Annotated in this window: 39 protein-coding genes and 5 tRNA genes (1 of these 44 cut by a window edge); 26 read left to right on the forward strand and 18 right to left on the reverse strand. The window is 57.8% G+C overall.

Translation table 11 applies throughout. The features are described 5' to 3' along the window. The 14 genes from typA to I2E13_RS04200 all read right to left on the reverse strand — a co-directional run. A protein-coding gene (typA, locus tag I2E13_RS04135; RefSeq protein WP_195404260.1) for a translational GTPase TypA crosses the window boundary here: on the reverse strand, positions 1-907 show its 5' end (the start). The gene continues 932 nt to the left of window position 1, outside the view; the window shows 907 of its 1,839 coding nt (coding positions 1-907); the start codon lies at positions 905-907; its stop codon lies beyond the left edge, outside the window. 117 nt (positions 908-1,024) lie between these two features. Beyond that, a complete protein-coding gene (locus tag I2E13_RS04140; protein WP_089572580.1) occupies positions 1,025-1,474 on the reverse strand; it encodes a hypothetical protein in 450 nt (149 codons plus the stop codon). A gap of 30 nt (positions 1,475-1,504) precedes the next feature. Next, positions 1,505-1,861: a hypothetical protein gene (locus I2E13_RS04145; RefSeq protein WP_195404261.1), complete on the reverse strand. Its 357-nt coding sequence runs from the start codon at positions 1,859-1,861 to the stop codon at positions 1,505-1,507. A 30-nt stretch (positions 1,862-1,891) separates the two neighbouring features. After that, positions 1,892-2,392, reverse strand: a complete 501-nt coding sequence (locus I2E13_RS04150; RefSeq protein WP_099432413.1) for a bifunctional nuclease family protein — start codon at positions 2,390-2,392, stop codon at positions 1,892-1,894. A 184-nt stretch (positions 2,393-2,576) separates the two neighbouring features. Continuing rightward, a tRNA-Ile gene (locus I2E13_RS04155) sits at positions 2,577-2,653 on the reverse strand. A gap of 4 nt (positions 2,654-2,657) precedes the next feature. Further along, a tRNA-Ala gene (locus I2E13_RS04160) sits at positions 2,658-2,733 on the reverse strand. A gap of 67 nt (positions 2,734-2,800) precedes the next feature. Then, positions 2,801-2,877: transfer RNA gene (locus tag I2E13_RS04165), tRNA-Ile, on the reverse strand. A 297-nt stretch (positions 2,878-3,174) separates the two neighbouring features. Then, a complete protein-coding gene (gene gyrA, locus I2E13_RS04170) occupies positions 3,175-5,883 on the reverse strand; it encodes a DNA gyrase subunit A (RefSeq protein WP_195404274.1) in 2,709 nt (902 codons plus the stop codon). A 202-nt stretch (positions 5,884-6,085) separates the two neighbouring features. Continuing rightward, positions 6,086-8,116 (reverse strand): DNA topoisomerase (ATP-hydrolyzing) subunit B, encoded by a 2,031-nt coding sequence (gene gyrB, locus I2E13_RS04175; protein WP_195404262.1) that lies wholly within the window; start codon positions 8,114-8,116, stop codon positions 6,086-6,088. 105 nt (positions 8,117-8,221) lie between these two features. Continuing rightward, entirely contained in the window at positions 8,222-8,785 is a 564-nt protein-coding gene (locus tag I2E13_RS04180) for a DciA family protein (RefSeq protein ID WP_271817590.1), read from the reverse strand. Beyond that, complete coding sequence (gene recF, locus I2E13_RS04185; RefSeq protein ID WP_117584031.1) at positions 8,772-9,878, reverse strand: DNA replication/repair protein RecF; 1,107 nt, start codon at positions 9,876-9,878, stop codon at positions 8,772-8,774. The genes I2E13_RS04180 and recF overlap by 14 nt, the downstream gene beginning before the upstream one ends. A 9-nt stretch (positions 9,879-9,887) precedes the next feature. After that, a complete protein-coding gene (dnaN, locus tag I2E13_RS04190; RefSeq protein ID WP_099432409.1) occupies positions 9,888-10,991 on the reverse strand; it encodes a DNA polymerase III subunit beta in 1,104 nt (367 codons plus the stop codon). A 238-nt stretch (positions 10,992-11,229) separates the two neighbouring features. Beyond that, on the reverse strand, positions 11,230-12,954 hold the full coding sequence (locus tag I2E13_RS04195; protein WP_324249370.1) for a DnaA ATPase domain-containing protein: 1,725 nt from the start codon (positions 12,952-12,954) through the stop codon (positions 11,230-11,232). Between the two features lie 15 nt (positions 12,955-12,969). Then, positions 12,970-14,322, reverse strand: a complete 1,353-nt coding sequence (locus I2E13_RS04200) for an ATP-binding protein (RefSeq protein ID WP_195404263.1) — start codon at positions 14,320-14,322, stop codon at positions 12,970-12,972. Between the two features lie 345 nt (positions 14,323-14,667). On the opposite strand from I2E13_RS04200, the gene rpmH reads away from it, so the two are divergent. The 9 genes from rpmH (at position 14,668) to I2E13_RS04245 (ending at position 19,707) form a co-directional block, all read left to right on the forward strand. Then, positions 14,668-14,802 (forward strand): 50S ribosomal protein L34, encoded by a 135-nt coding sequence (gene rpmH, locus I2E13_RS04205; protein WP_019127408.1) that lies wholly within the window; start codon positions 14,668-14,670, stop codon positions 14,800-14,802. Positions 14,803-14,822: 20 nt separating this feature from the next. Continuing rightward, positions 14,823-15,161, forward strand: coding sequence for a ribonuclease P protein component (gene rnpA / locus I2E13_RS04210; protein ID WP_082435526.1), 339 nt, complete (start codon positions 14,823-14,825; stop codon positions 15,159-15,161). Continuing rightward, positions 15,158-15,382 (forward strand): membrane protein insertion efficiency factor YidD, encoded by a 225-nt coding sequence (gene yidD / locus I2E13_RS04215; RefSeq protein WP_022093804.1) that lies wholly within the window; start codon positions 15,158-15,160, stop codon positions 15,380-15,382. Before rnpA ends, yidD begins: the two co-directional genes overlap by 4 nt. Positions 15,383-15,411: 29 nt before the next feature. Then, a complete protein-coding gene (locus I2E13_RS04220) occupies positions 15,412-16,182 on the forward strand; it encodes a YidC/Oxa1 family membrane protein insertase (RefSeq protein ID WP_055251326.1) in 771 nt (256 codons plus the stop codon). Between the two features lie 44 nt (positions 16,183-16,226). Continuing rightward, positions 16,227-16,796 carry a Jag family protein gene (locus I2E13_RS04225; RefSeq protein WP_022093802.1) on the forward strand — a complete coding sequence of 190 codons (570 nt, stop codon included), beginning with the start codon at positions 16,227-16,229 and terminating at the stop codon, positions 16,794-16,796. Positions 16,797-16,964: 168 nt separating this feature from the next. Next, positions 16,965-17,630: a 16S rRNA (guanine(527)-N(7))-methyltransferase RsmG gene (rsmG, locus tag I2E13_RS04230; RefSeq protein WP_229057815.1), complete on the forward strand. Its 666-nt coding sequence runs from the start codon at positions 16,965-16,967 to the stop codon at positions 17,628-17,630. Positions 17,631-17,764: 134 nt separating this feature from the next. Next, the gene (locus I2E13_RS04235) at positions 17,765-18,565 is read left to right on the forward strand and encodes a ParA family protein (RefSeq protein ID WP_055251322.1); all 801 of its coding nucleotides are present in this window, start codon (positions 17,765-17,767) and stop codon (positions 18,563-18,565) included. Then, positions 18,558-19,463 (forward strand): ParB/RepB/Spo0J family partition protein, encoded by a 906-nt coding sequence (locus I2E13_RS04240; protein ID WP_195404265.1) that lies wholly within the window; start codon positions 18,558-18,560, stop codon positions 19,461-19,463. The genes I2E13_RS04235 and I2E13_RS04240 overlap by 8 nt, the downstream gene beginning before the upstream one ends. Continuing rightward, positions 19,453-19,707: a hypothetical protein gene (locus I2E13_RS04245; RefSeq protein WP_055251321.1), complete on the forward strand. Its 255-nt coding sequence runs from the start codon at positions 19,453-19,455 to the stop codon at positions 19,705-19,707. The genes I2E13_RS04240 and I2E13_RS04245 overlap by 11 nt, the downstream gene beginning before the upstream one ends. 198 nt (positions 19,708-19,905) lie before the next feature. Here I2E13_RS04245 and rlmN read toward each other — a convergent pair whose 3' ends face one another. Then, entirely contained in the window at positions 19,906-20,958 is a 1,053-nt protein-coding gene (gene rlmN, locus I2E13_RS04250) for a 23S rRNA (adenine(2503)-C(2))-methyltransferase RlmN (RefSeq protein WP_117634727.1), read from the reverse strand. Between the two features lie 85 nt (positions 20,959-21,043). Between rlmN and I2E13_RS04255 the strand changes: the two genes are divergently transcribed. Together I2E13_RS04255 and I2E13_RS04260 are read left to right on the forward strand one after the other, a co-directional pair. Continuing rightward, complete coding sequence (locus I2E13_RS04255) at positions 21,044-22,009, forward strand: D-alanine--D-alanine ligase family protein (protein ID WP_195404266.1); 966 nt, start codon at positions 21,044-21,046, stop codon at positions 22,007-22,009. After that, entirely contained in the window at positions 22,003-24,897 is a 2,895-nt protein-coding gene (locus I2E13_RS04260; protein WP_195404267.1) for a helicase C-terminal domain-containing protein, read from the forward strand. Before I2E13_RS04255 ends, I2E13_RS04260 begins: the two co-directional genes overlap by 7 nt. On the opposite strand, the gene I2E13_RS04265 is transcribed toward I2E13_RS04260, so the two are convergent. Together I2E13_RS04265 and I2E13_RS04270 are read right to left on the reverse strand one after the other, a co-directional pair. Next, positions 24,894-25,811, reverse strand: coding sequence for a helix-turn-helix transcriptional regulator (locus I2E13_RS04265; RefSeq protein WP_117716220.1), 918 nt, complete (start codon positions 25,809-25,811; stop codon positions 24,894-24,896). The genes I2E13_RS04260 and I2E13_RS04265 overlap by 4 nt on opposite strands. Then, a complete protein-coding gene (locus I2E13_RS04270) occupies positions 25,798-26,820 on the reverse strand; it encodes a helix-turn-helix transcriptional regulator (RefSeq protein WP_117647825.1) in 1,023 nt (340 codons plus the stop codon). Before I2E13_RS04270 ends, I2E13_RS04265 begins: the two co-directional genes overlap by 14 nt. Positions 26,821-27,018: 198 nt before the next feature. On the opposite strand from I2E13_RS04270, the gene I2E13_RS04275 reads away from it, so the two are divergent. Together I2E13_RS04275 and I2E13_RS04280 are read left to right on the forward strand one after the other, a co-directional pair. Beyond that, positions 27,019-30,165, forward strand: coding sequence for a hypothetical protein (locus tag I2E13_RS04275; RefSeq protein ID WP_195404268.1), 3,147 nt, complete (start codon positions 27,019-27,021; stop codon positions 30,163-30,165). A gap of 21 nt (positions 30,166-30,186) precedes the next feature. Beyond that, entirely contained in the window at positions 30,187-30,405 is a 219-nt protein-coding gene (locus I2E13_RS04280) for a hypothetical protein (RefSeq protein ID WP_117776722.1), read from the forward strand. A gap of 66 nt (positions 30,406-30,471) precedes the next feature. Here the strand turns inward: I2E13_RS04280 and I2E13_RS04285 are convergent, their stop codons facing one another. Next, on the reverse strand, positions 30,472-33,903 hold the full coding sequence (locus I2E13_RS04285) for a SpaA isopeptide-forming pilin-related protein (protein WP_195404269.1): 3,432 nt from the start codon (positions 33,901-33,903) through the stop codon (positions 30,472-30,474). Between the two features lie 295 nt (positions 33,904-34,198). Between I2E13_RS04285 and I2E13_RS04290 the strand changes: the two genes are divergently transcribed. The 13 genes from I2E13_RS04290 to I2E13_RS04350 all read left to right on the forward strand — a co-directional run bounded on the left by I2E13_RS04290 (position 34,199) and on the right by I2E13_RS04350 (position 46,896). Then, a tRNA-Gly gene (locus I2E13_RS04290) sits at positions 34,199-34,273 on the forward strand. A gap of 424 nt (positions 34,274-34,697) precedes the next feature. Next, the gene (gene purB / locus I2E13_RS04295) at positions 34,698-36,044 is read left to right on the forward strand and encodes an adenylosuccinate lyase (protein WP_195404270.1); all 1,347 of its coding nucleotides are present in this window, start codon (positions 34,698-34,700) and stop codon (positions 36,042-36,044) included. Between the two features lie 140 nt (positions 36,045-36,184). Next, entirely contained in the window at positions 36,185-37,021 is an 837-nt protein-coding gene (locus I2E13_RS04300; protein ID WP_158551316.1) for a substrate-binding periplasmic protein, read from the forward strand. Beyond that, complete coding sequence (locus I2E13_RS04305; RefSeq protein ID WP_117647833.1) at positions 37,018-38,817, forward strand: GGDEF domain-containing protein; 1,800 nt, start codon at positions 37,018-37,020, stop codon at positions 38,815-38,817. The genes I2E13_RS04300 and I2E13_RS04305 overlap by 4 nt, the downstream gene beginning before the upstream one ends. Before the next feature lie 113 nt (positions 38,818-38,930). Next, positions 38,931-39,194 carry a TIGR03905 family TSCPD domain-containing protein gene (locus I2E13_RS04310; protein WP_089572560.1) on the forward strand — a complete coding sequence of 88 codons (264 nt, stop codon included), beginning with the start codon at positions 38,931-38,933 and terminating at the stop codon, positions 39,192-39,194. Further along, entirely contained in the window at positions 39,194-40,405 is a 1,212-nt protein-coding gene (locus I2E13_RS04315) for a twin-arginine translocation signal domain-containing protein (RefSeq protein ID WP_195404271.1), read from the forward strand. Before I2E13_RS04310 ends, I2E13_RS04315 begins: the two co-directional genes overlap by 1 nt. A 153-nt stretch (positions 40,406-40,558) precedes the next feature. Continuing rightward, positions 40,559-41,281: a response regulator transcription factor gene (locus I2E13_RS04320; protein WP_006236208.1), complete on the forward strand. Its 723-nt coding sequence runs from the start codon at positions 40,559-40,561 to the stop codon at positions 41,279-41,281. Between the two features lie 11 nt (positions 41,282-41,292). Beyond that, positions 41,293-42,858, forward strand: coding sequence for a sensor histidine kinase (locus I2E13_RS04325; protein WP_117634753.1), 1,566 nt, complete (start codon positions 41,293-41,295; stop codon positions 42,856-42,858). A 118-nt stretch (positions 42,859-42,976) separates the two neighbouring features. Further along, the gene (locus tag I2E13_RS04330; protein WP_117563999.1) at positions 42,977-43,855 is read left to right on the forward strand and encodes a phosphoribosylaminoimidazolesuccinocarboxamide synthase; all 879 of its coding nucleotides are present in this window, start codon (positions 42,977-42,979) and stop codon (positions 43,853-43,855) included. Continuing rightward, positions 43,856-44,431, forward strand: coding sequence for an ABC-2 transporter permease (locus I2E13_RS04335; RefSeq protein WP_055251296.1), 576 nt, complete (start codon positions 43,856-43,858; stop codon positions 44,429-44,431). 89 nt (positions 44,432-44,520) lie between these two features. Then, positions 44,521-45,801: an aminopeptidase gene (locus I2E13_RS04340; RefSeq protein ID WP_117634755.1), complete on the forward strand. Its 1,281-nt coding sequence runs from the start codon at positions 44,521-44,523 to the stop codon at positions 45,799-45,801. A gap of 28 nt (positions 45,802-45,829) precedes the next feature. Then, a tRNA-Lys gene (locus I2E13_RS04345) sits at positions 45,830-45,905 on the forward strand. 193 nt (positions 45,906-46,098) lie between these two features. Next, complete coding sequence (locus I2E13_RS04350) at positions 46,099-46,896, forward strand: TraX family protein (protein ID WP_195404272.1); 798 nt, start codon at positions 46,099-46,101, stop codon at positions 46,894-46,896. Positions 46,897-47,457 lie beyond the last annotated feature (561 nt).

A 47,457-nucleotide genomic window follows, 5' to 3' on the forward strand; every position in this document is an offset into this window, starting at 1 on the left:
GCTCGAGCTCGACGGGGTTCTCGGGGTCGGTGTAAACATCGCCGATATCGGTGCGGTCAATACCCACGACAGCAGCGATATCGCCGGCGCCGACTTCCTGGCACTCGGTGCGGCCCAGGTAGTCGAAGGTAAAGAGCTGCTTGACGGTAGCGGTGGCGCTGGAGCCGTCGTTCTTGACGACCAGGATCTGATCGCCCTGATGGATGGTGCCGGAGTACACGCGACCGATACCGATGCGGCCAACGAAGTTGGAGTGGTCGATGGTCACGCACTGCATGGCCAGCGGGGCGTTCTCATCAACCTCGGGCGCGGGCATATCGTCGATAATCATATCGAGCAGCGGATACATGTCCATATTGCCGTCCTCGGGGTCATGGCGGGCAAAGCCGTTGACGCCGCTGGCGTAGATAACATGCTCCATGGCAAACTCGAGCTGGTCGTCGGTGGCGCCCAGGTCGGCCATAAGGTCGAGGCAGTCGTTGTAGGCCTTCTCGGGGTTGGCGCCCGGACGGTCGATCTTGTTGATGACGATCATGATCTTGAGGCCGGTGTCGATAGCGTGACGCAGCACGAAGCGGGTCTGGGGCATGGGGCCCTCAAAGGCGTCGACCAGCAGCAGGGCGCCGTCGGCCATACGCAGCACGCGCTCGACCTCGCCGCCAAAGTCGGCGTGGCCCGGGGTGTCGATGACGTTGATCTTGACGTCCTTGTACTCGATAGAGATGTTCTTGGCGAGAATCGTGATGCCGCGCTCGCGCTCCTGGTCGTTAGAGTCCAGGACGCGGTCCTCGACCTGCTGGTTGGCACGGAAGGCGTCCGTGGCACGCAGGAGCTTGTCAACCATCGTCGTCTTGCCGTGGTCGACGTGGGCGATGATGGCGATGTTCCTCAGATTGTCTACGCGCATGTAGTTCCCCTATCTTCTATCCATATACAAACGGCACGCGTATGCGACCCACCCAGCAATGCAACGCTCGACGGGAATATTGAGCCTTTTACCGAAAACTCGTTTATTTTAGCGATTTTAGATAAGAGGGGTTTCCTCACCTGCAGGTTCAGGGTCGCTCCACATAAAACCATCGCCGGCGCCCATGCCCTCATACAGCACATATGCCGAAAAACCGCTCTCGAGCGTGGTTTCGAAGAAGCTCACGAGCAGGGCGTCGTGATAGCCGCCGTCAATTTCGACACAACCGGTGTAGCCGATGGCATAGCGGGCGATGCGGCCCAGGCCCTCGTCCTTAAGACCCATCTTGTGCTCGGAGATAAAGTTGGTGGCCGCCTCGAGGCACGCCTCTTCGCCGTCCTCGTCGAGCGCCGCCAGATATCGGTTGGAAGCAGCGTCCTCGATCGCCACAACTACGCCCGGATTCTCGCCGGCGGCAAGGTCGTCCAAGAACGCACCAATCAGGTCACACACCATGGCGTCGAGCTCGGCGGAGACGTTACCGGCGTCCTGCATATCCTGTGCCATCTTTAGACCTTCCCATCGAGTCCGGCGTCGTTACAGTTCTTGTGCCTCGGCAGCGATCTTGGCGGCAGCGTCGCGGGCGCGCATCATATCCATCGCGCGCTTGTCGAGTACCTTGATCTGGTTGGCCAGCATTACTGCATCGACCACGCCCCAGATTACCAAGCCTGTTGAAATCGAAAACCCAAGCGCACCAACTGTACCACGAAGGCGCGAGCAGATTGCCGCGACAAGGGCGGAGACGACAACCATCTTGATAAACGAGCCGCGGCGCTCGCGAAGCGTGCGGGCCTGCGTCACATAGGCAATGCGAGCCGCCTCAGAAGCCTCCGAGCGCATCTGGGCTTCACGCGCGATGGCGGCCACTTCAGCCGATACGCGGGTACCCATCAGCGACCTCTCCGCTCGCGTGCCAGACATTTAGAAGTCATCGGGGGAGAGCGTATGGACGAACTCGTCGAACTTCTCGAACTCCTGCTCGTCGTCGACTTCCTCGGCGTGGGTAGAAACAGTGCCCAGGCGATTCATGATGTCGTCCTCCACAAACATGGGAGCATTGCTGCGCACGGCAAGGGCAATGGCATCACTGGGACGGGCGTCGATCTTGCGCTCCTCGCCATCGGCCAGTACGACGATCGTCGCGTAGAACACCGGCGGCTCGGCGCGAACGATCTCGATGCGCTCGAGCTTGGCGCCCAGGGCGTCGACGGTGTCGAGCAGCAGGTCATGGGTGATCGGGCGCTCGGCGCGGCCGCTATCGATGCCGCGGCTGATGGCAGCAGCTTCAAACGAACCAGTCTGAATGGAAAGGGAACGCAGCGGCGCGGGCGAGTCCGATTTGCTGCTGCGCTCACGAAGTACGATAAGCGATGGCACGGGACCGGCGGCCATGACGATGGTCTCTATGTCGACACGAACCATGGAACACCTCCGGTACGTAGCGGTTAACACGCGGCAGCCCGCCGCATTGAATAGCTATACTACCCAAACTTTCGCACAGCACACAAAATCAAAGTAGTTAATTTGGGGCGGGGCTTTTTTGACTACTTTCAGTAGGTAAGAAAAAAGCCCCGAGGCAACGCCCCAGGGCTCTTCACAGTTTTGATGGTGGACCTGACAAGATTCGAACTTGTGACCTCCCGGTTATCAGCCGGACGCTCTAACCAACTGAGCTACAGGTCCATCATGGTGGAGGTTAGGGGGATCGAACCCCTGACCTCAGGCTTGCAAAGCCCGCGCTCTCCCAGCTGAGCTAAACCCCCACGGAGACAGTAATAAACACCCCAGCGGCGACTCGGCTCTCGCTGGGGTGTTTATTGCGAAAGAAAGTGGTGGACCTGACAAGATTCGAACTTGTGACCTCCCGGTTATCAGCCGGACGCTCTAACCAACTGAGCTACAGGTCCATCGCGCAAGGGATATATTAGACGAGTCGTTACGCGCGCGTCAACAACTTTTTTGAAAATCTTTGAGGGGTGTGTCAGACGGCTGGGCGAGATGGGTTAGGTTTGCTGCTCGGGCAGTCCTGCGCAAGACGAAGGCCACATTAAGTGGCCTTCTTTGCGTGCGGAACTCGCGACAAACCTAACCCATCTCGCCCAGCCGTCTGACACGGGGCTCCAAGCTTGTCAAAAAAGCGGTCGGCGCGCAGTGCGCCGACCGCCGATATATGGGGTCTGATATTTTCTACCAGCTAGTTCCTCTTACTCGTCTAGGAGATCCTCTGGCATGTCGTTGCCGTCGCCTAGATCGACAGGGGTTTCTTCGGGGGCAGAGCCGTCTTCTGTGGCTTCGCCTTCGGGCTTCTCCTTGGCGGCCGTCATGCGGGCTACGGCGCAGATGCGGTCGTTGTCGTCGACGGTCATCATCTTGACGCCCTGGGTGGCGCGGCCAGTCTGGCTAATCTCATCGGTCTTGACGCGAATGACCGTCGCGCCCTCCGTCACGATGAACAACTCGTGCTGCGGGCCCACCGTCTTCATGGCCGCGAGGTTGCCCTTACGCTCGGTCATTTGGATGGTGTAGACGCCCTGGCCGCCGCGATTCTGCTCCGGGTAGTCCGCGACCGGCGTGCGCTTGCCGTAGCCGCGCTCGGTGATGACGAATAGATCGCCGTTGCCGTTAGTGACTTCCATGCCCAGAACGCTCACGCCGTCCTTCATACCGATACCGCGAACGCCGCTAGTATCGCGGCCGGTGGCGCGCACCTGCTCCTCGGAGAACATGATCGCCTTGCCCGCGGTGGTGGCCAGGATAATCTTGTCGCCCTCGCGCACGCGGCGCACGTTTAGCAGCGCGTCGTCGTCACGCAGGTTGATAGCGATCAGGCCGTCGCGGCGGCTGCGGTCATATGCGCTCATTACGGTCTTCTTGACCATGCCGCTCTTGGTGGCAAACATCAGGTACTCGTCGGCAGGGAACTCGCGGCAGCTGATGACGCTCGCGATCTTCTCGCCCTCCTCGAAGGGCAGCAGGTTGACGATCGCGGTACCGCGTGCCTGGCGCGTACCCACCGGCAGCTCGTGCACCTTCAGGCGATAGACCTTACCCTTGCTCGAGAAGAACAGCACGTACTCGTGCGTGGACGCGATGAACATCTCGTCGATGACGTCGTCCTCTTTGAGGTTGACGCCCGAGACGCCCTTGCCGCCGCGCTTCTGGGCGCGGTAGGCGGCCACCGGGATGCGCTTGACATAGCCGGTGTGGGTGATGGTCACGACCATGTCCTCGTCGGCGATGAGGTCCTCGACGTCCAGGTCCTTCTCGACATGGCTGATCTCGGTGCGGCGCTTATCGCCGAACTTCTTGGAGATCTCGCGCATCTCTTCCTTAATGACGCCCAGGATCTTCTCCTCGTGCGCCAGCAGGTCCTCGTAGTAGGCGATGGCGCGGCGCAGGCCGTCCAGCTCTTCCTGGATCTTGTCGCGCTCCAGGCCGGTCAGGCGGCGCAGCTTCATCTCGAGGATGGCCGTGGTCTGCTCGGGCGTAAAGCCAAAGCGCTCGATCAGGCGGCTGCTGGCCTCGGAATCGGTCTGCGAGGAACGGATGATGCTGATGACCTCGTCGATATGGTCAAGGGCCATCAGGTAACCCTCGAGGATATGCGCGCGGGCCTGGGCCTTCTTAAGGTCGAAGCGGGTGCGGCGGGTGACAACGTCGACCTGGTGGTCGATGTAGTGCTGCAGCATCTCGCGCAGGCTCAAGCATTTGGGAACGCCGTTGACAAGCGCCAGGTTGTTGGCGCCAAAGGTCGTCTGCAGCGAGGTGTACTTGTACAGGTTGTTGAGCACGACCTGCGGGATGACGCCCTTCTTGAGTTCGATGACCAGACGGATACCCTTCTGGTTGGACTCATCGCGCATATCCGAGATACCCTCGATGCGCTTGTCGTTGACGAGCTGGGCGATCTTCTCCTGCAGGGTGCCCTTGTTGACCATGTAGGGAATCTCGGTAAAGACCAGGCGGCTGCGGCCGGTCTTGGTGGACTCCACGTGAGCCTTGGCGCGCACGGTAATGGAGCCACGGCCGGTCTCGTAGCTCTGCTTAATACCGGCACTGCCCATGATGATGGCGCCGGTGGGGAAGTCCGGACCGGGCATGATCTGCATGAGCTCGTCGACAGTGGCGTCGGGATTATCGATCAGGTAGCAGGTTGCCTCGATCGCCTCGGTGAGGTTATGCGGGGCGATATTGGTGGCCATGCCGACGGCGATGCCCTGGCTGCCGTTGACCAGCAGGTTGGGGAAGCGCGCAGGCAGCGCCTGAGGCTCGGCGAGCGATTCGTCGTAGTTGGGCTGCCAGTCGACGGTATCCTTCTGCAAGTCACGCAGCAATTCCATGGCGGGCTTGGCCAGGCGGCTCTCGGTGTAACGCATGGCCGCCGCGCCGTCGCCGTCGATGTTGCCGAAGTTGCCGTGACCGTCGATGAGCGGCGTGCGCATGGAGAACCACTGCGCCAGGCGGACCATGGCCTCATAGACCGCGTAGTCGCCATGCGGGTGGTACTTACCGATAACTTCGCCGACCGTCCAGGCCGACTTCTTGTGCGGGCGGTTGGGGTAGATGCCGCTCTCGTTCATCGCGTACAGGATGCGGCGGTGCACCGGCTTTAGGCCGTCGCGCACGTCCGGCAGGGCGCGCGCCGTGATGACCGACATCGAATACTCGATAAACGACTGCTTCATCTCGCGACCGAACTCCGAAATCTGGAGCTGGCCGCCATTGATATCCTCGCCGGCCGAGGCGCCACGGTCGACTTCGCCAAAGCTCTCCTCGAGCTCACCGTCGTCCTCTTCCTCGTCATCATCGGCATCGGGGTTATAGGCGTCCGGATCGCCGTCCTCGCCCTGCTCAGCACGGGCAAGCAGGCGCCTCAGATCGTCGGGCATGCCGGCGTCGCCGGCCTCGCCCATGCCCTCGTTATTGTTGATATCGTCTGCCACGTTACCTCCTCATGGTTTGCGTGGTTCAAATCAGATAGTCCCCGTCCCCGTCACTAGGACGGAGACGGCTTTTCCAGGTGCCGCAGATTCGCTCGAAAGAGGAGGGAAGCGTACTTGGGTACGCGACCGACGATTGAGAGCGAAGGTGCGGTGGCTGGGAAAGCCGAACAGGTTAGGCATCTAAGAATCGTGCGTCATGCGCGTGCTTCTCGATGTACTCGCGGCGATAGCCGACCTCGGAACCCATCAGCTCGCGCACGGCGCGGTCTGCCACCACGGCATCCTCGATCGACACGCGCTGCAGGATGCGGGTCTTGGGATCCATCGTCGTCGAGGCGAGCTGCTTGGGGTCCATCTCGCCCAGACCCTTGTAGCGCTGGACGGTATAGCCCTTGCGCTTCTTGGTGATCTTGCCGTCCTTGGCCTTGCCGTCCTCGTCGTTGTCGTCGGGGTTCAGGCCCAGACTCTGGATGGTGTCGCGCAGGATCTCGTCTTCGGGCTGGCGGCCGTTGGGATACACGTAGTGGATCTTGTTGCGCACCTTAATGCCAAAGATGGGCGGGCAGGCAACATAGACGTAGCCGGCATCGATCAGCGGACGCATGTACTTGTAGAAGAACGTCAGCAGCAGGATGCGGATATGCGCACCGTCGACGTCTGCATCGGTCATGATGATGATCTTGTGGTAGCGCGCCTTGGTGATATCGAAGTCGCCGCCGTCGCCGGCACTCGTCGTGACACCGCAGCCGATCGCGGTAATCAGCGACTGGATGGTGTCGCTCGAGAACGCGCGATGGTCACCAACGCGTTCGACGTTCAGAATCTTGCCGCGCAGGGGCAGAATCGCCTGGATGTCTCGGCGACGGCCGTCCTTGGCCGAACCGCCTGCCGAGTCGCCCTCTACGATGAAGAGCTCGGTCAGCTCGGCGTCGCGCACCGAGCAGTCAGCGAGTTTACCGGGCAGGGACGCCGTCTCGAGCAGGCTCTTGCGGCGGGTCGCCTCGCGCGCCTTGCGGGCGGCGTTGCGCGCCTTGCAGGCCTGTTGCGCCTTCTTGACGATCTCGCGGGCGGGCTTGGGATGCTCCTCGAGGTAATCGGCGAGGCCGTCGGTCACGATCTTGAGCGTGAGCGCGCGCATATAGGAGCTACCGAGCTTGGCCTTGGTCTGGCCCTCAAACTGCGGATCGGGCAGCTTGACCGAGATAACGGCCGAAAGGCCCTCGCGCACATCGTCGCCGGTCAGGTTGGCGTCTTTTTCCTTGAGCAGGTTCTGTTTGCGCGCGTAGTCGTTGATCACGCGGGTGAGCGCGGTGCGGAAGCCCTCAAGGTGCATGCCGCCCTCGGGAGTGTAGATGTCGTTGGCAAACGACATGACGTTCTCGCCGTAGCCGCTATTCCACTGCAGGGAAACCTCGACCTCGCCCATCTTGGCCACGGGAGCGTCCGGGTCCGATCTGCCCTCGATGTAGATGGGCTCCTTAAAGGCCTCGGGGACGTCCTTGCCCTCGTTGAGGAACTTGACGAAGTCGATGATGCCGCCCTCGTAGCAAAACTCCTCCACGTGGGGAGTCGCCTCGCGCTCGTCGGTCAGCACGATCTTGAGGTTCTTATTGAGGAACGCTGTCTCCTGCAGACGGTTGTGCAGCGTATCGAAATCGTAGATGCAGGTCTCGAAGATCTCGTCGTCGGGCCAGAAGGTGACGGTGGTGCCCGTCGAATCCGAGGTGCCCACGACCTCCATCTTCTTGACGGTCTTGCCGCGCGAGAACTCCATCTCGTAGGTGTTGCCATCGCGACGAACCTGAACGACCACGCGCTTGGACAGTGCGTTGACGACGGAGATGCCTACGCCGTGCAGGCCGCCCGAGACCTTATAGGCCGAGTTATCGAACTTACCGCCGGCGTGCAAGATCGTCATAACGACCTCGAGCGTCGGGATCTTTTTAACAGGGTGCTCGTCGACGGGGATGCCGCGCCCGTTGTCGACGACCGTGATGGAGTTGTCGGCGTGGACCGTCACCTGGATCTCGGTGCAGAAACCGGCCATGGCCTCGTCGACGGAGTTGTCAACGATCTCCCACACCAGGTGATGCAGACCGCTGGCGCTCGTCGAGCCGATATACATGCCCGGGCGCTTACGAACGGCCTCGAGACCTTCGAGAATCTTAATCTCGCCGCCATCGTAATCGTTTTCGTTTGCCACACGTCCTCCTTCAGTCAAGAAAATGTGTACAGCCTTACTAGTTTATCGTAAAAAAATACCCTCGGGAACGAGGGTATTTGGCTCTACAAGGCCACCAGATGCGATTTAAGGCTCTTTTTTGCTTTGCACGCCCTTGGCCCACTCGGCACTGGCTCTCATGGCATTCTCGAGGGCCTCGCGCAGTTTTTGGTCTTCGATGGGCGCCACTTGGCGCTCGATCTCGGTACGCTCGGCCTCACTTAGGTCGGCGTGCGGGGCCGGCGGTCGCTCGGTCGGCGCCGGGCGCAGGCGCTCCCTGGCGGCGGGCGGCGTGTGACCGGGCGCGGTGGTTTTGAACACCAGGCCGTCCACATGTGCACCGGCGCGCTCCATGCGCGCGCGGATGATCTCGCGCAACAGCGTCATTTCCTGCGTCCACGAGGGCGAGTCGAGATATACCATCAGCTCATTGGACTCAGGCAGGTAGCGCAGTCCCGTCACATGCCGCCCCTCGCGCGTGCCCGAGCACACCGCGTTCCATGCGCGATAGACCGCGCGCGACTCCTCGGCGGCCTCCATCTGCGCACGGCGCTTAGGCGTTGCAGCCGCCAGGATGCGCTGGCGCTCTGCGTTCAAAAACCCGCTGAAGGCGACTGTCTCGCTCTCGCGCTCGTAATTAGCACGTCTCACCCATGCTCACCACCTTGGCTCGATCAAGCAGGTCATCGGTAAAGTACCCCAGGTTGGTCGTAGTTATGACCGTCTGGATATCATCGCCAATCAGCCGCAGGAAAGCGCCGCGACGCTCGCCGTCGAGCTCGCTCATCACGTCGTCCAAAAGCAGCAGTGGGGCGGTGCCCAGGACATCGCGAGCCACGGCAACCTCGGCCACCTTCCAGGACAGCACCAGCGTGCGCTGCTGTCCTTGGCTGGCAAATGAACGGGCGGAGCGACCCGCCACGGTAAACTCAATCTCGTCGCGATGCGGTCCCACCAACGTCACGCCGCGGCGAATTTCCTCGTCGGCATGCTCGTCAAGGGCGGCCAGCATGCGCTCGTACGCCCAACCCTTCAGCTCTTCGCGATCCTCGACCTGGGGCAAAGCCCCCAGCGTGGACGCATAGGTCACGTTGGCGGCCTCACCTGACGCTACTTGCCCGTAGGCAGTGTGCACATGGCCCGCCAGCCGGTCGAGCAGAGCCAACCGGTGCACGAGCAGGGCCGAGCCCGCGCGGGCAATCGAATCGTTCCACGCGCCGAGCATCTCGCGGCAGCACCAGGTCTCCTTGAGCAAGGCGTTACGCTGGGTCACGCAGCGCCCATAGGTGCTCGCAAGATCGGCATAGCGTGCGCTCAGTTGCATGCCAAAGTCATCGAGGGCGGCGCGGCGCACACTGGCGCCACGCTTAACCATGTCCAGATGGTCGGGGCAAAACAGCACGCTCGGAAGAACCCCGCGCACACCGGCGGCAGAGCATCTCTTGCCGTTGCGGCTAAACGAGCGCTTACCGTCCTCCGCGCTCAATCCCATATCAAGCACGCGGCCGTCGCCCTCGAGCCTCAGCTCGATCTTGCACGAGCCCACGCCGTCATGGACGAGCTCGGCTGCGGTCGGATGCCTAAACGAGGCGCCGCTCGTCAGCAGCTGCAGCGCCTCTATGAGATTGGTCTTTCCCGCCGCGTTGGGTCCCGCAAGTATCGTCACGCCCTCGTCCAGGGCAAGGTGATAGCTATCGAAGCTGCGGTAGTGCGCGACGGAAAGATCGCGGGCGAACATGGTCATGGCGCAGCGCTAGATGCGGACCGGCATGACCAGGTACAGGTAGTTGATCTTGTCGTAGGACTTAAAGATGCCCGCCTGCGAGTAGCTCTTGAGCTCCAGCGTGATCTCCTTCTCCTTGGACAGGGCATTGAGGCAGCCGAAGATGTAGTGGTAGTTGAAGGCGATGGTACCCGACTCGCCCTCGGCCTCGACATCGATCGTCTCCTGCGCAAGGTCCTGGTCATTGGAAATGGAGGACAGGCCCATCTGCCCGTTCTCGACATCGATCTCGAACTTGACGGCGGGGTTGGCGCTCGCGATAACGGCCACGCGCTTGAGGGCGGCGTTAAAGGCGGCGACGTCGATCTTGACGCTCGTCACGCACGAATCGGGGATGAGCTGCTTGTAGTTGGGGTACACGCCCTCGATGCGGCGCGACACGTAGGTGGTGTTGCCGGCCTCGAAGACGACCTGGGTGTCGGTAGCCCCGATCATGATGGTCGCTTGGCTGGCCATGATGTTCAGCGCGTCGTTAAAGGCGTCAGCCGGAACGTTGAGCTCAAAGGAGCCCTCGAGGGTCGAGGTCTCGACCTGCGTATCGCACACGGCCAAGCGGAAGGAATCGGTCGCTACCAGGCGTACGGTGTTGTTCTCGACCTTCATGTGCACGCCGCCCAGGATGGGGCGAGCCTTGTCGGTCGAGGTGACGCGCCACACGCGGCCGACCATTTCGGACAAGACATCGGTCGGCAGCTCCACGGCACTCTCGATGGCATAGGCCGGAAACTCGGGGAAGTCATTGGCATCGAGCGTGTTCAGGCGGAAAGAGCTCTTCTCGCAACCAATCAGCACCTGGCGCTCGGACAGCTCAAAGGTGACCGGGGCATCGGGGAGGGTCTTGGTGATATTGGAGAGCATCTTACAGGGAATAACCATCTCGCCCTCTTCTTCGACATGCGCCGCGATGCGATGACGGATCGAGATGGTGTAGTTAGAGGTCTGGAATTCCAAGATGCCGTCTTGGGCCTTAACGAGCACGCCCGACAGGATGGGGAGGGTGGATGCCGAAGCGACACCCTTCATAACGACGCCGATGGCTTGTGTAAGCGAGCTCTGGCTGACGGTGAACTTCATCTTTTAATACCTTTCTATAGATATAAATATCTTAATAATAGTAATAGCACTGACGAAACTGTTGATTACTCCCAAAGACGCAGGTCAGACCCAGAAAGAGAATCGACAGCAACCTGTGTGCAACAGGGGTGGTTTTCCACGTTCAAAACCTGCGCAAAACTTTTCATCACCGCGGGTTGGGTTTTAGACACCTTATGCCCGTGGTTTCGACAAGTTTTCAACAGGTGTCTCTATTTCCCTACGAGCGCAGTGTAATTTTATCGCGCAGCGACTTGAGGTCTTCGGTGACGGTGCGGTCTTCCTGAATCATCTTCTGGACCTTTTTGTAGCTCGTACTGACGGTCGAGTGGTTGCGGTTGCCAAATTCGGCGCCCACCGCCGTAGTCGTCATCTCGCACATCTCGATGGCTAGGTAGATAGCGATATGGCGTGCTTTGGCGATATTGGCGTTGCGACGCGGGCCGATGAGCTCCTCGTGCGTCACGCCGTACTGCTCTTCGATGACGGACTGAACCGTCTGGACGTTGATCTTTTTGGCCGATGTGTCGAAGTACTGGCTGGCGATGGCGTCGATATCGTCAAAGGTGAGCTCCCCGCCCTCGCGCTCGCGGTCGCCCGCCTCGCCGGCGCAGCGCTCGCAAAAGCTCTCGAGTTCGCGGATGTTGGTGCCCGAGACCTCGGCCATGTGTTTAAAGTGCTCGTCGGTCAGGTGCCCGCTGTCGCCCCCATAGGCCGCCAGCAGCGAGTCGTCGCCTGCCTCGGGAGCGGCGACGATGGTGTTCTCGTAATAGCGCTGCAAGATCTTGTATTTCATCTCGTAGCTGGGCTCTGCGACCAGGCAGAGCATGCCGGCGTTGAAGCGGCTGGTCAGACGCTCGTCCATGCTCAGGTCCTTGGGGGCGCGGTCTGCCGCGATGACGACCTTCTTGTTGTTGCGGATGAACTCGTCCATGAGCTGGAAAAAGTAGTCCACGCTCGCGCGCTTGCCGATGATGTTTTGGATGTCATCGATGATGAGCACGTCCACGCCGTGGTATGCCTGCATGATAGGGGCGTTGCTCTTCTTTTGGCGGTCGAACTCGGTCATCAGGTCGTCCAGATATGCCTGGGAGTTGGCATACTTGACCTTGATCTCGGGCGACTTCTCGGCGAGCTCGTTTTTGATGGCAAGCAGCAGGTGCGTCTTGCCCAGGCCCGATTTGCCGTAGATGAACAGTGATGTGCACGTGCCGCGCTCGTCCGCGAGGGCGGCAAACTTGAGTGCCGAGCGATAGGCATGGCTGTTCTCGGGGCCGTAGACAAAGTTCTCAAAGGTGAATTTTGAGTTCGCGGCGAGCGGGGCTCCATCCGCATTCTGCTCGGCCGGCACGGTCGGTGCTGGCATGGGTGAAGCGGGGGTCGCGGCTTGCGTGGACTTAGTCGGCGCTCCGCCCTTCATCTGGTTCATCATGCGACGAAAATCATCGGCCGAGAGCGTGTTCTTGATTGCAATGCCCGAATCCGCGCCCGCCGCTGCGTCATGAGCGATGGGCATGTGCGTGACGGGTACGTTCGTTGACGTCGCAGCGGCGGTCGGCAACGGTGCCATGGTTTCACGGGAAACATCGCCGTGCTGGTGCTCGATTGTCGGCACGTCGCCTGCGGAGGCCGGCACCGCCGGGGAAGCAGCGGGAGCCGTGGCGGGCACCGTCGCGGCAGCAGATTCGGCCGTTGCGCCTTGCGGTGCCACGATGTCGAGCGCGATCGGAGCAAAGGCGATTTCTTCCAGATAGGCCTCAATAGTCGGCTGATGCTTTTTGAGCTGCGCGATGGCAAAGCGCGAGGGGGCCTCGATCGTGAGCGTATCTTCGGTCAGGCTTATGGCGCGCGATTGCCCCAGCATGTTGATGAGGCGTGCATCTTGGCCGTCGCGCTGGCAAAAGGCGATGGCATCCCCCAGGATGATGCTTGCTTCCTCGTCCACTGTCTCTCCCGTTCTTTAGCTCTGAGCTCGCACGCGAGCGGCGCCGAGTTCGGTCAGATGGTATTTCTGGCCATGCTTGATGACCAAGCCGGCCTGCGCCAAGTCATTGAGCGTGCGTGACCAAGTGGGGGCCGAGTTTCCAAACGCCCTCGCCAGATCGGTTGCACCGCACGCTTGATTTTGCGCCAGATAGCCCAGCGCGGCGTTGCCGCGATCGCTTACGAACACGTCCGGCTGTGGCTGCGCATACTGATTTGCTGCATTAGGATACATCATTTGAGCTGCTGATTGTTGAGAACTCTGCATCGGCGGCATTTGCTGTTGAAAACTTTGAGGCCACTGTTGGTAAGGCTGCGGAGTCATCTGCTGGGCCCAGGGGTTGTACTGCTGCTGCGGCATCTGCTGGTACGGCTGCTGATATCCCTGCTGGTACTGCTGTGGGAACTGCTGGCCATACCCCAGTGGCGGCATCTGCTGATATGGATATCCCTGTTGGTACGGCTGATATCCCATTTGCTGGCCACCCGGTGCCCCCGTCGCCTGCTGCATTGCTGCTGCATCCTGATCCGCCAGCGGCATGGCCTCTGGCACGTTTGGCGGCATCGACATCGACGCCGCCTGGGACTCTTGTGTAGGAAGCATTCCGGGCTGCTGCATCTGTCCCACGCGGGGCTGCATCTGTTGCGTTGCCATGGGCTGCTGCGCAAAAGCTCCCGGCAGGGGATATGCGGGCTGCTCCGTCTCGGGCCGCACGGCAGCACCGCGCCCGCCGGCGCGTTCGATTTCCTGCACGCGTTTAGGATCCAGGCTTACCGTAACCACGGTGCCGTTGCCCATGTTGTCCTCGATGGACACGGCCCCGCCGGCGTTTTCCAAATACTCCTGCACCATGGGAAACCCTGCTCCGGTTCCACGGATATAGCGCTTCATCTTGCTGTTTGCGCTGGTAACGCCAAAGTCGAAAGCGCGCTCCTTGTCGTCGATGCCGGGTCCTTGATCAGCAAAGCGGATGGTGTCTCCGCCGTCCAGAATCGAGATGATGGGCTCGGCAAAGTGCGCGTGGATAAAGTTTTCGACAATCTCGCGGATGACCATGAGCGAGATATGGCCACCTTGTTCTTTCATGCACTGGTAGACGGTGTTGGTCGTCTCTTCCAAATACGTGCGGACATCTTGCGGATCAATGACGATCACACGCGGTGTCGACAGCATGTCGTCATAGACGGCGATGCGCGCGGCGTACATGACTTTTGGCGCCTGCGTGGTCGTCTGCTCGCCTTCCTCACGCTCTTCGCGCACGCCGGTGATGTGCTCGTTGTCGGGTGCCGGGTCTCCGGAATCGACCATGGTGTAAAAGTCGTCAGACATGCCGCTCGCAATCTTTCAAAAGGTTTCGAACAAATAGTAGCTCACCGCGCAATGTTTCTCATCTTTCGACAACTTTTCAAAACCTGTTGAAAACTTTGGAAAACGGACGAAAAGTTCTCAACATTGCCAACATGACCTGTTGAAAACTCGATGAAATATCGTGAAAAGTTGCCATGCACCGCTAAATCGAGCTCGGCTTATGGGGGAACCGTGTGAACTGCGCAACCTTTTACCTTTGATTTCTTGACATTTGAACATTGATTTCCCTACAATCTTCAAGCTCACGTGTCTATATCTGCGTCCGCGCCCCCGCGGACACTCGAAATGCAGCAGGAGGAACTTAAGATGAAACGTACGTATCAGCCTAATAAGCGTAAGCGTGCCAAGACCCATGGCTTCCGTGCCCGTATGGCCACTAAGGGTGGTCGTGCCGTGCTCGCCCGTCGTCGCGCCAAGGGCCGCAAGCGTCTCACTGTCTAGCAGCGATACACACATCTCGCATGAAGACTATTAAGTCTCGGCAAGATTTCGAGCATGTGTTCAGTCAGGGGCGTCGTTTCAATCACCCTCTGATTCGAATGACCATATGTGAATCGGTTGGCGAAGGCGACTCCGGAAGGGTCGCCTTCGTTGGTGCTAAACGGCTCGGTTGTGCTGTCGTGCGCAACCGTTCTAAGCGTGTGATGCGCGAGGCCGCCCGCAGCTGTGGATTTCCCGTTGCGGGTTATGACATCATCTTGTTCGCAACTCCCAAGACGAGGGTTTCTTCGCCTCAGGAGATGGACAATGCATTGCGTTCGCTTATGAAACGCGCCGGCGTTGCCGGGGAGGAGCGATGAGCAATCACGTTTTGCGACGTGTTGCCATCGCTCCTATTCGCATATATCAACAGGTTATTTCGCCCTTATTGCCTGACGCCTGCATTTATTACCCAACGTGCTCGCAATACGCCGTCCAGGCGATTGAGAAGTACGGTGTTTTGAGAGGCTGCTGGCTTGCCGTGAGGCGCATCGCTCGCTGCAATCCCCTGCACGTCGGCGGTTATGACCCTGTGCCCTAGCGGGCACTCGCTATCGGAGGAAAACTTACATGTGGGATTGGATCGTTAACATCCTTTTCGAGCTGCTCAAGCTCATCCAGACCTTTGCGGTCGACTGGGGCCTGTCCATCATCATCCTGGTGGTCATCATCCGTCTGCTGCTGACGCCGCTTATGCTCAAGTCGACTAAGTCGACGGCACGCATGCAGGTGCTGCAGCCCAAGATGCTCGAGATCCAGGAGCGCTATGCCGACGATCCCCAGCGTCAGGCCGAGGAAATGCAGAAGTTCTACAGCGAGAACAAGTTCAACCCGATGGCTGGTTGTCTGCCGCTGTTGATTCAGATGCCTGTCCTGTTCGCCCTATTTACGCTGCTGCGTAACCTGCCGGACTACTTTAACGACGGCACGTTCTCGTTCTTTAATATTCTGCCCGACCTGACCACCACGCCGAGTGCCTCCTTTGCCGATGGCTTTATGGTCGCGCTGCCTGCGCTGGTCTGCCTGATCCTGTTCGCTGTCCTGACCCTGATTCCGCAGCTCTATATGTCGCGCAACCAGACCGGCCAGCAGGCTCAGAGCATGCGTATGATGGCCGTTGTCATGACGGTCATGATGCTTTGGATGGGCTGGAGCCTTCCCGTTGGTGTTCTGCTGTACTACGACGTCTCGTCTGCTTGGCAGGTTATCCAGCAGATTTTTGTGACGCAGAAGGTCATCGACAAGGCGAAGGCCGATGAGGAGGAGCGCCTTAAGAACGCGCCGCTGCAGGTTGAGGTCACTCGTCGCGAGAAGAAGCCGCGCCCGCACAAGAAGAAGTAGCGGGATATCAATCTTATTTAGGTACCTAACTTTTGGAGTACGTTATGTCTGAAGAGATCATCGAGGATATGCTTGAGGAGGTTGCCCCGCAGGTCGCGGGCGATTATCCCGAGATTGCACAGCGCTACAAGGCCGGTGAAGAGCTGACCGACGAGGAGCTCGACACCATTGCCGATGTCGCGATTTCCATCCTGCGTTCCATCCTTTCGCACTTCGATGCCGCCAACTCTCCTATCGATGAGTATGAGGGCGACGAGGGTGAGCTGATTCTGGATGTAACGGCTCCCGACCTTGCTGTTCTCATTGGCCGTCATGGTCGCACCCTTGATGCCCTTCAGGTTATGTTCTCTTTGCTAGTGAGCCGCAAGCTTGGCTTTAGGTATCCGGTTGTAGTGGACGTCGAGGGATACAAGAGCCGCCGTCAGGACAAGGTTGCCTCCATGGCTCAGTCTGCAGCCGAGCGTGCCATCCGCACTCATAAGAGTGTTTCGCTTCCGCCTATGAATGCCTATGAGCGTCGACTGGTTCACATTGCACTTCGTGGCAATGATGCCGTCGATACTCATTCTGAGGGTTCTGACCCTGATCGCCATGTGGTGATTGTTGCTCGATAATCTGCTCGAGCTTATGCTAAGGGGACGTGGTTTCCACGTCCCCTTTTTTTGTCAAAAGTTCTCGATATACTGATTTTTGTCAGAAAGGAGCTTTCGTTGTTAGTACTTACTGATCAGCAAGCTGACGAGATGTTGACTCGTCTAACTTCCTATTGCAAAGAGTATTCCTTGAGCGTATCTGATGTTGAGCTGAGGAAATGTATTCAGCATTTGGATTTGGTTCTGGAAACAAATAAGACAACTAATCTCACCCGCATTCTTAACGTAGAAGATGCTGCGGTACTTCATATCCTCGACTCACTTGTTTTGCTCCCCTATATCAATAAGGCTCCTGAGGGAGCTTTGCTCGATATGGGGACAGGTGCGGGCTTCCCTGGTATTCCGTTAACCATAACCACGCATCGTAAAGCTACTTATATTGACTCTGTTGGTAAGAAGGTTGATGCCGTCAATTCTTTTGTTCATGCTCTTGGGTTGAAACATGCTCATGCGATTCATGATCGCCTTGAAGAATATGCTCGAAGCCATAAGAAGCAGTTTTCTGTCGTAACCGCCCGCGCACTTGCCCCTCTACCGATTCTTGTTGAGTATGCGGCTCCGTTCCTCAAGGATGGAGGTCTATTTGTTATCACCAAGGGTAATCCTTCGGATGAGGAGCTAGTTTCCGGCATGTCGGCAGCTAAGATTTGCGGCTTCACTTTGCTTCTTAATGACGCAATCGATTTGCCTGAGGGCTTGGGCCACAGGGAGTTCATTGTTCTCAAGAAGAGTCATCCAGCATCCGTTTCATTGCCTCGTGCAAATGGCATGGCTAAGAAGAATCCGCTTGCCTAGATGTTTCACGTGAAACATAATGGATACTAACAACTTGCAGTGTTTCACGTGAAACATGGCGGTTGATATCGAATCGGAATGTTTCACGTGAAACATCCTCCGTTTGACAGCTTTAATACACACCAGGAGGGACCGTGGGATTTCGCGACGTTAAGCGTTCTAAGAACGCAAAAGACACGCGTATCATTGCAATCATCAATCAAAAAGGCGGCGTCGGTAAGTCAACGACGGCTGTAAACCTTGCAGCAGCACTGGGTGAGCAGGGTCGTAAGACACTGATTGTCGATTTTGATCCGCAGGGAAACAGTACCAGTGGATTTGGAATTGAAAAAGAAGACCTTGATCACTGCATCTATGATGCATTGTTGAATGATGTGCCGGCAGAATCGCTTGTTCTTGATACAAATTGCAAAAAGGTATTCGTAATTCCAGCTACGATTCAGCTTGCAGGTGCCGAAATTGAGCTCGTAAGCGCAATTGCTCGTGAAACCCGCCTCAAAGATTTGCTTGAGCCGATTCAGGACGAGTTCGATTTTATTTTCATTGACTGTCCTCCTTCGCTCGGCCTGCTTACTATCAATGCCTTGACCGCAGCAGATAGCGTTTTGATTCCAATCCAGTGTGAGTATTACGCACTCGAGGGCGTTACGAAGCTGCTTGAGTCAATGAAGATGGTCAAATCACGTCTGAACAAGGGCTTAGACACCTATGGCGTGCTTATGACCATGTATGACTCACGTACTTCTTTGTCGAATCAGGTTGTTGAGGAAGTTCAATCGTACTTTGGTGATAAGGCGTTTAAGACGCTGATTCCCCGTACGGTTAAAATCTCTGAAGCTCCGTCTTTTGGAGAACCGGTAATTACCTATGCACCTCAAAACAAGGGTGCAAAAGCGTATATGAACCTTGCAAAAGAGGTGATCAAGCGTGCCTAGTGCAAAGAAACGTGGCGGATTGGGGCGTGGACTCAATGCTTTGGTCTCTGAGGCCGAGTATGAGACCGGTGGTTCTGCTGCATCTGCTTCAAATGTCGCATCTGAAACAAAACTACCTATTGAGGATATCGTTCCCAACCCTAATCAACCGCGAATTCACTTTAATGAAACTGAACTTCGCGAGTTGAGCGAGTCAATCCAAGAACATGGCGTTTTGCAGCCGCTCTTGGTTCGCAAGCATGGAAACGGCTATGAGATCATCGCTGGTGAGCGTCGTTACCAGGCGTCAAAGCTTGCTGGTCTTGAGGAACTGCCTGTCATCATTAAAGATGTTAATGATGAAGAGATGCTGGCTCTTGCTCTTATCGAAAACCTTCAGCGTTCTGATCTGAATCCCGTCGAAGAGGCTAAGGGCTATCGCCAGCTCATCGATGCTAGCGGTATGACCCAGGAGGCATTGTCGAAGGCCGTAAGCAAGTCGCGCTCTGCAATTACAAACTCGCTGCGCCTTCTCGATCTCCCCGAATTAGTTCAGCAGATGATTTTTGAGCGTAAACTTACTGCTGGTCACGCACGTGCGATTCTTGCAGTTCCCTATGAGGATGCTCGAATTCGACTTGCAGAGAAGGTTGTTACGGAGGGCCTCTCCGTAAGAGCGACAGAAAATCTTGCTCCATTGTTTTCTGCCGGAGAGACGCCTAAGACGCCGAGGCCTGCAACGCCTCAGTCTTTTAAAAAGGCTGCGCGTGTACTTCGTCAGGTATTTAATACCAACGTGCGCGTGAAGAGCTCGCGTGGAAAGAATAAGATTGAGATTGAGTTTAAAGACGAGGAAGAGCTCTCTCGTATTCTTGGTGAAATGATTCAGTTTGATCAAGGAGGCCACGATGAGGAATAAAATTATTACTGCGATTGCGTTGGCGACGACTGTCGCGGCTGGTGCCTTTGCTGGCTTTAAGATCGCGACAGACGATGAACTTCGAGGTCGTTTGCTTCGTAGTGCGCATGATATCGTTGATACATCCAAGAAGAAAATGGATGTTATGACAGAAGATGTTGCCATGCGCACTGCTCAGGTAACGAAAAATCCTAAGATTAATCAAGGTTGGGTTAGCAACCAATGGGAAAATGTAGGCTATTAGGTACCTAACAATTACCCTGCATATTTTGAGCGGCCCTTGTCTGATTCATGAGACAAGGGCCGCTTATTTTGTCCGTAAAAAATGGGAAAGCTAGCAACGGTCCAAAATTGAGGTCAATAAATGAAATGGCCCCAGTTGCATATCCTGCAACCGGGGCCATTCGATGTTTCACATGAAACGTTTTGGAGTGCGACTCCCCTATGCGTTCTTCTGAACTTTGAAGCGCTGTTTCAGCTGTCCGCAAGCGGCGTCAATATCGTTACCACGGGAGTTACGAATCGTGGTCTCGATGCCACGGGACTCAAGACGACGCTGAAGATCCTCAACCTTATGAATCGGCGACGGCTTGAGTGGGCTGCCCTCGATGTCGTTAAGTTGAATCAGGTTAACGTGGCACAGCGTTCCCTCGCAGAAGTCGCAGAGCGCCTGCATCTCGGGATTCGTATCGTTGACGCCTTCGATCATGGCATACTCATAGGTCGGGCGGCGGCCAGTCTTCTCGGTGTAGAGCTGAAGCGCTTCGTGAAGGCGAAGCAGCGTGTACTTCTTAACACCGGGCATGAGCTTATTGCGCGTCGACTGGATGGCGGAATGCAGGGAAACGGCAAGAGTGAACTGCTCGGGGATATCGGCAAATTTGCGAATACCGGGAATAACGCCGCTGGTAGAGACGGTGAGGTGACGAGCGCCGATGCCGATGCCATCGGGGTCGTTGAGGATACGCAGTGCCTTGAGAACCTCGTCGTAGTTGGCAAACGGCTCGCCCTGGCCCATGAAGACAACGCTTGTGGCACGCTCGCCAAAGTCGTTGGATACATGAAGCACCTGGTCGACGATCTCTTGAGCGGTCAGAGAGCGCTTGAGGCCGTTGAGACCGGTAGCGCAAAAGGCGCAGCCCATGCCGCAGCCTGCCTGGGTGGAAACGCAGACGGAAAGCTTGTTACGACGGGGCATGCCGACGGTCTCGACGGAAATGCCATCGTGGTACTCGAGCAGATACTTGCGCGAGCCATCTTTGGAAACCTGCTTGGTGAGTTCAGTCGGCGTATCAAAGGCAAACGCCTCTTTAAGCTGCTCGCGGAAAGCCTTGGGAAGATTGGTCATATCGTCAAACGAACAAACGTTCTTCTCAAAGACCCATTCGATGAGCTGCTTCGCGCGGAAGGCGGGCTGGCCAAGTTCGGCCACGAGCTCGCGAATATCGTTTTGGCTCAAGTCGCGAATGTCCTGAGATTTAGTCTTGGGATTCATGGAAGCCTTTCGATTTTGGGGAAACGTAGAGGGTATCGCTACAATATGGTATCAGCTGCAGAAATTATAGAGGAGGAGTCTGCCCATGCCGGGTAAAAGCCTAGAGAACATGCACGTAGCGGTCTTGGCGGGCGGTCATTCCGCCGAGCGCGAGATCTCGCTCGATTCGGGAAAGAACGTTGTGGTGGCACTGAAGGAAGCCGGCTACACCTCGGTGGAGCTGCTTGACACGGCCGCTGTTGACTTTATGGTAACCATGGCGACCGGCGGATTCGATGTGGCATTTATCGCCATGCACGGCGCCGGCGGTGAGGATGGCGCCATGCAGGGTGCCATGGAGACCCTGGGTATCCCCTACACGGCCTCGGGCGTACTTGCCAGCGCCTGCGGTGCCGACAAGGAGGTCTCTAAGCTCCTATACGCCAAGGCGGGCATTCCCATTGCCCCCGGCCTTGCGCTCGAGGTGGGCGACGAAGTCGATATCGATCATATCGTCGAGGTTTGTGGCGAGCGCTGCTTTGTGAAGCCGGCCGTCAACGGTTCCAGCTATGGCATTTCCCTGGTCCATGAGCCCTCCGAGCTGCCCGCGGCAATCGCCAAGGCGTTTGAGTACGGCGACAAAGTGCTGGTCGAGAAGTGCATCGAGGGTACCGAGGTCACCGTCGGCGTATACGGCGAAGATGACGTGCGCGCCCTGCCGATTGTCGAGATTCGTAAGCCCGAGGACTGCGAGTTCTACGATCTGGACGTGAAGTATGTCGACCCTACGGATATCCATCGCATTCCGGCGCAGATTTCACCCGAGAATTACGCTCGCGCTCAGGAACTTGCCTGTGCCGCTCACAAGGCCCTCGGTTGCCTGGGTATCTCGCGCAGCGACTTTATTGTGAGCGAGGACGGCCCCGTTATCCTCGAGACCAATACCATTCCCGGCATGACCGATACGTCGCTGTATCCGGATGAGATCCGCCACACCGACGACATGACGTTCCCGCAGGTCTGTGACAGCCTGATCCGTATGGGCCTTCGTCGAGCGGGCATTGCATGCTAATCGAGGACGCGGTTTCGTCAGGAACGCCGCAGTTTGTCATCGACTCCTATGCCACGCTTGCCGACCGCGCCAAAACGCAGTCCTTCGGCCTTATCGAGGAAGATGTGATTATCCTCGATACCGAGACCACGGGTCTTTCGGTGCAGGACAACGAGCTGATCGAGATCTCGGCGGCCCGTCTTTCGGGCCGCGAGGTCATCGACCGCTTCGATACCTTCGTGCATCCCAGGCAGCTGATTCCCGCCGAGATTACCGAGCTCACGAGCATTACAAATGCCGATGTTGCAGATGCCCCGTCGGCGGTTGAGGCCGTCGCCGCTCTCGCCGATTTTGTCGGTGGCTGCCCGGTGATCGCACACAACGCCACGTTCGACCGCTCGTTTATTGAGTCGGTCAAAGGCGGCGTCAACGTGAGCGATATTTGGATCGATTCGCTGGCGCTGTCGCGCATCGCGCTTCCGCGCCTGGCCTCGCACAAGCTGTCTTTTATGGCCGATCTGTTTGGCTGCGACTCGGTATCACACCGTGCCAATGCCGACGTCGACGCCCTGTGTGGCGTATGGCGCGTGTTGCTCGTGGCGCTCACCGACTTGCCCCAGGGCCTCATGGCGCGCCTAGCCGACATGCATCCGGACGTGCCTTGGTCCTATCGTCCTATCTTCTCATTCTTGGCAGGGCAGAACCCTGGTTCCATCTTCTCTCTCAGCGCCGCTCGTGCTGACGTTCTCAAGGCCGATCGCGCCGACGATCGGGTGGACGCCGATGAGCTGCCGGTTCTCAAGATGCCGAGTCGTGAGGAGATCGAGGCAGACTATGCGCCAGGTGGCCTGGTCAATCGCATGTATCCCACCTACGAGCCGCGTGATGAGCAGATCGCGATGGCGCTCGAGGTCCGCGATGCGCTGGTCACGGGCACTCATCGAGTAATTGAGGCAGGCACAGGCGTCGGCAAATCGATGGCCTATCTGGTGCCTTTTGCCGAGGCAGCACGCCGTAACAACATCACGGTTGGTATTGCGACCAAATCGAACAATCTTGCCGACCAGCTCATGTACCATGAGCTGCCAAAACTTGCCGAGCAACTGGACGGTGGTCTGTCATTTTGCGCGCTCAAGGGGTATGACCACTATCCGTGCCTGCGCAAGCTCGAGCGCATGAGCCGCGGCCAGGTCGAGATTACCACCAAGCGCGATCCGGCGGACACGCTCACGGCGGTCGCGGTCATTATGGCGTACGTCTGCCAATCAGCCGATGGCGACCTCGACTCGCTCGGCATTCGGTGGCGCAGCGTCAACCGTCCCGACTTTACGACGGCCTCGCGCGAGTGTGCTCGTCGCCTCTGCCCGTTTTTCCCTGATAAATGTTTGGTCCACGGCGCTCGCCGTCGTGCGGCGCATGCCGATGTGGTGGTCACCAACCATTCCCTGCTGTTCCGCAACGTCGCGGCCGAGGGCAGGATTTTGCCGCCGATTCGTCATTGGGTAATCGACGAGGCCCATTCCATCGAGCGCGAGGCGCGCCGTCAGTGGGCGCGTGTGGTGTCGGCGGACGAATCACGCGTTCTGTTTGAGCGTCTGGGTGGCTCGAGCACCGGCGCGCTAAGCCAGGTTTCCCGTGATTTGGCAACCTCCGAGGGCTCTACGCTCTATCTGGGCCTTACCGCCAAGGCGACGTCGACGGTTGCGCGCGCGAGCATGGCGATCGCCGGCGTGTTCGATGGCGTTCGCGAGCTCGGTCGCCGTGCCCGTGGGGGCTATGACAATGCCAATCTATGGATTGGCCCCGAGCTGCGCGAATCTGACGACTGGCATGATTTCTTACAGTCGGCCTACACTGGCATCGACGCATTGGAACAAGCTGACAAGAGCGTCGACGCGCTGGTGCAAGCCGTCGCCGCCGACAAGCCAGAGGTTGTTGTCGACCTGGGTGATATCTCGCGCCGCCTGCACGAGCTGGCCGAGAACCTCAAGCTCATCATTGACGGCACCGATGAACACTACGTGTATTCGCTGCAGGTCAATCGCAGGCTGCGTGCCGGCGGCGAGTCGATGACCGCGGAGCGCATCGATATTGGCGAGGCCTTGGCAACCGAGTGGCTGCCCGAGGTTCACACGGCTATCTTTGCCTCGGCGACCATGACGGTGTCCAAAAGCTTTGAACACTTTAACCATGCGGTCGGCCTCGATCGCATCGGTGCTTCAACATCCTCATCGCTGCACTTGGACTCGAGCTACGACTTCGATTCGAACATGGCTGTAGTCGTTGCGGGCGATATCCCCGATCCGCGCGATCGTGAGAGCTATCTTACGGCGCTCGAGCGCGTGCTGGTCGACGCTCATCTTGCCATGGGCGGCTCGGTGCTCACGCTGTTCACCAACAGGCGTGACATGGAGGAGCTGTACGATCGCGTCGAGCCCAAGATGGCTCGTGCGGGCCTGGAACTCAACTGCCAGCAGCGCAACTCATCTCCTCGTCGCCTGCGCGACCGGTTTATCAACGAGCCAACCTCATCGCTTTTTGCGCTTAAGGCCTTCTGGGAGGGGTTTGACGCCAGCGGCGAGACGCTGCGCTGCGTCATCATTCCCAAGCTGCCGTTCTCGAGCCCCACGGACCCGCTCTCGTGCGAGCGCAACCTGCGCGAAGACCGCGCTTGGGCGCGCTATTCGCTGCCTGAGGCAGTGCTCGAGGTCAAGCAGGCGGCCGGCCGCCTTATCCGCTCGTCGACCGATTGCGGCGTGCTGATTCTGGCCGACCCGCGCCTGGTGACGAAGGGCTACGGAAAGAAGTTCTTAACGTCGCTGCCCACGAGCTCCTACCAGCGCATCGAATCGGCGCAGATCGGGCACTATCTACAGCTGTGGCGTGCACGCCACGAGCGGCGGCGCTAAAGCGGACAGACGAGGGTTTTTGCCATATCGCACAGACGCTTTGACAGGGCGGGGTCATCCAAGATGCGGATGGCTCCGCCCGCTGCGATTATCTGGCTCAGCAGCCAACGCTCGGAGCCGTAATGTACGGTTACCGTTGCCATGTCTGTCCCGCTGCGTTCGATTAGGGTGATGCCGGCCCAGTCCAGATGCTCCGCCATATCGAATGGCATCAAGAGCTTTGCGCTACGCTGCGTCCGGGCAAGGGAATCGTGGAGGGATGCAACGTCCGGTGCGTGAGGCACGACGGAGTCTTCCGTCAAGGCGAGTCCCTCGATTTTATCCATGCGATAGGTGCGCTGCTCATCGACCGCGATGTCCCAGGCAATCAGATATGTTTGGTCGCCGTTTGCTGTAATGCGCAAGGGGTCGACCAGACGCTCGCGTGGCCGCGCATCGTCCATCGAGCGATACGAGATACGACAGCGAACACCGTCCTGAATGGCGCAGCTCAGCTGCTGCCAGTGCGACCCGTGGTTGACGGTGTCAAAGACGTGCTGGTTATAGCCGAGCTCTTCGGGTAGAAGAGCATGTCGAATTCGAGCCGCCGCCTGGGGCTCGATCCCCAACGATTCAAGTTCGTGGTTGAGCACAGCGCCCTCGGCGGCACTCAGGCGCAGCGGTAGTACACGCCCGGCGTCACCGGTGAGGACCACGCGCTCGCCGTGGCATTCGCAGATGATACGCGCACCCGATTCTCGGTCCGCGAGCGTCGAGACGATCTCGAGAATCTCGTCGAGCGACGCCCCCGTGATGTCAAAGCGACTGCAAATCTCGGTTCGTGTCATGCCGCTCTCGCCGGCGGCGTAGAGGGCCTCCATAATGTCGATGGCGCGCGAGAGCCTCTGCTCGCTGGTGAGTTTACGCACGGGCATGCTCGTGCACCGTCCTTTCAATGAGGTGGTTCCACGCCTGCTTGAGCGATTTGGGGGCCATGGGCCTCATGCCGTCCATGGCGTGGGCCATGCAAAATGAGGCGGCGGCTTCAAGATCGCGCACGTCAACGGTCCAAGTCCATCCCGAATCGGTGTGTGCGAGCTCACCTCGCCCGCGCGTGAGGCCGTTGATCATATCGATCTGCGTCTGCGGGGCGAACGAGAACGTAGCCGCAACGGGCGGGCGGTCGGCAAAATCGAATTCAAAGAACAGGTAGTCGTTGAGATTGAAGTCTGCAGGGATGGCATAGGCCTTCGAAGGACGCCAAGCGCGAACGATACGGTCGCAGCGGAATGTCCTGATGTCGTCGGTGGCATTGTCGAGGCCGCAGAAGTACGCAACGCCCTCGCGCTCGAACATGCCGTAGACGCAGACGGTACGCTCTTTCTGCTCACCGCGTCCGTTCTGATATAAAAATCGCAGTGCGCATCGCTCGGCAAAGGCGCTCCATACCGCATCGACGGTGGGAGAGCGGCGGATCGGTGCTTCGTCCGCCGTCGTCCTGCCGGTGAGGTAGGCAATCTTGGAACGAATATCGGCAAGCGGCGCGGCAAAAGTGGATGAGCCGGCCGCTATTGTCTGGTCGATAGCGTTGAGCAGGATATCGGCGTCGTCTGCGGTGATGAGGCCGCCTGCCGCAAACGTGTGCTCGCGGTCGATTGTCCATGAGCTTTCCTCGGTCTCCTGCGCGCCGGCGGGGCGAACCTCCTTGATTAAGATGCCGCGTTCGAGCAGTTTGTCACGATCGCGCCGAAACTTGCGCTTATCCGAGTCGATATTGCCCGAGCCATATCCCAGGTCAGAATCCAAGACGATCTGCTCGGTCGTCAGCGGTTCGGGGGAGCTGTTGAGCACAAAGAAAAGATTGAGGATGCGCTGAGCCGTTTTATCGAAACTGGGCTCCGAATTCCCCTTTTTAATTGTCGCGGTCGCGTCGCTTGCCGTCATAGAGTCCTCGCATGAGAAGGTGGTTTGCTGCCATGATTTTAGTCCGATATGGAGATTAGGCTATATCCTTGTCCGCTCGGGGCGTTAAGATGGCCCGAATTCGGTCGTTTGCGCTCGCTCGGGGTATACTTTCGACTATATACGGTTCTAATGTGCATGCATTGGGCCTATTTGTCGGATTATGGATGTGGAGCGCACATGGCGAACACCCAGAACTATATTAACCACCTGCTGCAGAACACCGGCATCACGCCGGCATGCAGCGAAGAAGAGCGCTTGGCTGCCGAGGATATCGCTCAGATCTTCCGCAACCACGGCTTTGATCCCGAGGTTCAGGAGTTCAGTGCCCCGGCGCCCAGCAGGTTGGCATTTGCCGTTACCGGTATTCTTGCGTTTGCCGGCGCCCTGCTGATGGGCATCGGCGGCGGCATCGGCTTGGTCGGCACCTTGCTGGCCATTGTCGGTGCCGTTCTTTACGTGCTCGAGCGCACGGGCCATCCCGTGGTTTCGCGCCTGGGCAAGACGGGCGTGAGCCAAAATGTCATCGCCTACCACAAGGCCTCGGGCCCGCTCGCGTCTCCGCGCAACCGCCCGGTGGTCGTTGTCGCACACTACGACTCTCCCCGTGCTGAGCTGCTCGCCCGCGAGCCCTATGCTTCGTATCGTGCGCTCATCGCCAAGCTGTTGCCCGTTGCCACGGTTGCCCCTGCTGCCGTTGCCATCTTGCGTATCCTGCCGCTCCCCGGCGCGCTCAAGGTTCTGCTGTGGATTGTCGCGATCCTCGCTTCCCTCGTTGCGCTCGCCAACGCGGCAAACATCATTTCTAACCGTTTTGTGCTTCCCTATACGTCCGGCGCAGTGTGCAACAAGTCTTCTGTCGCCGCTATGCTCGGCGTTATGGACAACGTTGCTCCCTTCCAGGGCGAAAACGAGTTTCCCGACGATGTTCCGTTCGATACCTATTTTGGGGAGCAGAAGCGTCGTGCCGAGGAGATGGCGCGCGCAGCAGCGGAGTATGCCGCGGCCCAACAGCAAAACGACTACGGCAACACCATCGAGTATGAAGAGCCTACCTACGCCGAGGACGAGTTCGGTCAGCCGATTGCTCCCGACGCTCAGACCGAGCCCGAACAGGGCGAGGCTTTCGACGAGCAGATCGAGGGCTTTGAGGGTGCGTCTGCCGACGAGACGCTGATTGGCGCCATCGTGCCCGAGGATCAGAATCAGGCTGTCCAGGCCGAAGAGTTCAATGACGAGGTTCCCACTGCCGAGCCGGCGGAGGAGCCTGTCGCGGCCGAGCCCGAGCCCAGGCTCTATCGCAATGCCGCCGGCAACATCCGCTTTGGTTCGGATGCCATCCGTGCGCTCGGAATGCTTCCCGAGTCCTGCACGCTCGATTACGAGGAAGGCGAGGAGCCGACGTTTGAGCCCGAGCCTGCCCCCGTCGTGACTGCATCTGCGCCCGTTGTCGCCGTGGATGATGAGTCTGCCGCGGTTGCCGCTGCCGTTGCCGAGCCCGAGGCGGTGTCCGCGATCGATCCCGCGGTAGGACTGGACATTTTGGCTCCCGCCGCGCCGGCGCAAGACGTTACGGACGAGCCTGACGACGATTACGCTGAACAGCCGAGGCGCGTGTCTTACGAGAGCGATACTGATTTCTCGGCCGAGATTCCCGCGGCAACGCCCCATGCCGATATTGCATCCGCGTTCTCTTCGATTGGCGCCAGCGCTTCCAACTTCTTTAAGGGTGCGCTTGCAAAGGGCAGGAAATTTGTCGACGATTTCGAGGGGAAGCGCGCTGCCGCACGCGAGGCTGCCGAGCAGGAGGCTATCGCTCAGCAGCAGGCAGCCGAGGCGGCACGTGAGCGCGCGGCGCAAGAGTTCGAGCAGAACGAGGCTATGCAGTCCGTGCCTGTCGACGCCGCCGAAGCTACAACGTCCTTTGAGGCTCAGCAGCACGTCGATAGCACCATGTCGTTTGATGCCGCGCAGTTCGATTCCACGATAACGTTTGAAAAGCAAGGCACCGCGATTGCCGAGCCCCTTCCTGTTTCCGATGAGCAGGGCGACGCGGCAGACGATGACGAGCCTATTGATGCTGCCGAAATCCAAGATGTCGCCGGGCACGAGCCCGTCGAGGTCAACTGTGACGAAGAGCAATACGCGGCAGCCGATCAAGGTGATTCGACCGAGGTCGAGCAGGAGGAAGTGCCTGCGGTTTCCGAGGCTCCCGAGACAGATGGGTCGAGGCCTTACTCCACGCAGATTTTCACCATGCCGATCCCGAGTGGTTCCGGTGCCACGGTTGCCGATGTCGCTCCCACTCAGGACGAAACGGTCGATTCCCTTATGGCCCAGATTTCCTCCCAAGCATCGCCGCGTCCGCAGATGAATGTTCCCGATCCGGCGTCGGCACCGTCGCCTGCACCCTCCTCGTCTCCGCTGGCTTCGGTTCCCGATCCGTCGCTGCCGTCGATGAAGCAGACAAACGTTGCGTCTCGCACGTCGCTGTTCGACCTTCCCGATCCCTCCGCACAGGTCAACGACCCCTTTGCTACCGCTCAGGGTCCCGAACCCACATCGGCACCCGTTGCGCCTCCTATGCCCGTTGCGTCGGGCGCACAGCCGATCGAGACCATTTCGGCTCCCGCCCCTGCGGCACCTAAGTCTCGCAAGCGCGGCCTGGGCGGCCTGTTCGGTCGTAAAAAGAAAAACGAACAGGACAGCATGAGTGACTGGCTGGGCGTCGAAGACGATTACGATGCCAAGAAGTCCGGTCGCGGCATCGGTTCGTGGGATAATTTCGAGGACGATAACGATGGCTGGAAGGGCGGCGCTACGTCTTCCGACGGCGCTTCTTCCGAAGATATGCTCTCGGCTGTCGCCTCTATGGGCGACGATGAGCTGCTCGGTCACGATATCTGGTTTGTGGCAACGGGCGCCTCGGATTGTGATGGCTCCGGTATGAAGGCCTTCTTGGCTTCGCATCGCGATAAGCTCCGCGGCGTCTTCTTCATCAATCTTGAATCCGTCGGCGCCGGTAGGCTTTCGGTGGTGACGGTTGAGGGCGAACAGCAGCTGCTCAAGGGCGATCGCCGCATCATGAACCTGGTCAGCAAGGTGTGCAAGTCGTTCCATGTCGATTGTGGCGCGCTCGAGATGCCCTATGCCAAGACCGATGCCTACGCCGCGCTCGAGGCGAGCCGCCGAGCCCTCACCATCGCCGGCGTGGACGGCACGCGTCTGGCTTGCGCTCGTACCGAGGACGACCTGCCCCACAATGTCAACCCGACGAACATTGCCACGGTATCCGAGGTCGTGACCGAGGTTATCCGCCGTTCGTAGACGGAGCTCTAAGGAGTCAACGTGTTTTCGTATATTAAGCGCCATTGGCCTGTCTACGTGATTTTGACCTTGATTGCCATTGCGTTAGGGCTTGGAGCTGCCTACATCGTGGGCGCGAAGGGCTCGACCCCCGCCTCCGCAATCAGCGAAGAGGTGGAGCAAGAACAGAGCACGGGTGCCGATGGGATTCCTGAGTCCGAGCAAGCAATCGTTGATGGTGGATCTTCGTCTGCAGAGTAGATGCGGCGATTTAAATGATTGAAAGCGGGCGAGCCGGGGGACTGGCTCGTCCGCTTTTTCATCGTGCTAGCGCTTCTTTGGGATTGACCTAAGGCGAGCGAACCATAGGGCTGCGGCACCCGAGGTCAGGAGCGCGGTGATGCAAGCGGCGATGGGAGCTGATCCTGTTGCCGGTAGGTCCTGCGGTAGGGTACAGCGTTGAATGACACTGTCCTCGTCATGTGACTCAAGTTTATCGCCGCCGCCGTTGCGGCAAAGATCGACGCGTGCGCTGTTGGTGAGTGCAGTTTGGGGTGTGTAAGCCGACGTTGCCTGCATGTGCACGACTGCGCCCCGAGCATCTGTGCCAAGGATTGCTTTGGCATCGTCAAGGTCGTCGTGCTCATCTTTGAGATCATCACGGGTCCAAGAATCCGTATCGCTTCGAGTCGTAAAGTCGGCGGCTACCGCACCGTATTCAATGCGAATGCCCGTCACGACGGTATTGGATGCAAGGTCGAGTTCTTTCGCCTCGAGTGTGGCGGATTCCGTGGTCGAGACATCCGCCTTCCAGAGGTGCCAGCCGTCGTAATCGACGAGGCGGCAATCTTCACCCAGACTCTCTTTTACTTCGTCGGACTCAAGCCAAGGATTTTCGTGCCCATCGTCAAGCGTCGCGTTTGCCGGCTCATCGACGTCTGTCGAGTCCAACGGCGTCGTGCGATACCACACGTTGCACAGACCGTTGAGGTCGCCGATGGCGACGGGGGTTTCGATTGAGACGAATCTCGCCGTGCCGTCTTTGGCGCACTCAAGATCATCGGTAATCGTAAACTCATCAACCCAAGTAGCGGAATCGTTTCGAGCATCGATGGTATAGGAGAAAAGCCCATCCGTATTGGTTTGCATCGCGGCGCGGTTTTTTCCATCGCCGTTAGCCAACAGACCCTTCCCGATAGGTTGGACAAGTTCCTGACGCTTGTCGACCTGTCCTTTGATCTCGATGGGCGCATCCTTCATCGCGACGGATTGGACTTCTCCCGTATCCTTTATTTCAAACGTTATCTCCTCGGCAAGGTCATGGGTCCGCGGAGACATCGTTTCGCGCAACGAGTAGGTGCCGGGTGCAAGATGTTCGATGCGGTGCGGCTTGTCGGATGAGGTCCAGGAGTCTATTTCGGTTTTATCGGGACCATATAAGGTGAGCTGTGCGCCTTTCACTTCCTGCTCTCCGCTTGCATCGACCTTGGAGATATCAACCTTGGTGTAATCGTCGGATACGTTAAGCCGTGCTTCCACAACGGGTGTTTTCTGGTCGGCATAGGTAAGGTCGACGATATGATGCGTCCGGTCGAGCAAGAAGCCGGTCGGCGCTTGAGTCTCGACAACCTCGTAGCGTGCGGTGCCAGATCCCAGCGGGAGGTCGTCCGCGCGTGCTTCTCCAGTTTCATCCGTCGTGACGGTAGCGACAGCCTCGCCGTCGAGCGCGGCAATGCTACCGTCGGGGCGCACGATATCACCTGAGGCACGGATCTCAAAGATGGCGCCCGCGAGGCTGCTGCCGTCTACGGCATCGGTTTTAACGATCCTGATGTTTCCGGTCGCGGCGTGGTCATAATACGAGACGATTGCAACGGGCGTTAGGTTTATATCGGCGGGTATGTTTACCTCGATCTCTCCGCCGACAAGATAGGGCTCTTTGGCCGAGGTTTCGCGTACATAATAGGTGCCCGGCACGAGCGATTCGGGCAGTGTGACGGTGCCGGTCGCGTCAGTCGTAAAGGTGTCCATTACGTTATGTGCTGGATACCAGCATGTTTGTGAGACAGGTTTGTGATTGCTGTCGAGGAGTTGGAAGGTGAATCCGGCTAGGGGAACAGAGGCGCCTGTTTGGGCATCGCGTTTTACAATCTGGAGATGCGTCGACAGAGCGTGGTTGTCCACGATATATTGAAGCTCGGCGCCGTCGGAAATCTGATTGGCCTCGACGGTCCATTCCCCCGCACGTTTAAAACCCTCGGGGACGGTTTCCGGAACCTCACGAACCGTGTAGCCGGCGCGGTCGTATGGGACGGCTCCGTGGACACCGGCTGGTCGCTTGCCTGTGCCGAACCATGCTTCGGGCTGGTCTTTGGTGGAGGCAAAGCCATAGATGTTTGTAGTCAGTGTGCCAACAACCTGCTGAGAGCTGTTACTGACAACCTCAAAGACAACATCTCCTGCCGGCTGCTCCAGGCCGGATTGATCGCTATTGCCGTAGTCCTTGAATTTGGAAATCTCAAGGTCAAACGCAATGGGGATATTGGAAACGCGAGATTCGATCTCGACCACGCCTGAATCGCCGAGTTGGTCGGCTCCAACGGTGTAAGACCAACTGTCACCGGAGGGCAAATAGCCCTCGGGCGCCTTCGATTCATAGATGGTAAAGGTTCCCAGGGGGACATCGGTGAGGGTAGCTCGACCGCTTTCATCGGTCCTGAGAGTTTGTGTCCATCCAGGGGTTGATTGCGATACGCACACGAATTCTGCTCCTGCGAGCGAAGCTCCAACTTGGGGGCCTGCATTCGTTGCGGCGTCGAGCTTTACAATGCGCAAGGTAATGGTGCCGGGTTGTTCATCAATGGTGACGTATCCGCCGTTATTCGTCGTGGTAAAGGCAATGCGATCGTGCAGGGGGATATAACCAGCTGGCGCTGTTGTCTCAACTAGGTAGTATGCCGTGTTGGGTAGGAGTGTTGCCTGCGCTCGACCGTTGCTGTCCATCTGGACGGTGCCGACACGCGCGCCGCTGGCGCTCTCAAAAACATCGAATGTTGCCCCGTCAAACTGATAAGTATTGTTTCCGCTGGTAATGGCAGCGTTTGCAGACTGCTTTTGGAAGGAAACAGAGACCGCCGGCAGTACATAGAGCATGTCTTGACGTTTGCTGCCGCCCGATACGGTTCCTATATAGCGCCGCGCGCGGTGCGGAGCGGCTTTGATGCTTCCTGATTTTGCGCTGTCGTGGAGCCACCGCGCTGCCGCCACGACTTCATTGTCGGCGGTAAAGTGCCCACTCTTGGTTTTGCCCTGAGCGGTCGTGTAGGAGTAGGTGCCGTCGACATGGGTAGTGCCGTTGAGCATCCATACGGCAAGCTGGGTGGCGGCGCGGGCGCGATCGGGTGAAAGATGGTAACCGCCAAACGACGTGGCGGTGGGATATCCGTGACAAACGATTGCCGCGAACTCGTCGTCGAGCCACACCCAGCCTTGATCAAAGTTGAGCCATGGGCCGCCCGGCTTGGTGGGGCCGGGGCGCTCCTGGTTCATGCAGTAGGCAATCGAGGCGTCTTGAGCTTCATACTTGCCGATGAAGAAGGGCCCACAATCATCGCTAATAGTGCGGAAGCCGAGCTGGTCGTAGCCATCGACGGCAAATGCGGCTCCCGGTGCCAGACAGCCGAAAAGCAGGAAGAGGAGCAGGAGCAGCGGACCTGTTGCGATTGCGCTGTGGACAGAGTGCGTGGGTGCGTTGGACATGGCTGCTCCTTATCCCTCGTGCGCCGCATGGGGAGGTTGCGACGCGTAGGATGAGGCTACCCCCGAGGTTCATGCGGGTAAGTACCGGAGCCTGACCAAAAGCTTGCCCAATTCCTGACAAATTGAGCTCAAATACAACAATCAAGCAAAAGCGCAGGTAGAAGAAAAGGAGAACAGGAGGTCAAAGGTCCTCGTCTCCACAATTGACGCGATTTTCAAACGAATCTTCACAGCTAAAACAAGCATCGCCACCCTTGTATCGAACAAGACAACCGCGTTATACTAGCCAGCACAAGCGGGCATCGCCAAGTGGTAAGGCATCAGCTTCCCAAGCTGACACTCGCGGGTTCGAGTCCCGTTGCCCGCTCCATTCGAATTTCAGGCACGGTAACGTTTCGCTACCGTGCCTTTTTCAATAAAGTGCCGGGACTCGAACCCGACAGGGTGCGAGCGTTAAATAAACGCGAAGCGTTTATAGCGAGCAGGCGAAGGCGCCGGCAGGCGCCTGAAGCCGGTGCGTATTTGCGAAGCAAATACGCAGACGTCCCGTTGCCCGCTCCATCGAGCGCGGGAGACTTCGGGAACGCCGGGTCCAACCCGCTTTGCCCGTGCATGTGTGCGGACCGGGTCTGCCGACCGCAGCCGGTGCGGATTTGCGAAGCAAATGCGCAGACGTCCCGTTGCTTGCTCCAATTCCAAAATGTTAGGTTAATGCCTGCTGCCCATACTTGCACCTGCGCACGGTACAATGGTTGGGTTACGACCAACGTGCCAATAACCAAAAAGGAGCCGCTATGATCGATCGCTATACCCGCCCGGAGATGGGACACATCTTCTCCCTCGAGAACAAGTACGCCATTTGGCAGGAGATCGAGGTCCTGGCCTGCGAGGCCCAGGCGGAGCTCGGCAAGATCGGCATTTCTAAAGACGAAGCCCAGTGGATCCGCGACCATGCCAACTTTGAGAAGGCAAAGGTCGACGAGATCGAGGAGGTCACGCGCCACGATGTCATCGCCTTCCTGACCAACATGAAGGAGTACATCGATGCCGATGTTCCCGAGGGCGACCCCAAGCCCAGCCGCTGGGTTCACTATGGCATGACCAGCTCCGATCTGGGCGACACGGCTCTGTGCTACCAGCTCACTCAGGCCTGCGACCTGATCATCGAGGACGTCAAGAAGCTCGGCGAGATTTGCAAGCGTCGCGCCTTTGAGGAGCGCAACACGCTCTGTGCCGGCCGCACTCATGGCATCCACGCCGAGCCGATGACCTTCGGCATGAAGTTCGGCTCTTGGGCCTGGGAACTCAAGCGCGATCTGGATCGCCTTGAGGACGCCCGCAAGAATGTTGCCTTCGGTGCCATCTCGGGTGCTGTCGGCACGTACAGCTCCATCGAGCCGTTTGTCGAGGAGTATGTCTGCGAGCACCTGGGCCTGGTTCATGACCCGCTGTCCACGCAAGTTATCAGCCGCGACCATCACGCCTATCTCGCCGGCGTTCTTGCCACCACCGCGGCCACCTGTGAGCGCATCGCTACCGAGGTTCGCAATCTGCAGAAGACTGATACCCTCGAGGCCGAGGAGCCGTTCCGCAAGGGTCAAAAGGGCAGCTCCGCCATGCCGCACAAGCGCAACCCGATCACCATGGAGAAGGTCTGCGGTCTGTCGCGCGTCGTGAAGTCCAACGCTCAGGTTGCCTTCGATAACGTCGCCCTGTGGCACGAGCGTGACATTTCGCACTCCTCTGCCGAGCGCGTCGCCCAGGCCGACAGCTTCATCGTGCTCGACCACATGTTCCAGTGCCTCATCCGCGTTATCGACGGCCTGCAGCTGTACCCTGCCCGCATGATGGCCAACCTCAACAAGACCCGTGGTCTCATCTTCTCCTCCAAGGTTCTGCTGGCCCTCGTCGATACGGGCATCACCCGCGAGGACGCGTACGCCATTGTGCAGGAGAACGCCATGGCAACCTGGCATGAGGTACAGGATTGTGTCTCCGGCCCCACCTTTAAGGAACGTCTCGAGGCCGACCCGCGCTGCACCGTCAGCCAGGAGAAGCTCGACGAGATCTTTGATCCGTGGGACTTCCTCACCCGTATCGACACGGTCTTTGATCGTCTGGAGCAGCTGAGCTTCGAGTAGGCTGGCTTTATTCGACCGCTTGCGGATACATTTCAACCATTGGCGCCTTGCCCGTCTTGGGCGAGGCGCTTTTTTCGTTGCTGCCGCAGGCTCCGGTAATAGAATGAAAATTCGGCTGCCGTTTCGATGAAAGGGGGCACGTGCCCAGACGCATCAAGCGGGCCACCATCGTCTCGTTTACGCTCATACTCCTTGTTGCCGTCTGTGCGGGCGCCCTGACGTATACCGTTCGAAGCAGTTCTTCCTCCTCGAATGAAGCCGATAGAGATCTCCCGGTGCTCAAAATCGGCGTTACGGATAACGACCCCTATGTGTATGTCGATACCACGGGCGATTACGCCGGTATCGATATCGACATCGCCCGCGAGGCCTGCAAGCGTGCGGGGCTCAAGCCACAGTTTGTCGATATTGACTGGAACGATCGCGACCGGCTGCTCAAAAACGGTGATATCGATTGCCTGTGGTGTGACTATTCTCCCTGTTATCGCGAGGATAAGTATTACTGGACCGAGCCGTATCTAACCGTGACGGTCTCGGTTGCCGCCAAGAAAACGAGTGGCATCAAGTCCTTGGCACATCTCGATGGAAGTAAGACCATTGCGGTGATTGCGGGTTCGGTGAGTGAACGCCGATTGCTTGCGGGGGATCTGGGGGTCTCGTCGGACGTTCAAATCAAATCATATGGCTCTGCCGAACTCTGCAAAGCCGCTCTAGTCAAAGGGTACGTTGACTGCTGGATGGCGGATGTCCAGTCGCTTGACCGACTCGTTGCTCAGTATCCCGGCGTTTACCGTGTGTTTGCCGACAATGTTATGACGGTTGACCTGGGCGTCGCGTTTGATGACAGCTATGAAGGATCGGTCGTAAAGGATCTCAATACCGCGCTGTTCGACATGGATCGAGATGGCACGATTGACCGTATTGTGGGCAATTACAAGACAGGAGCGACGACGGGCGGGCAAGGAGGAAATTCATGACAACTGATGAGCACCGCTTGAGTCGAAAGACTCTGAACGTCATAGCTGCCAGCGTTATTGTCAGCGCCGTCTTGTTAGGCCTGTTGTATACGGTTGGAACCCATCGCTGCCTCGAAAAAACGCTTGGGTTTGGCCAAGAAACCATGGTGTTTTTGGAGAACGCTTGCGAAAAATATGACCGCTACGAACAGGGGAGAAAAACCGAGGCGACGCACGATTTGCTCGCCGCGGTCGAATCGTTTGTGACGTTCCTGTCCTCTGATCGCGTTGAGGTTAACGACGATCTTATCGAGCAATTTGTCCATGCTGAGAACCTTTCGGGGCTGATGGTCATGGACTCCGATGGCCATATGGCTGCCCACTACGACATCGATGGTCGCGACCCGCTCATGTTGTGGCGAGATGAGTTGGCCTGTTCGCCGGTCGCATCGATGTATCAAGGTTCCAAAGTGACCTACTCAACTGTCGATGAGCGCCGTGGTGTCGTTTTTGCCGTCTGTGCTGTTCCGTATGGCGACGGCGTTGCCCTGGCATACCGCTCACTTGTTTCCGATACGGCGGACGACTATTCATATGCCATAGCCGACGTGCTTTCGAACAGTACCTTCCACCAGGGTCCCACGGTGCTTGTTATGGAGGATGCGGAGATTGTCTCATCCAACAGTGCCGATGCTGACGTGTCGCTCGCCCGACTCCTCACCAGCGTAGGAGTTGAGTGGAAAGACGACGGCCTGACGCGCATCGAATATCGAGGAGACGAATGGTATGCCGTGCGTGCGGCATATAAGGACTACCGCCTGTTTGCGCTATATCCCAAATCTGAGGTCATGTCTGACAGGATTTCATTTGTCGCCGTCGGCGTCTTGGTGTGTCTTGCGTTTTGGGTCGTGGTGCTGTTGGCTCGAAATATCGTTGACCACCGCAATTTGGTCGAAAAGGATAAACAGCTCGGCATTATCAATGCCATAAGCGCCATCTACGATTCGACCTTCCTTTTGCATCTCGACACCCTCGAGATCGAGGGGATCAATATGTCGCCGGCGATAGCGAAGATATTTGCCGAGCACAGCGAGGCATATGACTTTATGGACACGGTCTGCCGGGATATCGTGAGCCCCGAAAGCCGCGAAGCGGTTGTGGGACTCGTAGATATAAGTTCGCTTCGTGAACGTATGGAGGGCGTACCGTACTTGGCTGCCGAGGTGCGAGATTGTCGAGGCGCTTGGTACTCGCTACAGGTTGTCCCCCAGCATCGCGATGAGCAAGGCCGGCTGGAGTCGGTCGTCGTGGCGACGCACAACATATCGATGGTCAAGCATGCCGAGGAGCTGTCATATCAAGACAAACTGACGGGGCTTCGCAACCGCAACTATCTTGAATCGCGCGGAGATAGCCTGGTAAACGAGGACTTGCCCGTGAGCGTGATTATGCTGGACTGCAATTATCTCAAGCGGACCAACGACATCTATGGTCACGAGATGGGGGATGAACTGCTGCGACGGACGGCGTCCGTGCTGCGGCGGGTGGCTGGTGCGGATTATCTGCCGATGCGCCTTGGCGGCGACGAGTTTTTGCTGGTTTGCCCCCATACTGACAACGAGTCTGCGCTCGGGCTGGAACAGGATCTTCGTCTCGGTCTTGCCGCGGTAAGCGATGAGGCCCTGACGGTCAGCGCATCGATTGGCGTGGCGACCGTCGAGACGGCTGGAAATACGCTGGCCGATGTATATCGTGTCGCCGACCACAATATGTATCGGGAGAAGCGCACGGTCCACGCACAGGGTGCGGACTGCTAATCTTGCCCCCGCGAGTCCATGCATCGTAGGATGTTGAATCGGTGCTTGCGATAATAAGTCGGCCCAGGCGGGGATAATAGACGTCTGAAATTTCTTTCTGAGAGGGGATCTCAATGATTAGTTTTGACTACAAGCCGCAGGGTGTATGCTCTCGCAATATTCACCTCAATCTCTCTGACGATGGCAGCAAGGTGCTGGGCGTTGAGTTTACCGGCGGCTGTGACGGCAATCTCAAGGCAATCTCCAAGTTAGTCGAGGGTGCTCCTGCCGATCGCGTAATCGAGGTTCTCGCCGGTAATACCTGCGGTATGAAAAAGACCTCTTGCGCCGATCAGCTTACGCGCGCTATCGAGGCCGCTCGCGCCGAGATCGCCTAATGGGTATCGCCGACCACATCAAGAATGGAATATCGCGCCGTGGCTTTGTGCTCGGCGGTGCCGCCGCGGGCGCTGCCACGGTGCTTGCCGGTTGCTCGAAAAAAACGGGCACCAGCGACGATGCCGCCGGCGAGCCGCAGGTTATCAAGGACGATTCGAAGATTGTCTCGATCACTGATGAGTACGAAGCTGTTGATATCGATCTTGAGCCGGCGGCGTCGTGGACGCTGCCGCTGGGCACGCTGCTGTACTACTGCGATGGCGACTACGCCGCCGCGATGATGGCGCCTGCTTCTGCCCTGCATGCCAATACGCTTGGTGTGCTCAACCTGGGCGATGGCTCGCTTACCACATTAATCGAGGATCCTATCGAGGGCACGGGATATGCTTTTTACGATGTCCGTGCCGGCGATGGCGTGTTTGCGTGGGTTGAGATGAACTTTGCCAATTCATCGTGGAAGCTCTACGCTCAAAATCTGTCGGGCGCTTCGCTCTCTGGCGACGCGGTTGAGCTCGATCGGGGTGGCAAGGACTATGATCCGCCACTGTTTACGGCGTTCGGATCATCAGCCATCTGGTATAAAATGCCTTCGGCAGGCGGCAATAAAACGAGTAGTGATTCGTTTTGCTATCGTCGCTCGCTTGATGAATCCAAGGCCGAGACAATTTGGAAATCGACGGGCCGCTTTGCGTCGGCCCCGCGCGTGAGCGACGGCATTTTGACCATCTCGCCGCGTGTCCGCAACGACGAGGGCGTCTACTACGGCATAACGGCAATCGATCTGACCGATGACAACAACACCAAACGTGCCCAGCTAGTCCTTCCCTCGTCAGTCTCGCCTTTCGAGGCCGTATATATGGGCGATACCTTCGTGTTTTCTATCGAGGCGACCTATAGTGGCGTGGGCAGCCTGGGCAACATGGGCACGTATATCGGTAATGAGGGAGGGCCGTACCTCTTCCTGTCCCGCGAGCCGCTCGCATGTGCTGCCGGCAAGAAGAATAAATATCTCGTTAAGGTACAGTCATCGCATTTTCTCATCGACACTTCTGCCAAGACCTATGGCTCGCTACTGTCGCCCGACCGCGCTTTGGAATATGGCGATTATCCAGCTACGGCGGGAAAATCGGACTCATTCCTTACGTACGCCACGGTGCGCAACAGCCAGGGTATACCCGAGACGGTCACCGCACGCCTATTCTCTCTTTAAGCTTAGAGGGGTTAAAAAGGCGCCAACAGGGGAATAAACGCGTTGTAATTGTGAGTACCGCCCGCCGAGCTGCCGCGTCATAGTGGCATCCGGCGGGCTCAGGTGCGTTAAAATGGGCTTGTTCTTAGCTGATTGAGACAGGGGGGCCGTGTTATGGCTTCAGATGCAAAAAAGATTCTGCTGGTCGAGGATGAGAAGGCAATCCGTGACGCCGTCGCTGCCTATCTCGAGCGCGAAGGCTACTGGGTTGTGGGTGTCGGCGACGGCCAGTCCGCGATCGAGGAGTTCGAGAAGCATCAGTTTGACCTGGTCGTGCTCGACCTTATGCTCCCCAAGATCCCCGGCGAGCGCGTTTGCCGCACCATTCGCGATACCTCGGATGTCCCCATCATCATGCTGACTGCCAAGGGCGAGATCGAGGACCGTATTATCGGTCTTGAGCTCGGCGCCGACGACTATCTGATTAAGCCGTTCTCGCCGCGCGAGCTTGTCGCGCGCGTTCGCGCTCTGTTCCGCCGTGCCCATCAGGCCGACGAGCCAGCCGTCGAGGTACTCGACTTCGGCGATCTGGTCATCGATATCTCGGGCCACAAGATTTTGGTCGAGGGCAAGGAAGTCGACCTGACGGCTTCCGAGTTTAAGCTGCTCACCACGCTTGCCCGTCACCCCGGTCGCGTCTACAACCGCATGGAGCTGGTCGAGAAGGTGCTTGGGTACGACTTTGAGGGCTATGAGCGCACCATCGATAGCCACGTGAAGAACCTTCGCGCCAAGCTGGGCGATGATCCCAAGAAGCCCAAGTGGCTCTACACCGTCCACGGTGTCGGCTATCGCTTCGAGGCTCCGGCCAAGACCGATAAGTCGGACGAGAAATAGGGAAATCACATATGACACCTGCGCGCTTTGAAATCGGACAAAAGCACAAGCAGGAGAGCGAGGCGGGTTCCAAGGCTAGTTGGAACACGCCTCGCTCCGATTCACGGCCAACGATGAGCTATCCCTCGCGCATGGCGCTTGCTTTTGCTCTGACATCGCTCATGACGGTATTGGTGCTGGTGGGCGTGGTCTCTGTTGTGTGGGGCACGGTCTTTTCGGATTACACGCGCTCCAATATCGTCGAAATCGCAAATTCCGCTGCCGAAAAGCTTGCGACGTCGTATGAGGAAAACGGCAATTGGACTGCGGGCGAGCTACGTACGGTCGCGACATCGAGTTTGGTGTCCGACGATTTGGGTATGCAGGTCGTCAACAAGAAAGGCGTTGTCGTTTATGACGACTCATGGCCTTCGGCAAGCGCGACCGCCGATGTGCGCGAGAACGAATCGCCGTCGAGCAGCTCGAGCGGGAAAAAAGCATCGCATAGTCCGGTCTCGTCGGCTCCCACCGGCTCCGATAGCGTTGCAAACGTCGAAATCATAACGTCTTCCGGCGAGCATGTCGGACAAGTAAAGCTGTGGGCCATCGGCTCCGATGCCTTGCTCACCAAGGCAGATTCTGCGTTTAGGGAGAAGACCTTTAACGCCATGGCCCTTGCTGCGGTTGTTGCAGTTTGCATTTCGGTCGTTATCGGATCACTCGTGTCGCGCATGCTCACCAAGCCGATTCACCGTATTACCAGCACGGCCAAGCAAATTCGCGATGGCGATCTGTCTGCTCGTACGGGCTTGCGCGGCGATGACGAGATCGATCAACTGGGCGAGACGTTCGATGAGATGGCCACTTCGCTCGAGAAGGATATGAAACACGAGAAACGTTTGACCTCGGACGTGGCTCACGAACTTCGTACTCCGCTTATGGCCATGCTCGCAACGGTCGAGGCCATGCAGGATGGCGTATATCCTACCGACGATGAGCACTTGGAGACTGTTGCTTCCGAGACGCGTCGCCTGGCTCGTCTGGTGCAGCAGATGCTCGACCTGTCGCGCATGGAAAACAGCACGGCTCCGCTCAACCTTGAGCCGGTGGACATGGTTCCTTTCGTGCGTTCCATCGTCAATGCCCAGGAGCGCCTGTTTGTCGACCGCGATCTGCGCTTGCGCTTTGCTGACGAGACCCAAGGTCACGACGATGTCGTCGAAGCCGATCCCGACATGATCACACAATGCGTCATCAATCTCATGAGCAACGCCATGCGCTACACCCCCGAGGGCGGTTGGGTCGTGGTGTCGGTGCTCAGTGACCGCAAACACGTCAGCATTGCCGTTTCTGATACCGGCATCGGTATTGCCAAGGATGACTTGTCGCGCATCTTCGGCCGTTTTTGGCGCGCCGATGCCAGCCGTGCCCGTGAGGCGGGCGGTCTGGGCGTGGGCCTCGCCGTGACTAAACAGATCGTCGAGCGCCATCACGGCTACATATCCGTGGAGTCGGAGCTTGGAAAGGGTACGACTTTTACGATTCATCTGCCTCGCGAGCACACGGCGGACGCGGCATCTACTACAATGGAGCACTAGCTTTTCGCTATTCGGTGAAGGAGGGGTTTCGTCCCTGCCGCTCCGAGTTTGCGAAAACGTGCGGGAAAGAACCCGCATTACTGTCGTATTTTGGTAAGGAGTGACTCACGTGACAACGATGGAGCGTCGTCCGGATTCCCGTGGCAAGGTTCGTGATATCTACGATGCCGGTGAAAACCTGCTGATGGTCGCCACCGACCGCATTTCTGCGTTCGACTTCATTCTTCCCGACGAGATTCCGTTTAAGGGAGAGGTGCTCAACCGCATCTCGGCATTCTGGTTCGATAAGTTTGCCGGCATCGTTCCCAACCACCTCGTTTCCATCGACCCGGCGGATTTCCCCGAGGAGTTTGCTGAGTATCGTGACTACCTCGCCGGCCGCGCCATGCTGGTTAAGAAGGCCCAGACGATTCCTATCGAGTGCATCGTCCGCGGCTATCTGACCGGTTCGGGCAAGAAGACCTACGACGAGAACGGCACCGTCTGCGGCATCCAGCTGCCTGAGGGCCTGACCGAGGCTTCCAAGCTTCCCGAGCCGCTGTTCACGCCGTCCACGAAGGCCGAGATCGGTGACCACGACGAGAACATCTCGTTCGAGCGTTGCTGCGAGATCGTGGGCGAGGACATCGCCACGCAGATTCGCGACCTTTCCCTCAAGATCTACAAGGCTGCCGCCGAGTATGCAGCGACCCGTGGCATCATCATTGCCGACACCAAGTTCGAGTTCGGTGTCATCGATGGCAAGGTTACGCTGATCGACGAGTGCCTCACGCCCGACTCCAGCCGTTTCTGGCCTGCCGCCAGCTACGAGGAGGGCAAGATTCAGCCCAGCTACGACAAGCAATTCGTCCGCAATTGGCTCAAAGCCAACTGGGATATGACGGGGGAGACCCCGCATCTGCCCGCCGAGGTCATCGATGGCACGTCCGAGCGCTATCGCGAGGCCTTCCAGATCATCACGGGCTCCCAGTTCACAAGCATGAAGGAGAACGCATAAGTGAGTACCCGTAGCGCCACGAACAAGCGCACGCAATCCCACGAGGTTACCGGGGTTGCGCGCAAGTCCGCTGCATCCGCCAAGCCCGCCCGTCAGGCAGCGAGCTCTGTCCGCGTCGTGCCGGCTTCGTCTAAGGCACGCCGCAAAGAGCTCGAGAAGGGCGAGAACCTCGAGGGCCTCTCTAAAGAGGAGAAGCGCGCCCGCAAGGCTAAGCAGCGCGCCAAGGAGGATCGCATCTACACGGTGTCGAATATCCTTCTCAAGCAGGATGAGGACTACACCAAGCGCCGCCGCATCTGGTGGGCCGTGCTCACTATCGGCATGGTGCTCGTCGTGGCCATTTGGGCTTCGCTGTACTTCGCTCCCGCTGGCATGGTGTCCAGCCCTGTCCAGATGGTCGGCATTGTTTTGTCCTACGTCGTCATTTTGGGTGACTTCATCTACGACTTCGTTCGTATTCGTCCCCTGCGCAACATGTACCGCACGCAGGCCGAGGGCATGTCCGAGAACAAGCTCAACGCCCTTATCGAGCGCTCGGCTGCCGAGGAGGACAAGAAGGACTCCAAGAAGAAGTAGCGTTTGCATGCATACTTATCGCTAAGATATAAGGCGCGTCGTTTTTGCGGCGCGCCTTTTTACTGTTCTATAGATAGATGGAGTGGCACATGATTCGAGCTGCCCTGACGGTCGAAGAGGCTCTGGAGGGCATGAAGGCCCTAGAGCCCAAGATTAAAAACTATGCGCGCCTGGTTGTCCGCAAGGGCGTAAACGTCAAGCCCGGTCAGGAGGTTGTCGTTCAGTCTCCGGTCGAGTGCGCGCCGTTTGCGCGCGTGGTGGTCGCGGAGGCCTATGCCTCCGGTGCCGGTCACGTGACGGTTATTTGGGCCGATGACGCCGTGACGAGGCTCACGTACGAGCATGTCGAGAAAAGCTATTTTGAGCAGACGCCCGAGTGGAAGCGCCTGCAGCTTGATTCACTGGCCCAGGATGGTGCCTGCTTTATCTTTATCGAGGGTGCGGACCCTGCCGCTCTTAAGGGCATCGATCCCGCTAAGCCTGCTGCAGCTTCTAAGGCAAGGAACACGCAGTGCAAGGTCTTCCGCCGCGGACTGGACTACAACATCAACCCGTGGTGCATCGCCGGCGCGCCGGTCGTTGCCTGGGCGCGCGAGGTGTTCCCGGGAGACGCCGATGAGGTTGCAATCTATAAGCTGTGGAATGCGATTCTGCATACCGCTCGCGCCGATGGCCAGGACCCGGAGAGCGACTGGGAACTCCATGACGCCGCATTCGAAAAGAACCTGCGTTTCCTGAACGACAATCGTTTCGACTACCTGCATTACACCTCGGCAAATGGAACCGATCTGACGATTGGCATGACGAAAGGTCACGAGTGGGCCGGCGGCAAGGGCAAGACGCCCGATGGGCACCCCTTCTTCCCCAACATTCCCACCGAGGAAGTCTTCACCTCGCCTGATCGTATGCGTGCCGACGGTATCGTGTATTCGGCTATGCCGCTCATTCACCACGGTAACAAGGTTGACGATTTTTGGATTAAGTTCGAGGCGGGCCGCGTAGTGGACTACGATGCCCGCGTGGGTAAGGCGACGCTTGCGAGCATTATTGACACCGATGAAGGTGCCGCTCATCTGGGTGAGGTCGCGCTTATCTCCAAGAACACGCCGATCCGTGAAAGTGGCGTTCTATTCTATGACACGCTCTATGATGAGAACGCTAGCTGCCATCTCGCGCTGGGTGTCGGTTTCCCCGAATGCATCGAGGGTGGGTATGACATGTCCAAGGAGGAGCTCCTGGAGCATGGCGTTAACGTCTCGAGCACGCACGTCGATTTTATGATCGGCACGGACGATATCGATATTACGGGCATTACGCCTGATGGACGTGAAGTTGTGATTTTCCAGAACGGCCAATGGAGTTGGGAATAGCCCCAGACCGTGGTACAATGCCACCCGCGGGCCGTTAGCTCAGCTGGCAGAGCAGGGGACTTTTAATCCCAAGGTCCAGGGTTCGAACCCCTGACGGCCCACCATAGAATAGAAAAGCGACTGGCGGATGCCGGCCGCTTTTTTGTTGCCGCGACATGGGTTCGAACCCGAAAGGGCGCGGAGCTGAGTAAACGCGTGAGCGTTTGCCAGCGCAGCGCGCAAGGCGCGAAGCGCCGCAGCGGCCGTCTGCAGAGCAGGCCGAACCTCTGACGGCCCACCCAAAGAAAGGAAAACGAAATGAAAACAGATAGATACGGAATTAGCGGCAGCACATTAAAGATAATAGCGGCCATTTCGATGGTTCTCGATCATGTAAGCAGGATCGTCCTGACCAATGGAATCATGACTCACGCATCGTACAATCAGATATCAGACGAACAGTGGGCGATTCTAAGCGAGGCTTCGGATGTGCTTCATGTTCTTGGCAGAATTGCATTTCCCTTATTTTGCTTTTTGATAGTTGAGGGATTTTTGCATACTCATGACATAAAGAGGTACCTGCGAAATATGCTTGTCTTCGCAATCATTGCGGAGCCCATATACGATTTCGTTCAAACCGGGCAACTATTTAACCTCCGGCAACAAAATGTTATGTGTGAGCTCCTGCTTTGCTTGGTCTTCTTGATAATTCTGGAAAAGATACAAAGCCTTTCAAAATGGAAGAGGTACATCGCAGAAACTGCTCTGATTGTTTTGACAGCACTGGCAGCTGAATACACTAAACTAGATGGCGGTGTGTATGGCATTCTGCTTGTGGCTGCATTCTATTTATTCCACGACAGCAAGGCCAAGATGTTCTTTGCTGCAGTATGCGCAGTGCTCCTTTCGTCATGCCATATAGTTGGCGGCGGATTTGAGTTTGCTACAGCTAATATATTTAATCCTGATGTTGCTGCCGCGGTCGTTTCGTTGCTGCTTATCAATCTTTATAATGGCAAGCGAGGGCTGAAGCTCAAATATTTCTTCTACATTTTCTATCCGGCTCATCTTGCTCTGCTTTATGGTGTCTCACTTATTGTTTTGAACTGTCTTTAAAAACTCTCAAACAAGTCTCTGAAAGCAGAACTAAATTGACCCTAAGACTGCTTGTGAATTTCCGGAAGACCTGTGAGATACGAGGATAGACAACGAGGGCTGTAGAAAGATGCTTCGAAAGCATGAATGGCAGCGAGAAAATGAGTTCGGAAGAACCCCTCTGGATGCTCCAGCATAGAATAGAAAGCGATTGGCTCCGGCTGGTCGCTTTTTTGTTACCGATGCACGGTTCGAACCCGAACTTCTATATATAGGAACGCTTGGCGAACAAAACCTGCCTTTTACCGACGGGAAACAAATAACCGATGCTTTTGGAGTAAAGTGGCGCTCCAGAGATGACCGATGCCTCAACATCTATAAACCAGCTGGTCACCGCCAATATCAGAAGCTGATGCTTCAGTTATAACCTCAGTGACGTGACTGAGGGACCTATTCATTTGTGAACAAAATATGGAGTGCGCGATTCCCGCCCCCGGCGCCCCTCCGGTCTGGCAATATATCTCCTTGCCGCGCGGCCCGGTCGGACCGGATCAGCCGCCAGGCGTGCACCTTGAGAACCGG

This window comes from Collinsella aerofaciens (assembly GCF_015554145.1).
Taxonomy (GTDB): Bacteria; Actinomycetota; Coriobacteriia; order Coriobacteriales; family Coriobacteriaceae; genus Collinsella; species Collinsella aerofaciens_AA.

Excerpts from the sequence above, each read along its gene's own strand:
- I2E13_RS04285 (WP_195404269.1), bottom strand. The coding sequence starts at position 33,903 with ATGTCCAACGCACCCACGCACTCTGTCCACAGCGCAATCGCAACAGGT.
- I2E13_RS04200 (WP_195404263.1), bottom strand. The coding sequence starts at position 14,322 with ATGTCTGACGACTTTTACACCATGGTCGATTCCGGAGACCCGGCACCC.
- I2E13_RS04225 (WP_022093802.1), top strand. The coding sequence starts at position 16,227 with ATGTCTGAAGAGATCATCGAGGATATGCTTGAGGAGGTTGCCCCGCAG.
- I2E13_RS04310 (WP_089572560.1), top strand. The coding sequence starts at position 38,931 with ATGATTAGTTTTGACTACAAGCCGCAGGGTGTATGCTCTCGCAATATT.
- purB (WP_195404270.1), top strand. The coding sequence starts at position 34,698 with ATGATCGATCGCTATACCCGCCCGGAGATGGGACACATCTTCTCCCTC.
- gyrA (WP_195404274.1), bottom strand. The coding sequence starts at position 5,883 with ATGGGCGAGGCCGGCGACGCCGGCATGCCCGACGATCTGAGGCGCCTG.
- recF (WP_117584031.1), bottom strand. The coding sequence starts at position 9,878 with ATGACCATGTTCGCCCGCGATCTTTCCGTCGCGCACTACCGCAGCTTC.
- rpmH (WP_019127408.1), top strand. The coding sequence starts at position 14,668 with ATGAAACGTACGTATCAGCCTAATAAGCGTAAGCGTGCCAAGACCCAT.
- I2E13_RS04340 (WP_117634755.1), top strand. The coding sequence starts at position 44,521 with ATGATTCGAGCTGCCCTGACGGTCGAAGAGGCTCTGGAGGGCATGAAG.
- I2E13_RS04265 (WP_117716220.1), bottom strand. The coding sequence starts at position 25,811 with ATGCCCGTGCGTAAACTCACCAGCGAGCAGAGGCTCTCGCGCGCCATC.
- I2E13_RS04315 (WP_195404271.1), top strand. The coding sequence starts at position 39,194 with ATGGGTATCGCCGACCACATCAAGAATGGAATATCGCGCCGTGGCTTT.
- I2E13_RS04270 (WP_117647825.1), bottom strand. The coding sequence starts at position 26,820 with ATGACGGCAAGCGACGCGACCGCGACAATTAAAAAGGGGAATTCGGAG.
- rnpA (WP_082435526.1), top strand. The coding sequence starts at position 14,823 with ATGAAGACTATTAAGTCTCGGCAAGATTTCGAGCATGTGTTCAGTCAG.
- I2E13_RS04260 (WP_195404267.1), top strand. The coding sequence starts at position 22,003 with ATGCTAATCGAGGACGCGGTTTCGTCAGGAACGCCGCAGTTTGTCATC.
- I2E13_RS04320 (WP_006236208.1), top strand. The coding sequence starts at position 40,559 with ATGGCTTCAGATGCAAAAAAGATTCTGCTGGTCGAGGATGAGAAGGCA.
- dnaN (WP_099432409.1), bottom strand. The coding sequence starts at position 10,991 with ATGAAGTTCACCGTCAGCCAGAGCTCGCTTACACAAGCCATCGGCGTC.
- I2E13_RS04145 (WP_195404261.1), bottom strand. The coding sequence starts at position 1,861 with ATGGGTACCCGCGTATCGGCTGAAGTGGCCGCCATCGCGCGTGAAGCC.
- I2E13_RS04245 (WP_055251321.1), top strand. The coding sequence starts at position 19,453 with ATGAGGAATAAAATTATTACTGCGATTGCGTTGGCGACGACTGTCGCG.
- I2E13_RS04150 (WP_099432413.1), bottom strand. The coding sequence starts at position 2,392 with ATGGTTCGTGTCGACATAGAGACCATCGTCATGGCCGCCGGTCCCGTG.
- I2E13_RS04255 (WP_195404266.1), top strand. The coding sequence starts at position 21,044 with ATGCCGGGTAAAAGCCTAGAGAACATGCACGTAGCGGTCTTGGCGGGC.
- I2E13_RS04350 (WP_195404272.1), top strand. The coding sequence starts at position 46,099 with ATGAAAACAGATAGATACGGAATTAGCGGCAGCACATTAAAGATAATA.
- I2E13_RS04325 (WP_117634753.1), top strand. The coding sequence starts at position 41,293 with ATGACACCTGCGCGCTTTGAAATCGGACAAAAGCACAAGCAGGAGAGC.
- I2E13_RS04330 (WP_117563999.1), top strand. The coding sequence starts at position 42,977 with ATGGAGCGTCGTCCGGATTCCCGTGGCAAGGTTCGTGATATCTACGAT.
- I2E13_RS04220 (WP_055251326.1), top strand. The coding sequence starts at position 15,412 with ATGTGGGATTGGATCGTTAACATCCTTTTCGAGCTGCTCAAGCTCATC.
- I2E13_RS04275 (WP_195404268.1), top strand. The coding sequence starts at position 27,019 with ATGGCGAACACCCAGAACTATATTAACCACCTGCTGCAGAACACCGGC.
- I2E13_RS04305 (WP_117647833.1), top strand. The coding sequence starts at position 37,018 with ATGACAACTGATGAGCACCGCTTGAGTCGAAAGACTCTGAACGTCATA.
- yidD (WP_022093804.1), top strand. The coding sequence starts at position 15,158 with ATGAGCAATCACGTTTTGCGACGTGTTGCCATCGCTCCTATTCGCATA.
- rlmN (WP_117634727.1), bottom strand. The coding sequence starts at position 20,958 with ATGAATCCCAAGACTAAATCTCAGGACATTCGCGACTTGAGCCAAAAC.
- I2E13_RS04140 (WP_089572580.1), bottom strand. The coding sequence starts at position 1,474 with ATGGCACAGGATATGCAGGACGCCGGTAACGTCTCCGCCGAGCTCGAC.